The organism is Gluconacetobacter tumulisoli (genome assembly GCF_014174155.1).
Lineage (GTDB): Bacteria > Pseudomonadota > Alphaproteobacteria > Acetobacterales > Acetobacteraceae > Gluconacetobacter > Gluconacetobacter tumulisoli.
On sequence record NZ_JABEQM010000005.1, the window covers coordinates 57,672 to 115,342 of the forward strand.

At 67.7% G+C, this 57,671-nt stretch carries 41 protein-coding genes (2 of these 41 cut by a window edge); 12 read left to right on the top strand and 29 right to left on the bottom strand.

The window, feature by feature from the left end; all coding sequences use genetic code 11:
• The 6 genes from HLH28_RS07710 to tkt all read right to left on the bottom strand — a co-directional run.
• Window positions 1-433, bottom strand: the 5' portion of a protein-coding gene (locus tag HLH28_RS07710) for a Cof-type HAD-IIB family hydrolase (protein ID WP_182957073.1). The gene continues 392 nt to the left of window position 1, outside the view; the window shows 433 of its 825 coding nt (coding positions 1-433); it begins with the start codon at window positions 431-433; its stop codon lies off the left edge, out of view.
• Between the two features lie 36 nt (window positions 434-469).
• Entirely contained in the window at window positions 470-1,315 is an 846-nt protein-coding gene (locus HLH28_RS07715; protein WP_182957076.1) for a Cof-type HAD-IIB family hydrolase, read from the bottom strand.
• Complete coding sequence (gene zwf, locus HLH28_RS07720) at window positions 1,312-2,850, bottom strand: glucose-6-phosphate dehydrogenase (protein ID WP_182957079.1); 1,539 nt, start codon at window positions 2,848-2,850, stop codon at window positions 1,312-1,314. The genes HLH28_RS07715 and zwf overlap by 4 nt, the downstream gene beginning before the upstream one ends.
• A 52-nt stretch (window positions 2,851-2,902) precedes the next feature.
• Window positions 2,903-3,898 carry a phosphogluconate dehydrogenase (NAD(+)-dependent, decarboxylating) gene (gene gnd, locus HLH28_RS07725; protein WP_182957082.1) on the bottom strand — a complete coding sequence of 332 codons (996 nt, stop codon included), beginning with the start codon at window positions 3,896-3,898 and terminating at the stop codon, window positions 2,903-2,905.
• 113 nt (window positions 3,899-4,011) lie between these two features.
• Window positions 4,012-6,879, bottom strand: a complete 2,868-nt coding sequence (locus HLH28_RS07730; RefSeq protein ID WP_182957084.1) for a bifunctional transaldolase/phosoglucose isomerase — start codon at window positions 6,877-6,879, stop codon at window positions 4,012-4,014.
• A 126-nt stretch (window positions 6,880-7,005) separates the two neighbouring features.
• Window positions 7,006-9,120, bottom strand: coding sequence for a transketolase (gene tkt, locus HLH28_RS07735; RefSeq protein WP_182957087.1), 2,115 nt, complete (start codon window positions 9,118-9,120; stop codon window positions 7,006-7,008).
• A gap of 419 nt (window positions 9,121-9,539) precedes the next feature.
• On the opposite strand from tkt, the gene HLH28_RS07740 reads away from it, so the two are divergent.
• The 4 genes from HLH28_RS07740 to HLH28_RS07755 all read left to right on the top strand — a co-directional run bounded on the left by HLH28_RS07740 (window position 9,540) and on the right by HLH28_RS07755 (window position 12,919).
• Window positions 9,540-10,628 (top strand): MBL fold metallo-hydrolase, encoded by a 1,089-nt coding sequence (locus HLH28_RS07740; RefSeq protein WP_182957090.1) that lies wholly within the window; start codon window positions 9,540-9,542, stop codon window positions 10,626-10,628.
• Window positions 10,629-10,691: 63 nt separating this feature from the next.
• Window positions 10,692-11,300, top strand: a complete 609-nt coding sequence (locus tag HLH28_RS07745) for an ankyrin repeat domain-containing protein (RefSeq protein ID WP_182957093.1) — start codon at window positions 10,692-10,694, stop codon at window positions 11,298-11,300.
• A 124-nt stretch (window positions 11,301-11,424) separates the two neighbouring features.
• A complete protein-coding gene (hisC, locus tag HLH28_RS07750; protein ID WP_182957095.1) occupies window positions 11,425-12,495 on the top strand; it encodes a histidinol-phosphate transaminase in 1,071 nt (356 codons plus the stop codon).
• A gap of 142 nt (window positions 12,496-12,637) precedes the next feature.
• Window positions 12,638-12,919 carry a hypothetical protein gene (locus HLH28_RS07755; RefSeq protein ID WP_182957097.1) on the top strand — a complete coding sequence of 94 codons (282 nt, stop codon included), beginning with the start codon at window positions 12,638-12,640 and terminating at the stop codon, window positions 12,917-12,919.
• A gap of 64 nt (window positions 12,920-12,983) precedes the next feature.
• Here HLH28_RS07755 and HLH28_RS07760 read toward each other — a convergent pair whose 3' ends face one another.
• Window positions 12,984-14,666 (bottom strand): Na+/H+ antiporter, encoded by a 1,683-nt coding sequence (locus HLH28_RS07760; protein WP_182957099.1) that lies wholly within the window; start codon window positions 14,664-14,666, stop codon window positions 12,984-12,986.
• A 226-nt stretch (window positions 14,667-14,892) separates the two neighbouring features.
• Between HLH28_RS07760 and gabT the strand changes: the two genes are divergently transcribed.
• Together gabT and HLH28_RS07770 are read left to right on the top strand one after the other, a co-directional pair.
• On the top strand, window positions 14,893-16,170 hold the full coding sequence (gene gabT, locus HLH28_RS07765) for a 4-aminobutyrate--2-oxoglutarate transaminase (protein ID WP_182957101.1): 1,278 nt from the start codon (window positions 14,893-14,895) through the stop codon (window positions 16,168-16,170).
• A 109-nt stretch (window positions 16,171-16,279) separates the two neighbouring features.
• Window positions 16,280-17,629 carry an NtaA/DmoA family FMN-dependent monooxygenase gene (locus HLH28_RS07770; RefSeq protein WP_182957104.1) on the top strand — a complete coding sequence of 450 codons (1,350 nt, stop codon included), beginning with the start codon at window positions 16,280-16,282 and terminating at the stop codon, window positions 17,627-17,629.
• Between the two features lie 122 nt (window positions 17,630-17,751).
• Here the strand turns inward: HLH28_RS07770 and HLH28_RS07775 are convergent, their stop codons facing one another.
• The 7 genes from HLH28_RS07775 to HLH28_RS07805 form a co-directional block, all read right to left on the bottom strand.
• Window positions 17,752-18,363: a thioredoxin-like domain-containing protein gene (locus HLH28_RS07775; RefSeq protein WP_182957107.1), complete on the bottom strand. Its 612-nt coding sequence runs from the start codon at window positions 18,361-18,363 to the stop codon at window positions 17,752-17,754.
• Window positions 18,360-18,902, bottom strand: coding sequence for a MauE/DoxX family redox-associated membrane protein (locus HLH28_RS07780; protein ID WP_182957110.1), 543 nt, complete (start codon window positions 18,900-18,902; stop codon window positions 18,360-18,362). Before HLH28_RS07780 ends, HLH28_RS07775 begins: the two co-directional genes overlap by 4 nt.
• A 186-nt stretch (window positions 18,903-19,088) precedes the next feature.
• Complete coding sequence (locus tag HLH28_RS07785) at window positions 19,089-19,571, bottom strand: hypothetical protein (RefSeq protein ID WP_338029682.1); 483 nt, start codon at window positions 19,569-19,571, stop codon at window positions 19,089-19,091.
• An 86-nt stretch (window positions 19,572-19,657) separates the two neighbouring features.
• Window positions 19,658-20,206, bottom strand: coding sequence for a methylamine dehydrogenase light chain (locus HLH28_RS07790; protein WP_182957115.1), 549 nt, complete (start codon window positions 20,204-20,206; stop codon window positions 19,658-19,660).
• 35 nt (window positions 20,207-20,241) lie between these two features.
• Window positions 20,242-20,838: a thioredoxin domain-containing protein gene (locus HLH28_RS07795; protein WP_182957118.1), complete on the bottom strand. Its 597-nt coding sequence runs from the start codon at window positions 20,836-20,838 to the stop codon at window positions 20,242-20,244.
• A gap of 49 nt (window positions 20,839-20,887) precedes the next feature.
• A complete protein-coding gene (locus HLH28_RS07800) occupies window positions 20,888-22,033 on the bottom strand; it encodes an amine dehydrogenase large subunit (protein ID WP_246395797.1) in 1,146 nt (381 codons plus the stop codon).
• 146 nt (window positions 22,034-22,179) lie between these two features.
• Window positions 22,180-24,738 carry a TonB-dependent receptor gene (locus tag HLH28_RS07805; protein WP_246395799.1) on the bottom strand — a complete coding sequence of 853 codons (2,559 nt, stop codon included), beginning with the start codon at window positions 24,736-24,738 and terminating at the stop codon, window positions 22,180-22,182.
• 294 nt (window positions 24,739-25,032) lie between these two features.
• Between HLH28_RS07805 and HLH28_RS07810 the strand changes: the two genes are divergently transcribed.
• The 3 genes from HLH28_RS07810 to HLH28_RS07820 all read left to right on the top strand — a co-directional run bounded on the left by HLH28_RS07810 (window position 25,033) and on the right by HLH28_RS07820 (window position 29,892).
• Window positions 25,033-25,986 (top strand): LysR substrate-binding domain-containing protein, encoded by a 954-nt coding sequence (locus HLH28_RS07810; RefSeq protein WP_182957124.1) that lies wholly within the window; start codon window positions 25,033-25,035, stop codon window positions 25,984-25,986.
• 140 nt (window positions 25,987-26,126) lie between these two features.
• Window positions 26,127-28,418: a TonB-dependent receptor gene (locus tag HLH28_RS07815; RefSeq protein WP_246395801.1), complete on the top strand. Its 2,292-nt coding sequence runs from the start codon at window positions 26,127-26,129 to the stop codon at window positions 28,416-28,418.
• An 88-nt stretch (window positions 28,419-28,506) separates the two neighbouring features.
• Window positions 28,507-29,892 (top strand): amino acid permease, encoded by a 1,386-nt coding sequence (locus HLH28_RS07820; RefSeq protein WP_182957127.1) that lies wholly within the window; start codon window positions 28,507-28,509, stop codon window positions 29,890-29,892.
• Between the two features lie 40 nt (window positions 29,893-29,932).
• Here HLH28_RS07820 and hutH read toward each other — a convergent pair whose 3' ends face one another.
• The 7 genes from hutH to glgA all read right to left on the bottom strand — a co-directional run bounded on the left by hutH (window position 29,933) and on the right by glgA (window position 44,251).
• Entirely contained in the window at window positions 29,933-31,483 is a 1,551-nt protein-coding gene (hutH, locus tag HLH28_RS07825; protein ID WP_182957130.1) for a histidine ammonia-lyase, read from the bottom strand.
• A 107-nt stretch (window positions 31,484-31,590) separates the two neighbouring features.
• Window positions 31,591-34,353: a malto-oligosyltrehalose synthase gene (treY, locus tag HLH28_RS07830; protein ID WP_182957133.1), complete on the bottom strand. Its 2,763-nt coding sequence runs from the start codon at window positions 34,351-34,353 to the stop codon at window positions 31,591-31,593.
• Window positions 34,350-36,419 (bottom strand): 4-alpha-glucanotransferase, encoded by a 2,070-nt coding sequence (gene malQ, locus HLH28_RS07835; RefSeq protein WP_182957136.1) that lies wholly within the window; start codon window positions 36,417-36,419, stop codon window positions 34,350-34,352. The genes treY and malQ overlap by 4 nt, the downstream gene beginning before the upstream one ends.
• The gene (treZ, locus tag HLH28_RS07840; protein ID WP_182957140.1) at window positions 36,412-38,187 is read right to left on the bottom strand and encodes a malto-oligosyltrehalose trehalohydrolase; all 1,776 of its coding nucleotides are present in this window, start codon (window positions 38,185-38,187) and stop codon (window positions 36,412-36,414) included. The genes malQ and treZ overlap by 8 nt, the downstream gene beginning before the upstream one ends.
• Before the next feature lie 11 nt (window positions 38,188-38,198).
• Window positions 38,199-40,307, bottom strand: a complete 2,109-nt coding sequence (gene glgX / locus HLH28_RS07845; protein WP_182957143.1) for a glycogen debranching protein GlgX — start codon at window positions 40,305-40,307, stop codon at window positions 38,199-38,201.
• The gene (gene glgB / locus HLH28_RS07850) at window positions 40,304-42,523 is read right to left on the bottom strand and encodes a 1,4-alpha-glucan branching protein GlgB (RefSeq protein ID WP_182957148.1); all 2,220 of its coding nucleotides are present in this window, start codon (window positions 42,521-42,523) and stop codon (window positions 40,304-40,306) included. The genes glgX and glgB overlap by 4 nt, the downstream gene beginning before the upstream one ends.
• A 72-nt stretch (window positions 42,524-42,595) precedes the next feature.
• Window positions 42,596-44,251 carry a glycogen synthase GlgA gene (gene glgA / locus HLH28_RS07855; RefSeq protein ID WP_182957151.1) on the bottom strand — a complete coding sequence of 552 codons (1,656 nt, stop codon included), beginning with the start codon at window positions 44,249-44,251 and terminating at the stop codon, window positions 42,596-42,598.
• Between the two features lie 342 nt (window positions 44,252-44,593).
• Here glgA and HLH28_RS07860 point away from each other — a divergent pair, with 342 nt between their 5' ends.
• Window positions 44,594-45,865, top strand: coding sequence for an MFS transporter (locus HLH28_RS07860; RefSeq protein ID WP_182957154.1), 1,272 nt, complete (start codon window positions 44,594-44,596; stop codon window positions 45,863-45,865).
• 62 nt (window positions 45,866-45,927) lie between these two features.
• Here HLH28_RS07860 and HLH28_RS07865 read toward each other — a convergent pair whose 3' ends face one another.
• From HLH28_RS07865 to HLH28_RS07890, 6 genes are all read right to left on the bottom strand, one after another.
• Window positions 45,928-47,238, bottom strand: a complete 1,311-nt coding sequence (locus HLH28_RS07865; RefSeq protein ID WP_182957156.1) for an LLM class flavin-dependent oxidoreductase — start codon at window positions 47,236-47,238, stop codon at window positions 45,928-45,930.
• Window positions 47,235-48,638 (bottom strand): amino acid permease, encoded by a 1,404-nt coding sequence (locus HLH28_RS07870; protein ID WP_182957159.1) that lies wholly within the window; start codon window positions 48,636-48,638, stop codon window positions 47,235-47,237. Before HLH28_RS07870 ends, HLH28_RS07865 begins: the two co-directional genes overlap by 4 nt.
• Before the next feature lie 162 nt (window positions 48,639-48,800).
• On the bottom strand, window positions 48,801-49,301 hold the full coding sequence (locus HLH28_RS07875) for a MarR family winged helix-turn-helix transcriptional regulator (protein ID WP_182957162.1): 501 nt from the start codon (window positions 49,299-49,301) through the stop codon (window positions 48,801-48,803).
• On the bottom strand, window positions 49,291-50,448 hold the full coding sequence (locus HLH28_RS07880; RefSeq protein WP_182957165.1) for a 2Fe-2S iron-sulfur cluster-binding protein: 1,158 nt from the start codon (window positions 50,446-50,448) through the stop codon (window positions 49,291-49,293). Before HLH28_RS07880 ends, HLH28_RS07875 begins: the two co-directional genes overlap by 11 nt.
• A complete protein-coding gene (locus HLH28_RS07885; RefSeq protein ID WP_182957167.1) occupies window positions 50,445-51,248 on the bottom strand; it encodes an FAD binding domain-containing protein in 804 nt (267 codons plus the stop codon). Before HLH28_RS07885 ends, HLH28_RS07880 begins: the two co-directional genes overlap by 4 nt.
• Window positions 51,245-53,626 carry a xanthine dehydrogenase family protein molybdopterin-binding subunit gene (locus HLH28_RS07890; RefSeq protein ID WP_182957170.1) on the bottom strand — a complete coding sequence of 794 codons (2,382 nt, stop codon included), beginning with the start codon at window positions 53,624-53,626 and terminating at the stop codon, window positions 51,245-51,247. The genes HLH28_RS07885 and HLH28_RS07890 overlap by 4 nt, the downstream gene beginning before the upstream one ends.
• 137 nt (window positions 53,627-53,763) lie before the next feature.
• Here HLH28_RS07890 and HLH28_RS07895 point away from each other — a divergent pair, with 137 nt between their 5' ends.
• Both HLH28_RS07895 and HLH28_RS07900 read left to right on the top strand, forming a co-directional pair.
• The gene (locus tag HLH28_RS07895) at window positions 53,764-55,020 is read left to right on the top strand and encodes an amidohydrolase/deacetylase family metallohydrolase (protein WP_338029683.1); all 1,257 of its coding nucleotides are present in this window, start codon (window positions 53,764-53,766) and stop codon (window positions 55,018-55,020) included.
• Complete coding sequence (locus HLH28_RS07900) at window positions 55,017-55,850, top strand: alpha/beta hydrolase (RefSeq protein ID WP_338029684.1); 834 nt, start codon at window positions 55,017-55,019, stop codon at window positions 55,848-55,850. The genes HLH28_RS07895 and HLH28_RS07900 overlap by 4 nt, the downstream gene beginning before the upstream one ends.
• A 63-nt stretch (window positions 55,851-55,913) precedes the next feature.
• Here the strand turns inward: HLH28_RS07900 and HLH28_RS07905 are convergent, their stop codons facing one another.
• Together HLH28_RS07905 and HLH28_RS07910 are read right to left on the bottom strand one after the other, a co-directional pair.
• Window positions 55,914-57,053, bottom strand: a complete 1,140-nt coding sequence (locus HLH28_RS07905; RefSeq protein WP_182957173.1) for a glycerate kinase — start codon at window positions 57,051-57,053, stop codon at window positions 55,914-55,916.
• 34 nt (window positions 57,054-57,087) lie between these two features.
• On the bottom strand, window positions 57,088-57,671 hold the final stretch of the coding sequence (locus tag HLH28_RS07910) for an MFS transporter (protein ID WP_182957176.1). Its footprint extends 730 nt past the window's final position; 584 of the gene's 1,314 nt are visible here — the last part of the coding sequence; its start codon lies off the right edge, out of view; the stop codon is at window positions 57,088-57,090.

Here is a 57,671-nt window from a genome sequence, read left to right on the forward strand (position 1 = left end):
CGACGTCGGCGGCGACCTTGGGCGGGAATTTCACCGTCCATTGTTCGCGGGCGACGTGCGGGGCCTCGGGGTTGGATACGATCCAGTCGCTGCCGTTATAGACCCAGGGATCGACCTTGTGGTCGCGCAGGATGCCCAGCGTCCGGCGCGCGATCTCGGGCGTCAGGGTATGGGCCTCGATCACCGAAAAATCGGGGTGGACGATCATGCCGCCATTGAATCCGGCGATCGGCTGGTCGATCCGCAGCGGTTCGACCAGCATCTTCATGCCCAGCGGCGGACGGCCGCTGGTGATGGCGAACAGGATCCCGCGTTCGCGCAGGCGATCGACCGCGCGGATCGCACGCGGGGTCAGGATCTTGTCGCGCGTGACCAGCGTCCCGTCGACATCCGCCAGCACCAGGCGGATCGGTCCGGCAGTGCCCGCAATCATGCCGGATCCCTCCATTTTCCCGCCCGCACGGGCCGTTCAGGCCCGCGGCAGGATATACCGTTCCATTGCATGCGCCCAGCCATCCTGTCCATTGCTGTCGGTCACGAAATGGGCGTGCGCCTTGACCCCGTCGGGGGCATTTCCCATCGCGATCGCGACACCGGCTTCGTCCAGCATCGGCACGTCATTGTACATATCGCCGATACACGCAACTTCCCCGATATCAACTTTCATCAGGCGCGCCAGTTCTAATGCTGCATAGCCCTTGTTCGCCCGCGAATGGGTGATGTCGAGGTAATAATCCGACGAGCGATGCACGCTGGCGCGGCCCGCCAGCAGGGCGCCGATCTCCGTCTCCATCCGCGCCAGCAGCGCATGGTCGGGCGACGCCCCCATGATCTTGCCGACATTGTGGTAGTGCGCATCGAAATCGGGCACCACCACGGGATCGGTCTGCACCACCTGCCGTTCGCGCGCGACATACGGACCGGCGGCATCCGTCACCAGCCAGTCATGGCCGATGAACAGCCACGGATCGATATGGTGCGCCTGCAGGACCTCGACAGCCTGCCGCGCCGCCTCGGGATCCAGCGACAGGCGCGAGACGATGGCGCCGTCCGGCATGGCGATCAGCCCGCCATTCAACCCGGCGCGCGGCGTATCGATCCCCAGCGGGCCCAGGAACATCTCCATGCCCCGTGGCGCACGGCTGCTGACCAGGCACAGCCGCACCCCGGCCGCGCGCAGCGACCGCGCGGCCGCCAGCACGGCTGGGGTCAGGTGCTTGTCCGGCGTCACCAGCGTGCCGTCGATGTCCGACACCACCAGACGGATCCGCGACGACGGCGCGGCGCGGGTCACGGGCACGGTTTGCACGCTCATTCCGCCAGCCCCAGCCAGTGCCGCCCATCCCGCACCAGCAGTGCGTCCGCTTCCACCGGACCGGCCGAACCGGCGGCATAGGAACAGAGCGGCGCCTCCTCAGGCCGGTCGCACCAATCCAGCACGGGCTGCACGGCGCGCCACCCGGCCTCGATATTGTCGGCGCGCTGGAACAAGGTCGCATCCCCCGTCATGCAGTCATAGATCAGGGTTTCGTAGCCGGTGCTCGGCCCCTCGCTGAACCATTCCGAGTAATCGAACTTCATGCGCACGCCGCCCAGCCGGACCGTGGGGCCCGGGATCTTGGCGCCGAACTGCATGGTGACCCCTTCGGTCGGCTGGATATGGATGGTCATGATATTGGGCGTCAGCCGTTCGACCGGCGTATCGCGGAACAGCGCATACGGCGCGTGCCGGAAATGGATCGCGATCTCGGTCTTGCGGACCGCCAGTCGCTTGCCGGTGCGCAGATAGAACGGCACCCCGGCCCAGCGCCAATTGTCGATGTTCAGCTTCATCGCGACATAGGTCTCGGTTCGCGAATCCGACGCCACGTCGGGCTCGTCGCGATAGCCGCGCACGGGTACGCCAGCCAGCGTCCCGGCGGTATACTGCCCGCGCACCACATCCTCGGGCGTCAGGCTGTGGATCGCCTTCAGGACCTTCGATTTCTCGTCACGCACCGCATCGGCATCGAATGAAACCGGTGCCTCCATGGCCGTCATGGCCAGAAGCTGCATCAGATGGTTCGGCACCATGTCGCGCAGCGCGCCGGTGCCTTCGTAGAACCGGCCACGCTTTTCCACGCCCACGGTTTCGGCCGCCGTGATCTGGACATGGTCGATGTTCTGCCGGTTCCACAGCGGTTCGAAGAACCCGTTGGAAAACCGCAGGGCCATGATGTTCTGGACCGTTTCCTTGCCCAGGTAATGATCGATCCGATAGATCTGCCGTTCCCGCAGGGTCGCCAGCAGGCGCCCGTTGAGTTCGCGCGCCGAACGCAGGTCGTGCCCGAACGGCTTTTCGACGATCACCCGGCGATAGGCGCCCTCGGTCTCATCCGTCAGGCGTGAGGTGCCCAGGCGGTCCACGATGGGGCCGAAGAAGCGCGCGGCGACCGCGAGGTAGAAGACGGCGTTCCCGCCGCCGACGCGCTCCACCAGCCGGTCGTAGGTGGCCGCCTCCTCGAACGACCCGCGCAGGTAGGTGACGCGGGTGTCCAGCCACTGCCAGATATCGTCGCGCAGCACGGTCGCCGAAGTACCGCGCCGCGCCACGAATTCCTGCAGGGCGTCGTGGAACTGGTCGCGCAGGATCTCGCTCGACAATTCGGCCCAGTCGACAGCGACGATGGAAAACCCGTCATCCAGCAACCCGGCACAGGCCAGGTTGTAGATCGCGGGCACCAGCAGCCGCTTCGTCAGGTCCCCTCCGCCGCCAAAGACGACGAAGGTACAGGACGGGGCCGGGCGCGGCTGCGTTCCCGCGCCGGCCCCCTGTATCTCGGACGATGCAGACGCGACTATTCCATCCATGTCGGACGTTTCCCTGACCTGTTTCCACCCGTTCCCGTCGTTGAGATTTTTGTTATTTCTTCTCGACGTGGCCGCCAAAGCCGAAGCGCATGGCGGAAAGAACCTTCTCGGCATAATTGTTGCCGGTACGCGACCGGAAGCGCGTGAACAGCGACGCGGTGATGACCGGCGCCGGCACCGATTCCTCGATCGCCGCCTCCAGCGTCCAGCGTCCTTCGCCGGAATCCGCGACCTCGCCCGTGAATTCGGACAGCGACGCGTTCTTGGCCAGCGCTTCCGCCGTCAGGTCCAGCAGCCACGAGGACACGACGCTGCCGCGCCGCCAGACCTCGGCGATGTCGGCCATGTTCAGGTCGAAGCGCTGGTCCTCGGGCAGGATGGCCGAATTCTTGGTCTTCATGATGTCGAAGCCCTCGGCGAAGGCCTGCATCATGCCGTACTCGATGCCGTTATGGACCATCTTGACGAAATGGCCCGACCCGGCAGGACCGCAATGCAGGTAGCCCTGCTCCGCCCGCGGGTCCAGGCCCGGCTTGTCGCGGTCGGGGGTGACGGGCGCATCGCCCTTGCCCGGCGCCAGCGCGCTGAGGATCGGGTCGATATGGTCGGTCGAATCCTTCGTGCCGCCATACATCATGCAATAGCCGCGCTCCAGGCCCCACACGCCGCCGGACGTGCCGACGTCGATATAATGGATGCCCTTTTCCGACAGCTGGGCCGCGCGGCGGACGTCGTCCTTGTAATAGCTGTTGCCGCCGTCGATGACGATGTCGTCCTTGCCCAGCAGGCCGTTCAACTGCTGGACCGCGGCCTCGGTGATCTCGCCGGACGGCAGCATGACCCATACGATCTTGCGGTCGGCGGACAGCTTCGTGACCAGGTCCTCGACGCTGCTGGCGGCAATGCCGCGCCCGCCCTCGGTCCGCTCGGCGACCTTGGCGACGGTGGCGGGGTCGCGGTCGAACAGGACCACGTCATGTCCATGCCGCGTCAGGCGGACGGCGATGTTCCCGCCCATGCGGCCCAGGCCGATGATGCCGATTTGCATGTTCTTGTTTCTCCTTTGCGCGAAACGTTGCCGCGCATGAGTCGGCCGCCCGGATCACGGTCCGGCAGCCGGCAGGACGCCCCGCCCGCAAGACGCGGGCGGGGCAGGACTGGTCAGATGGAAGCGTCGATCGCCTTGCCCAGCGCGTCGAGGCCGGACTTGAGGTCGCCCTTGATATGCACCCGCAGGGCCCGACGTCCCCGTTCGGCCAGGACGTCGAAATCGCCACGCGCCTGCGCGGCCTTCACCACGCCGAACGTGTATTTCTCGCCCGGGACCGGCAGGTCCGCGACGTCGTCGGCGGTGATCTGCAGGAACACGCCGCTGTTGGGTCCGCCCTTGTAGGCCTGGCCGGTCGAATGCAGGAAGCGGGGTCCGAATTCCGCCGCCGTCGCGACCTTCAGCGCATCGCGGATCGCCAGGCGCGCCGCCTGGATCCAGGTCCGCGTCGCCTCGTCGCGTTCGACATAGGCCAGCAGGCCCACATAATCGCCTGCCTTCACCCGGCCGAAATGCGCCTTCAGGATCTCGGCCAGCGACCCGCCCTTCAGCGCCTCGGCATTCGCCGCGTCGGCGAAGAACGTGAACGCTCCGTCGGTGGCGAACGGCGTTTCGGACGGCAGCTTGCCCGTCTCGTTATAGGCGGTCGTCAGCTTCTTGGTCTCGATCTTCGAGGCCTCGACATCCGGCTGGTCGAACGGGTCGATCCCCAGGATCGATCCGGCCACGGCGGTCGCGAATTCCCAGTGGAAGAACTCCTGGGCGACCTGCAGCTTGTCGTGCAGGTCGATCGTCACCACCGGCGCACCGGCCGCGACCAGCGCGCGGATCGCCTTATCCTGCTCGGCCGACGGTTCGGACGCGAGGCGCAGATAGGCGAAGACGCGATCCGTGCCGTAGACGTCGGGCGCGCCCAGCGTCTCGTCATCGATGGGGATCAACCCCTTGCCAATCTTGCCGGTCGATTCCGCGATCAGCTGTTCCAGCCACGCACCCAGATCATAGATAGCGGGCGAGGCGACGATCGTGACCTTGTCGCGCCCGAACTTCGTCGCGGCAATCCCCAGCACGGTGCCGAGTTGCACGCCCGGGTTCAGCGCCGGCGGCACCGACGCGGCCGACGCCCGGACCCCATATAGCGCGGAGTCCAGGAACGGCTTCAGCGGCACGCCGGCGGCGGCGGCCGGGACGATGCCGAAATTCGACAGCACGGAGTAGCGGCCGCCGATCTGCTTCTCGCCGTAGAAGATCTTCCAGAACCCGTCCTGCTTCGCCACGTCTTCCATGTGCGATCCGGGGTCGGTCACCGCGACGAAATGCGATCCGACGGCGTCGCCCAGGACCTTCTTCGCGGCCGCGAAGAAATAGGCCTTGAGGATATTCGGCTCCAGCGTGCCACCGGATTTGGAAGACACGATGAACAGCGTCTTCGCCAGGTCGACTTTCTTCTCGAAGGCCGCGACCTGCTGCGGGTCGGTGCTGTCGAGGACATGAAGCGTCGGGAAGCCCGCGTGCTTGCCGAACGTCTCGGCCAGCACCTCGGGCCCAAGGCTCGACCCGCCCATGCCCAGCAGCAGGATGTCCGTGAAGCCCTTTTGCTTCACCTCGGCCTGGAAGGCCTCCAGCGCCGGCAGGTCTGCCAGGCGATCGTCAACGATATCCAGCCATTTCAGCCACTTGGCTTCATCCTTGCCGGTCCAGACGGTCGCATCCCGCGCCCACAGGCGACGGACGATCCCACCCTTGCGCCACGCGTCCAGGCTGGCCTTCACGGCGCTGTCCAGGTCGGCGGGCAGTTCGATCGTCGTCTTGGTCAGCGCATCGCCCAGCAGCGCATTTTCCTTGGTGGCCACCGTGCCCAGCAGATCATCGAACGCATCGGCGAACGAGGACACGCCTTCGTCCACCAGGGTCTTCGTCACCCCGTCGAGGTCGAGGCCCAGGCGTTCGGCCTCGGCCATGACATGGCGCGCACCCTCGACATCCTCGGTCAACGAGGGCCGGACCTTGCCGTGATCGCGGAAGGCGTCGAACGTTGCCGGCGGGATGGTGTTGACGGTCTCGGGACCGATCAGCTCCTCGACATACAGCACGTCGCTGTAGGCCTTGTCCTTGGTGCCGGTGCTGGCCCACAGCAGGCGCTGCGTCTGCGCGCCGGCGGCAGCGAGCTTCTGCCAGCGCGGGCTTGCCGTCACCTCCAGCCAATGCTGGTAGGCCATCTTGGCGTTCGCGATCGCGACCTTGCCGCGCAGCGCCTTCAGGGCCTCGGCGTCCTTGTCGCCGGCCGCCACGCGATCGTCGATCTTCTTGTCGATCTTGCCGTCGATGCGGCTGACGAAGAACGAGGCGACGCTGGCGATGCCGGAGACGGGCAGCCCCTTGGCGTGACGGTCCTCGAGGCCCGCGATATACGCCTCCAGCACCTTCCTGTAGGCTTCGAGCGAGAACAGCAGGGTGACGTTGATGCTCAGCCCTTCGGAGATCGCGGTGCGGACCGCCGGCGCGCCCTCGTCGGTACCGGGGATCTTGATCATCAGGTTCTTCGCGTCGACCGCCTTCCACAGGCGGAGGGCCTCTTCGACCGTACCGGCGGTATCGCGGGCGAGATACGGCGAGACCTCGAGGCTGACATAGCCGTCCAGGCCCTTGGTCTGCTCATAGACCGGGTAGAGGACAGCCGTCGCGGCCTTGATGTCGTCGATGGCCATCGTCTCGTACAGCGTGCCGGCGGCGACGATCTGATGGGCCAGGACGTCCTTGTACTGGGGATCGTAATCCGTCCCCTGCCCCATGGCCTTCTGGAAGATGGCCGGGTTGGACGTGACGCCCTTCAGCCCATCCTCGTCCACGAGTTTCTTCAGGCTGCCATTCTCGGTGTAGGATCGCTGGATGAAGTCCAGCCAGGGGGACTGGCCGAACGATTCAAGCGCCTTGAGCGGATTGGTGGCGCCCTGAACACCCGTCTTGTGCACGACGTTCATGGTGTTGCTCCTTAGATGTCATGGCGGATTGTCCCCGGCCGGTTGGCCGGACTCCGCCTCTCTGGACTCTGAAACGGGCCGGGGCGCACGCGGCCGGACCGGCCGCGCGGTACCCCGGCCAAAGGATCAGCCTGCCTTGCCGGCCTGCTTGCGGGCTTCCGCCAGGACCGCCTCGACCGTGAAGCCGAATTTCTTCATCAACTGGTCCGCCGGGGCCGAGGCGCCGAACGACTGCATCGCGATGACCGAACCGGCCAGCCCGACATAGCGGTCCCATCCGATCGGGGATGCCATTTCCACCGCCACGCGGCCGCTGACCTCGGGGGGCAGCACGCTGTCGCGATAGGATTTCGGCTGCGCCTCGAACAGGTCCCACGATGGCATGGACACCACGCGCGCCTTCACCCCTTCGGCCTTCAGCGTCTCGTAGGCCTTGACCACCAGGTCGACCTCGCTGCCCGTCGCCATCAGGATGACATCGGGGGTGCCGTCGCTATCCGCCAGCACATAGGCGCCCTTCGCCAGGCCCGAGGCCGGGGCGTAGACCGTGCGGTCCAGCGTGGGCAGGTTCTGGCGGCTGAGGATCAGGACCGACGGGCGGTCGGTCATCGGCAGGACGGTGCGCCAGGCCTCGGCGACCTCGTTCGCATCGCCCGGACGGATCATCGTGACGCCGGGGGTGGAGCGCAGCTGCACCAGCTGTTCGATCGGCTGATGGGTCGGTCCGTCCTCGCCCACGCCGATCGAATCGTGCGTGAAGATATACAGCACCGGCTGGTTCATCAGCGCGGACAGGCGGATCGGCGGCTTCATGTAGTCGGAGAAGATCAGGAAGCCCGAGCAATAGGCCCGGATACCCGAGAGCGAGATCCCGTTGCAGATCGACCCCATCGCATGCTCGCGCACGCCGAAATGCAGGTTGCGGCCGCCATAGGTGCCGTTCCATTCCGGCGGCTGGTACGCGCCCGCCCCCTGGAAGGTCAGGTTGGTCTTGGTGGACGGCGACAGGTCCGCCGATCCGCCGATCAGCCACGGGAAGTTCGGCGCGATGGCGTTCAGCACCTCGCCCGAGCTCTGGCGCGAGGCCACGCCCTTGGCGCTGGCTTCATAGACCGGGATGTCCTTGTCCCAGCCGGCGGGCAGCCGGTTGTGCAGGATCTCGTCCAGCTCGGTCGCCAGGTCGGGATATTCCGTCGCATAGGACGCATACAGCGCCTTCCACGCGGCGCTGGCCGCGGCGCCACGGGCGCCCAGGCCCTTCTGGAAATGTTCCAGGACGCCGTCGGGAACGTAGAAGGTCTGGTCCTCGGGCCAGCCATAGGCCCGCTTCGCGCCGCGGATTTCCTCGTCGCCCAGCGGCTCGCCATGCGCGGAGGCGGTGCCGGCCTTCTTCGGCGCGCCCCAGCCGATGACGGAATGGACGATGATCAGGGTCGGACGCCCGGTCTCGGCCTTCGCCACGGCCAGCTTCGTCTCGAAATCGGCCAGGTCGTTGGCGTCCTTGACCTCCAGCACGTGCCAGCCATAGCCCTCGAACCGCTTATGCACGCTCTCGGTGAAGGCGATGTCGGTCGATCCCTCGATCGAGATCCGGTTGCTGTCGTAGATCCAGGTCAGGTTGCCCAGACGCAGGTGCCCGGCGGTGGAGGCGGCCTCGCTGGCCACGCCCTCCATCATGTCGCCGTCGCCGCAGAACGTGTAGACGTGATAGTCGAACAGCGGGAAGCCCGGCTTGTTGAAGCGCGCGGCCAGCCATTTCTCGGCCATCGCCATGCCGACCGAATTGCCGCAGCCCTGCCCCAGCGGGCCGGTCGTCGTCTCGACGCCCGCCGTGTGGTGATATTCCGGATGGCCCGGCGTCTTGGAATCCAGCTGGCGGAACTGCTTCAGGTCCTCCAGCGTCAGCGACGGCGCATCGAGCACCGTGCCGTGCTTCACCTCGCGCACGCCCGCCAGGTAGATCAGCGAATAGATCAGCATCGACGCGTGGCCGATGGACAGGACGAAACGATCACGGTTGGGCCACAGCGGATCGGCCGGATCGTAGTTCAGGACATTCTGCCACAGCGCGTAGGCCGGGGGCGCCATCGCCATCGGCGTGCCCGGATGACCGGATTTCGCCTTCTGGACGCCATCCATCGACAGGGTGCGAATGGTGTTGATGCACAGCAGGTCCTGGTCGGAGGACCCGACCGTCGCGCCGTCCGGGGCCCGAACAAGCTGGGTGAGTATGGAACGCATTAAACCGCCTTCTCCATTATGGTTGCCCTGTCTCGCACATCCGACCCGGGCCACCGGCATCCGGGCAGGCCACATCCCGTACGACGTGTCCCCGCCTTCGCGGGGCCGGCTCGCCGACATGGGAAGAGGACTGCCCCGGTGCCGGGACCCTGATCGTCATTTTTTTGTCATCCGGTGGCGACCCTGGCCGCCCGGGCCGAATGAATTTTCGCCGTACACTCTCACGACCTCCCCGTCGGGGCAAGTCACTGGCGGATCCAAAACCACAGGCGCATTAGAGCGCCCCCCGAACGCAGGTTTCCAGTCCCAGATCATCACGAGTCCTCGACTGCGCGGGAACCACCCCCGACGGCGCCCGCGCTCTGGCCCCCGCCGACGGGTCGGGACATACTGCCCGTTCCACCGTGCGGAGCGACCGGATGACGACCACTTCCCTGCCCGTTTCGGACCATTGCGACGGGCGCCGCTTCTTCAATCCCGCCACGATCGCACCGCCGGCAACCGGGCCGCGCCGCCCGCGGGTCCTGTCGATCCTGCGCTGGCAATGGGAACGCCGCCGGATCCAGGCCTGGCCCGCGACGCTGGACAACCCGCCGCCCGCGGGCGATCCCCACGCCCTTCCCGCGCCCGGGCACAAGCGGATCACCTTCATCGGCCACAGCACCTTCCTGTTGCGCCTGCCCTGCGCCGACGGGTCGACCCTGACAGTCCTGACCGATCCGGTCTTCTCCGAGCGGTGCTCGCCCGTGCGGTGGGCGGGCCCGCGCCGGGTCCGGCCGCCGGGCCGCACGATCGCCGACCTGCCGCGAATCGACCTGGTCCTGGTGTCCCATTGCCATTACGACCACATGGACCTGCCGAGTCTGGCCCGCCTCGGCCACCGCGACGCACCGGTCGTGATCACGCCACCGGGCAATGCCCGCCACCTGCGCAAGGCCGGCCTCGGCCACGCCGGTCTGGGTAACATCATCGAGCTGGACTGGTGGGAGGAGGCCCAGGTGGGGCAGGCGCGCATCACCTGCACACCCGCACGGCACGGGTCGGCCCGCACGCCCTTCGACCGCAACCGGGCATTATGGGGCGGATTCGCCCTCCGGACCGACGCCAGTCCCGAATCGGCCGGGGAGGCGGACGGCCCGAACCTGTTCTTCGCGGGGGACAGTGGACACGGGCGGCACTGGCGCCAGATCCGCGACCGGCTGGGCGCGCCGGATATCGCCCTGCTGCCGGTGGGCGCCTACGATCCCCGGATCCTGATGGAGGCCGTCCACACGACGCCCGAGGAATCGGTCCAGGCGATGCTCGACCTCGGCGCCGCGCGGGCGGTGGGCATGCATTTCGGTACGTTCCGCCTGACCGACGAACCGATCGACGAGCCGCTGCGCCGCCTCGCCGCCGCCTGCGCCGCCGCGGGCCTGGAAGCTGACCGGTTCACCAGCCTGAACCATGGGGAATGCCGGGACTTCGCCCCCCTCCTCGCCCCCGTCCCCAGCCTTGCTCCACCTTGACGGTCGCGTCCCCGGCCCTGAGGGTCTAGACTGGATCGTCCGTCCCCTTTGCCGAGGCCCCCGATGAGCGAGATCAGCGTGACCGACACGACCGCCAACGACGCCCCCCTGCCCGGCGGACAGGACCGCAGCGGACAGGACAACGACCCGGCCGCCGCGTTCACGGAAACCGAGATCGCGTGCCTGTTCCTGGACGCCGCGCGCGACGGCCAGACCGACCTGGTCGAGGGCTTCCTTGCCGCCGGGATGGACCCCGACCTGCGCGACGGGCGGGGCTATTCCGCCCTGATCCTGGCCGCCTACAACAGCCATGACGAAACCGTGGCATGCCTGCTGGCCCATCATGCGGCCGTCGATCTGCAGGATGCCAAAGGCGCCACGGCGCTGGCCGGCGTGGCGTTCAAGGGCGACCTGGCCGTCGCGCGCCTGCTGGTCGCGGCCGGGGCCGGGATCGATGTCCCGAACCATGTCGGGCGGACGCCGCTGATCTTCGCCACGATGTTCAATCGCGCGCCGATGGTCGCGTTCCTGCTGGAGCACGGCGCCGATCCCGACCGCCGGGATGGCGAGGGCAACAGCGCGCGGCTGGTCGCCGACCGGCAGGGCCTGGCCGCGATCGCGGCGCTGATGCCGCCGCGCGGCCCGCTGGATGCTCCCCGCCACCCGCATTGATCTTCCGCCCGGTTTCCCGGCCGGGCGCGCTGGTCTAGAAGATCGTCGGAGCACGCGATCCGTCGGCGCATCCGCGCGGCGCGGCACCCGGCCCATATCATTCCATCCGCCAACGGAACCTGTCATGAGCCGTTTCTGGAGCCCGATCGTCCACAGCCTGACGCCCTATGTCCCGGGCGAACAGCCGCAGATGACGAAGCTGATCAAGCTCAACACCAACGAATCCCCCTATGGCCCGCCGCCCCGGGCGCTGGAGGCGATTCGCGCCGCCACCGGCGACATGCTGCGCCTGTATTCCGACCCGACCTCGGAACGGCTGCGCACCGCGATCTCCAATGCCCATGGCGTGTCGATGGACGAAATTTTCGTCGGCAACGGGTCGGACGAGGTGCTGGCCCATGCCTTCCAGGCGCTGCTGAAGCATGACGGGCCGCTGCTGACCCCCGATATCACCTACAGTTTCTATCCGGTCTATTGCAGCCTGTACGGAATCACGCACGAACCCGTGCCCCTGAACGCGGCGATGCAGATCGACGTCGAGGATTACCTGCGTCCCTGCGGCGGAATCGTGCTGCCGAATCCGAACGCGCCGACCGGCATCGCGCTGGGACTGGGCCGGATCGAGACGTTGCTGCGCGCCCATCCCGATCGTGTGGTGGTGATCGACGAGGCCTATGTCGATTTCGGGGCCGACACCGCAATCCCGCTGATCCGCCATTTCCCGAACCTGCTGATCGTCCGCACGCTGTCGAAAGCCCACGCGCTGGCGGGCCTGCGGGTGGGCTATGCCATCGGGCAGCCCGAACTGATCGAGGGGTTGAACCGGGTAAAGGACAGCTTCAACTCCTATCCGCTCGATCTTCTGGCCCAGGTCGGGGCGACCGCCGCGATCGAAGATCGGGAATGGCTTGCGCGGACCACGGGAAAGATCATAAAATCACGCATCGGGCTGACATCCAGCCTGAGGGGATTGGGGTTCGAGGTTCTGCCGTCACAGGCGAATTTCGTATTCGCCCGCCATCCTGATCGTGACGCCGCCCGACTGGCCGCCGCCCTGCGGGAGCGGGCCATCATTGTGCGCCATTTCAGGACTCCCCGGATCGCGGAATGGCTGCGCATCACGATCGGCACCGATGAGGAATGCCGAATCGTGACGGATGCGCTGGACGCCATCCTGAAACAGAACGCGGACTGACCCTCCGTTCGTCCGTCGCCGGGCCTGTCCGTCTCGGCGGGTTGCCGGATCACGAGAGGCATGTACCTTTTTTGATCCCGGTGCGTTCCCTTTATATTCTAGAAGCCCGATCTTTTTTCACTTCCTACCATGGACCACCATCATGCGCGCATTTCACGGCCAGATGTCCGACAACCAGCCCATCCGGCGGTCGCAGGCGGAAAAGCAGAAGCAATTGCGCGATCTGCGCGAAACCCTGGCGGCAATGAAGTCGCATACCGCCCCCACCCTGCGCGAGAGCGTCCAGAAGCGTATCCGGCAGCTTGAGGCCGAACTGGCGGCGGCACCGGCGCTGAAGAGCACGGACGCGCCGCGTGGACAGCGTACGAACGGACCGCGTCAGGGGACGGGTTCGGGCACGCCCCGGCGGCCCCGTTCGATCTGACCCGTTCCCGGGGACCCGGCACCGGTTCGGCGGACCGGTTCGGGCCTCGGGATTCCGCGACCCGTCAGGGCACGCGCGGCAGCATCCTGGCCCGGTTGCGGTAGACCTGTTCCTCGTAATCCATTTCCTGCAACAGCAGGGATTCGGTTTCGTCATTGACGTACTGGGCGGATCGCAGGTTCCGCAATTCGATCCGCGACGCACGCAGGTTGGTCAGGCGCAGCGCCAGTTCCAGCCGCATCCGGCGAATTGAACCGATCTGTGCCGCGGTTGCCGCACCATCGCCGTCCTTCTGCAACTGGGCCAGCCGGTTTTCATATTCCTGCATCAGGCGCGCAATGATCTCGACCCGCATTTCGCGCGCTTCGTCGCGTGTCCCGGCACGCGCGGTCAAGGTCGCCTGTTCGTCGCGCATCCCGCGGATCATCGTGCGCAGCAGAACCAGGCGTGCCCAGTCGGCCTCGCGCTCCCGCGGGTCGTCCTGCCCCCGTTCCAGCCCCGCGACCAGCCACGGCAGCAACAGGCTGGCCATGAGCAGCGAAACGAGGATGACTCCAGTGGCCAGGGTCACCAGCAGGTCGCGGTACGGAAACCCCACCTGGCCCAGGGCGGCCTGCGGCAGGGATAGTACCGCCGCAAGGGTCACCGCCCCTCGCACCCCGGCAACCGTTCCCACCAGGACGGCCCGCAATGCCGGCCAGCGCATCGTCCCGCGTTCGCGGCGCGCGTGCAGCGCGTCGAGCACCAGCACGATCCACAATCCGCCGAACCGCAGCACGCACATCGCCAGGTGAATGGCGACGATGACCGGCAGCAGCAGCCACGGCGACGTCCCCGCCCCCCGCGCCAGCGCGATTCCGCTTCCCGCCAATTCCGGCAATTGCAGGCCCAGCAGCAGGAAGATGATCGAATTGAAGATGAAATTCACCATGTCCCACACGGTCCGCGCCTGCAGCCGGGTGGTGATCTGGGTCTCCTGGAGCACGCCGGTCAGCTTGGCCGTCATCCCGCCGGCGACCGCGGCCAGAATGCCTGAACACCCCGCCGCTTCGGCCAGGAGATAGGCCGCGAACGGCAGCAGCAGCATGAAGGTGATCTGTGTCGGCGGATCGTCGTAGCCCCGCCGCAGCAGGAACCGGTCCAGCCGCGCCGCGACATAGCAGACCACCACCCCGATCGCGATTCCCCCCAGCGCCAGCAGCCCGAACGTCAGCAATGCCGCGCGCAGCGAGAAGGCCCCCGTCACCGCCGCCGCCGCCGCGAACCGGAAGCAGACCAGGCCCGAGGCATCGTTCAGCAGGGATTCGCCGTCCAGCACATGGACGATGCGGCGCGGCACCGTGGCGCCCAGCATGCCGTCGACGGCCACGGCGTCGGTCGGCGACAGTACGCCGGCCAGCGCGAAGCACAGGGGCAGGCCCAGCACCGGGACCACCCAGTGCAGGGCATACCCGCACAGGAGAGTCGTCGCCAGCACCAGCGGCACGGCCAGCGCGAAGATGATGCCGCGCAGCTGCCCGAACTCGCGGGTGGGCATCCGGAACGCATCGCCGAACAGCAGGGGTGGGATGAACAGCAGCATGAACATGTCGGGATCCAGCGCGACATGCAGGCCCGCGACCGACCCCGCCACCCCCAGCGCGATCTGGATCAGCGGCAACGGAATCGCAAGCGGCAGCAGGCGGGAGAACAGGCTGCTGGCCGCCGCGACGGACAGCAGGATCAGACCAACGATGACGTCATGCATGACCGGCCTTCGACACTCCCGGCAACGGACCAGGTTGATGCTCCAGCCGCCGATCCTGCCCCGGCCGACGGGATCTGACCAGCAGGCGCGGCGCGGATGGTGACTTTCGGTCACCAGGGATGACCGACAAGGCGTCTCCCGCGCCGGGCGTATCGACGATACACCTCCGCAATCCGGCCCTGCGCCCGTCAGGCCCGCATCCCAAGGCATCCCAAGGACAGATGACATGCCGCCACTCAGCAATTCCGACCTTCAGGCCCGGCGCATGAACGCGGTTCCGCGCGGCGTGGGCTCGGCCACCGCCATCCATGCGGCCCGCGCCGAGAATGCCGAACTGTGGGATGTCGAAGGCCGTCGCTATATCGATTTCGCTGGCGGCATCGCGGTGTTGAATGTCGGCCACCGCCATCCGAAGGTGATGGAGGCCGTCCGCCGGCAACTGGACCGGTTCACCCACACGGCGTTCCAGGTCGCGCCGTACGAATCCTACATCGCGCTGGCCGAGCGCCTGAACGCGCTGGCGCCCTTCCCCGGACCGGCCAAGACCATCCTGTTCTCGACCGGTGCCGAGGCGACCGAAAACGCGGTCAAGATCGCCCGGGCGGCGACCGGCCGCAACGGGGTCATCGCCTTCACCGGCGGGTTCCATGGCCGGACGCTGCTGGCATCGGCCATGACGGGAAAGGTCAATCCGTACAAGACGCCGTTCGGCAGCATGCCGCCAGACGTGTATCATGTGCCCTTCCCTGCCGGGGACGTGTCGGTGGATGACAGCCTGAAGGCCCTCGGCTTCCTGTTCGCGGCCGACCTCGACCCCAGCCGCGTCGCGGCCATCGTCATCGAGCCGGTCCAGGGCGAAGGCGGATTCCGCGTCGCCCCGGCCGGCCTGCTGCAGGCCCTGCGCGACATATGTGACAGGCACGGGATCGTCCTGATCGCCGACGAGGTGCAGACCGGCTTCGCCCGCACCGGCAGCCTGTTCGGGATCGCGCTGTCCGGCGTGGCGCCGGACCTGGTCTGCGTCGCCAAGTCGCTGGGCGGCGGCTTTCCCCTGTCGGGCGTGATCGGCCGGGCCGATCTGATGGACGCGGTCGGGCCGGGCGGCCTGGGCGGCACCTATGCCGGCGCGCCGATCGCCTGCGCGGCGGCGCTGGCGGTCCTGGACGTGATCGAGGAAGAAGGGCTGGTGGAACGCGCCAATGCGATCGGCACGCGCATCCGCACGCGGCTGGAGGCCCTGCGCGGCCGGACCGACCTGATGCCCTTCGGCGCGCCGCGCGGTCCGGGCGCCATGATCGGCTTCGACATCCTGGAACATCGCGACAGCTCGGCCGTCCGCCGCGGCGGGGCAGCCGCCGTCTGCGCCCGGGCGGCGGAACTGGGCCTGATCCTGCTGTCCTGCGGCGTCCATGGCGAGACGATCCGCATCCTCGTGCCGCTGACCGCGCCGGACAGCCAGATCGACGAGGGGCTGGCGATCATCGAACGGGCGCTGGCGGCCTGACCCGCGCGGAGACATCCGCCGCGCCTTCTTGACAAGGCCATGACCCTGCGAAAGGCTTCGATCCGTCCGGGCAACGACCCCCGTTCCCCGGCAGGATTACAGGATGTTCATGGCCCAGCGGATGAATCTCTGTTTCGATGTCTCCTATATTGCGCTGGACGGGCGATGGCGGACGCCGGGGTCGTGGGTCGGCCGCCGCTTCCCCGATGTCGGAATGTATGAAGACATCGCCCGTCTTGCCGAAAGGGGCTGCCTGGACCTCGTTTTTTCCGGGGACGGCACCGGCGTTCCCAGCACGTGGGAAGGTTCGACCGACGATGCCGTGCGCTGGGGTGTTTCCTGGCCGCGCCAGGACATGAATCCCCTGATGGTGGCCATGTCGCGCGTGACCCGGCATGTCGGGTTCGGGCTGACCTATTCCTCCACCTTCATGCATCCTTACTATCTGGCGCGCCTGATGAACGCGCTGGACCATGTCAGCGACGGCCGCATGGCGCTCAATCTCGTCACCACGACGCGGCGTGCGGATGCGGCGAATTTCGGGTTCGACGACCTGGCCGAACACAATACCCGCTACGAACGGATGGAGGAATTCGTCGAGGTCTGCCACGCCCTGTGGGACGGGGTGGAGCCGGACGCCATGATCTGGGATCGCGAGACCGGACAGGTCGGCGATCCCGCGAAAATCCACGCCATCAATCATCGCGGCCGGTTCTTCCAGGTCAAGGGGCCGCTCAACACGCCGCCCTCCCCGCAGGGACGACCGATACTGGTGCAGGCAGGGGGCTCGCCGCGGGGAATCCGCGCGGCCGCCAGTTTCGTCGACGTGGCGTTCGGCGAAGACAAGGCGCTGGCTCTCCAGGTCCAGCAGCGCAAGGATTTCGACGTCGCCCTGCGCGCGGCCGGGCGCGATCCCGCACGGGTCGGAATCATCTGGCAACAGCCGATGATCGTGGCGGAAACCGAACAGGAGGCAGTGCGCGAACGCGAAGGCCTTCTAAGCATGATCCCGAAAGAGGTCGCCGGCGTCTATCTGTCTCATAACTCCGGCTATGATTTCTCGAAGCTTCCCCAGCGGTTTCGCCTCGACGAACTGAATGCCGAGATCGCGGCGACCCAGGCGACGCCCGTGGGCTTCGTGCACGCGCTGTCCCACAGGCTGGGCGCCGAAACCGAGATCACGCGCGAGGAATTCTTCGAATACGGCGTCCGCCGCGCCACCAGCTACGACACTACATTCGCCGGAAGCGCCGCGCAGGCCGCGGATTATCTGGAAGAAACGTTCGAGGCCACCGGCAGCCGTGGCGGCTTCATGCTGGGACACCCGATGGTCATGCCCGGCGACCTCGCACGCATCGTGGATTTCCTGGTGCCGGAGCTTCAGCGACGCGGAAGGTTCCGCAAGGAGTATTCCGGCAAGACGCTGCGCGACACATTGATGGATATCTACGACGAGTAATTCAAAGTCGGGTGCACCTCGAACCCACCAACGCCCGATCAAGGATCAACGAATTGGTTTCCAAAGGCCGGTGGCCTTTGGCGGGTTTCAGGTCAGCGCCCTGAAGGGGCGTCATCAGAACGTCAGCCCGCAATCCCCGACACGGCGTACGGTACGGCGTCCGGCGTGTCCTTCACCGCCACCCGCCCGGCCGCGGCGGGGACCAGGGCCTCGATATGCCGCCGTGTGTTGACGACGCCCTTGGCCAGGATCGTGCCGTTGGCATCCAGAAGCACCATCGTCGGCAGGCGGCTGACCTGCAGCACCAGGCCCAGTTCGACCCCGGTGACGAACGCTACCCCTGCCAGGGCCATGCGATCGCGCATCAGGACCAATTCGGGCTGCGCACCGTCGCCGACCAGCACCGGCTCCAGCCCCCGGTCGCGGGCGACATCCAGGGCGATGGGCAGGACCCGCTTGCAGACGGGACAGTCCGGCGCGACGAACAGCAGCATGCGCACCGCGCCCGGCGCCAGCGGCTCGCCCATCGGAAACGGGTCGCCCGCCAGCGTCCGCATGGTGATGCGCGGAATCGCCTGCCCCGGTTCCAGCCCGGCCTGGGCCGTCTGCATGCCGATCGGGGCGATGCGCTCGTGCAGCACGCCGATCTGGCGGGCCAGCGCGAACACCACCATGACCAGCACCACCACCGCCACGAACAGCAGGATCTGCGACAGCAGGAGAAAACCCATCATGCGGAACGTTCCTCTCCGGCGCCGTCGGACGACAGCAGATTCGACAGGCTCAGGGCCAGGGCCAGCAGGCAGGCGCCGGCGACCAGCGACTGGCCGCGCAGAAGCCATGATCCCGGCAGCCTCACCATCACCGGCACCAGGGCCAGCGGCGCCAGCGCCAGGGTGCGCACCACCGACAGCCATGACAGCCGGGCGCCGGCCAGGCCCGGCAGGCAGCCGCATGACAGGTTCACCCGTCCGCGCAGCACGTTGATCGCCATGGCGGCGGCAAACACCCCGAACAGCAACGCCGCCGCGACCCCGGCCCAGCGGACGGCGACACCAGCCAGCATCATAACCCCCAGCATCGTTTCCAGGCCGGCCAGCATCCAGGCGGCCGGCGCCAGCAGCCCATCGGGCAGCAGGCGATAGGCCGCCATCGTCCCCAGGAAATGGTCCGGATCACGCAGTTTCGCGATGCCGGCGGCAAGGTACAGCCCCCCCACCGCCCCGCACGCCAGCGCGGCTACCATCGACGGCAGGATCCCCGCCGCGCTCATCTGACAGCCTGTTTGAAACTGCGCGCTGCCGGCGATCCGACGCGTGATTTCTGCGCTCCGCTTCGGCGTTCGAAAATATACGCCCGGCACGGTCCAGGGCCCACGTCCCGGATCGACCGCGCCGGCAGTCGACGATCCATCATGTCGGTCTCTCTTCCGTTCATTCCGCTTTCCGGCGCCGTCGTGTCAGGGCGCATCGCGGCCGGACTCGCGCCCGGCCTGCGCCGTATCATAATCATGCAGGGCCCGCGCCCGCGGGCAGGTTCGCACGACCCCCCGCACCACGTGATCGCGATAGAGATGCAGGTCGGCCATCCGCAGCGGATCGGCCCGCAAACGCGCGATTTCGGCCGCCGTATAGGGCTTGGTCCCTGCCGGCAGGCTGTCGTGCCCGAAGGTGAAGACCACGAAATTCACCATGTCGGCAAGATCCTGCGACGACAGGTTGGCGAAGGCCACGTTCGGCAGCCGGACCAGGTATTCCCGACCCTCGGGCGTGCACAGGAAATAGCCCACCTGCCCCGCCAGGTCCGGGACCACGCGCTGCCCGGACCGCCCCTGCACCCCATGGCACCCGCCGCATCCGATGAGGTACCGCCCCTGCACCACCGGGACCACCGGCACGGTCCCTGACCGCGCGCCGCTGGCCGGGGGCGGCAGGGACTGCACGGACAGTCCGAGTGCGCACAGCCCGCCAAGGACTGCTGGACGCGGGAAACGCACCATCATCGCCACGCGCGGGCCTTCCCCCGACGTCAGCTCGCCTGGCCGATGATCGCGGCGGTCGAGCAATGATAGGCCGTCGATGCCGTTCCGAAGCACCAGATGATGTCATTGCTGGCCTGGGGCCGGTAGATCGGCATTTCGCGATCGGCGGTGTTGCAGTCGCAATCCTTCGGCACCGCACAGATATTGCGGCCACAGCAGTCGCGATAGGCGATGACATAGGACCGGCCGTCGTCGGGATTGCGGCACGTCCCGATCCACGATACCGGCGAGGGCTCGGTCCCCGGCGGGCAGGTATGCACCCCGCCGCCGCAGCAGCCGCACAGCACGCCATCGATGGCGCAATGGCGCCAGTAATTGCATTTCGTCGGATCCTTGGACTGGGCCCGACGTTCGAAATCGCTCAATGTCGGAGAGGGGGCGGACGCCGCATCCGCCCGCGCCACCGGCAGCAGGGGAAATGCCGGCGCCACGGCAATCGCCGCACCGATGCGGCCCAGCACGCCCCGACGCGACGATCCCGCGGCCAGCTTGCGCGTGGCCTTTTCACCCAACCTGTCGAGGAAAGAAACCGACATCGTCTACACACTCCCGGTACGACGGCGTGGCATCGTCATGCCACGCGGGGACGTGCGTCCAGATAGGACTGCACGGAGACGTGGCCGGTTTCCCCCGCCACGACAAGGCTTTCAAGATGTTCGCGATTATTGACAAGGCCCTTGCCCACGATCGTGCCCGCCCCGTTCAGCAGCAGCGCGAAGGGCAGCTTGTCGACTTCCAGCCACTGGCCGATCTGCGCATCGTTGACGAAGCATGCGGGATCGAGGCCGAAACGCCGGATCAGGTCCCACTGCATCGCATCGGTATCGTCCCCCAGGCACAGCAGGTCGATGGATTCCCGCCGTGTGAAATCCTTTGCGATGGGCAGGATCTTGCGCGAAATCGGGCAACTCCCCGACACGAACAGCAGCAGGTGCAGGCGCCCGTCGGGCCGTTCGCCCCCCAGTCCGACCTCCTGCCCGTTCATCGCCCTGACGACCCGGCGTGGCAGGCGGACGCCGGGCTGTGGGCCGGCCGACGTCATCAGCGCACCGACAGGGGCCACGCGGGTGTACAGGCGTCGGACGCTGCGAAACAGCACCGCGACCACCAGCGCAACCGCCAGGACCAGCATCCAGCTGACAGACTGGGACAGCAGCAGGACGGTCATGCGACGCGGGCCTGCGGACAGGCTGGAAAAACCATCGTCATGTCCCGCGTCACATATCGGGAACCAGGGCCATGGGCCCGGCCTGGGCCTCGATGGTCCTGCGGACGGTACCGGTGCGCACGTCGATCGTCGCAACCTTGCCGTTCTCGGCGGTGGAATAGAGCAGCGGCGCCGCATCCGGGCTGACGGCGATCCCACGGGCAGGTTCCGGCAGGTCGATGCGCCGCACCAGCACATGGGCGGCGGGATCGATCTCCCACACCTCGGTACCGGCAGTCTTGTGCGTCCAGTAGGTGCCGACATGCATCAGGACGAACAGATGGCCGCTGGCCCGGTTCCAGGCGAACGGCTGCGCGCCGCCGGGCCGCCAGGCGATATCCTGCACCCCCGTCCCCGCGACCGGCTGCCCCGCCGCCTGCTGGATGGACCACGGCGTACCGACGACCGGGTCCTGCCCGAGGGTCGTCGCATAGACCTTGCCCGAATAGGATATGAACAGTGCGCGGCCGGTGGCGCGATCGACCATTCCCTGCTCGAAGATCGGATCGTTGTTCGCGTCGAAGAACGGCTTCGTATGCGTGACCTTCACCTCCGTGCCGCCGGCATAGCCGACATTGGTCAGCGATCCGTCCCCGCACAGGCTGGAGAACCCGCCGGCCTTCCACGGAAAGACCAGCGCGCAGCCGGGAATATCGACCGTACGCGCCACCGATCCATGGGCCAGGTCGATGACCGTCACCGATGTCGCCGGGCTCATGTCGAAGACGTAGCCCCAGCGCCCGTCGGGGCTGACGTCGAAATCCTGCTTCTTGTAGACCGCCAGCGCGCGCGGCGGCAGGTCGATCTCCCGCAGCAGCTTCAGCGTCCTGGCATCATATTCCTGCAGCAGGTCCTGCCGCGTGCCATGATCGACACGGGACCAGATCGTATCGGCGACATAAAAGATCCTGCGGTCGGGGGACAGGACGATGTTGCCCAGGATGCTGGCCGGGACGGTGCCGAGGATACGCCCGGCATCCCCGTCATAAATGGTATAGGCCGTGTCCGCCGTCGCCGGCAGGAACCAATGGGGGGCGACCGGCGGCAGGGTGGCCACGTCGCTCTGCTCCGCCTGCAGGACGGGGGTGTCCGCGTGGGCGGCACCCGCCGACAGCATCAGCATGGCGGAAAATGCCGCACGCCACGCGGTGTTCATGCTCCAACCCACCATCACGGTCCTCTTGCCCCTTTTCAAGGTGACATGCCCGATCGGGCACGCCCTGTCCCGTCCCGATATGTCCCGTGGAACCGGACGCGGCCGGACCCCGTATTCCCGGCCCTGCCGCGTTTCTCTCCGGCGTCTTAATATTCGGCGCTGATCGTGCCGAAATACTCGCGGACCGCTCCACGCTCCAGCGACTGGTAGTCGCCCCCGTCGCCCGACTGGCCGCCGATCGGGAAACCGTTCTCGCCCATCATCGCGATATATTTCTGGTTGAAGAGGTTATAGATCTCGAAGCTGGCGGTCACGTTCTTCAGCACGCTGAGATTGCCGAACCGATATTTGGCGCCGAGATTGGCCATCCAGTAAGAGCCGATGCTCGTATCGTTCATGTACGAGAAGTAACGCTTGCCGTAGTAATTCACATCGAAATGGGCGGACGCTCCCTTATATTCGTATGCGAGACTGGTCTTGTACATAACCTGCGGATAGGCAAGCATCTTCTTGCCCTTGATATCGCAATCCCCCGCAAGCGGGCAGATATTGACGTGATCCGCATAGGTGAAATGATTGTAGCTGATCGAGTTGGTCCAGGACAGGCCGTGCGCCAGCCCGTTGAACGGCGACAGCGTCAGGAACGCATCCGTCCCGTACATCGTCGCGTGTTTCGAGTTGACGACCGAGGTGATCGGATTGTTCAGGCTTCCCACCGAGGCGGAGATCAGACGGTTGTACGCATCCGAATGATATGCGTCGACAGAGGCCTGGATCTTGGGCGACGTGTACCTGTAGCCAACCACATAGGAAAAATCGCGCTCGTTCGGCAGGTTGTGCTGAAGCTGCTGGAACGCATCCTGCGACGACACCGCCCAGGGAGAGACCGAACCGCCCGAGGGCGCCACCATGAACGGCCGCATGTTCTCGGCGAAATCGAAATACAGCTCGTGCCCACGCAGGAAATGCCAGTCGAGATTGACCGCCGGCAGGAATGCCGCCGCCGAGGTCATCGATCCGTTCGGCAGGCCCGAGACCGAGCCATAACCCGTGTCGCTGCCGTAGCCGGCATCGACGTTGCCGTAATACGCGCCGCCGGACGTCGTCTGCAGCATGGACCGGAAGCCGTAGGTCACCGCCAGGCTGTCCACCGGACGCCAGGTGTCCATAAGGTGGAACTGGAATGCATTGGTATTCCAGGTAAAGCCGTAGCCTTGCTGGAAGGGAGGGCCATAGGTGGTGTAGGGCCCGACGGTCTTGAGCGGCGCGCCCTGGCCGTAGACCGGTTCGTTATACCAGAACAGGTCGGCCCGCTGGGAATTGTTCTCGTACCAGCCGCCGGCATTGATGTTGTGGCGCCCGATGCGCCAGTTGAAGGCGCTGGTGAAGCCGAAGCGCTGGTAGGACGACTGCCACACTTCCTCGGAATCCGGCGCGCCGGTCCCGAGCGACTGTGTCCAGGGATCGCCATACGTCGCGTGCGTATCATCCGCGGCGGCGTAGAATACCGTATTCCAGCGCAGGCGATCGGTGAGGGCCAGGTCGGCATTGATACCGCCCAGATAATCCTGTGTCGCTTGTCCGGCATCATAATAGGCGGTTCCGGCGCCTTCGTTCGTGTTCTGCCAGGAGGCCGGAATGGTCGGGCTGGTGCCCTTCGGGAAGACCAGCGGGGTTCCGCTGCCGACATCGTACGTGCCCGGACCGGTATAGGTCAGGCCGTTATCGTTCACCCACGCATATTCCGAGGCATTATAGGCCCCCAGATAGTTCGGCGCCCAGGATTCCGTCCGCCATCCGGCATTTTTCAGGATGCTGAGGGATTTGTCCGCGTAGCCCCAGACCTCGGCGTCGTTCCAGTTGAAGATCGACGTGATCCGGCTGTCATTCCCGATGGGCTGGACGAGCTTGCCATTCACCGACTGCATGAACCCGGGGGTCGGGGCGTCGTATTTCCGTTCGTCGGCGCGCGAATACGCGGCATAGAATTTCGTGCCGGTGCGGTTCAGCGCGCCGCTGTCGACGCGGGCGTAGGTGCGCAACGTGCCGTAGCTGGCGAAAACCTGCGAGACCTTGCCACCCACCTTGTCCTTCGGATCGGACGTGTGGAAACGCATCGTGCCGCCAAGGCTGGAATTGCTCGGCAGGTCGACGCCGCCGGCACCCTGCGATGTCTCGACGCTCTGGATATCATCGGAAATCCAGGCGTTGGCGACGTTCAGGCCGTTGACGCTGGAATAGCTCTGGTCGTTGAGCGGGATGCCATCGAGCGTCATCCCGATCGAATCCTGGAAGAAGCCGCGCACGTATACGCTGGTGCCCCAGGTGTCGAGGCCGAGCGGATCGCTTGAACTGAAGCTCACGCCCGGCAGCTGGCCGACCGATTTCAGGATGTTGGTTCCCGCCACCTGCGATTCCAGCATCGCGCGGGTCACGCTGACCTCGGCGCCGTGCGAGACATGGTGGCTGGCGACCACGTTGACCGCCTCGTCCGCCGCGGCGGCGACGCCGGCGCGACGCGCGGGCGCATGGGTCGGCCCTGCCGTCCTCGCAGCCCCCTGCCGGGCGATCGGGCCCCCGCGGTGCAGATGCGTCGCGGACGAATGCGACGACGTCGCAGCCGATTCCGGCGCCGTCTGTGCGAAAGCCGCCCCCCCGCCGATCACGCCGCCAAGAACGGCCGTGCCAAGGAGTTGCGCGCGCAAGAGACGCCTGTTTCGCGCGAAAATCCGTCCTGATCGCATGTAGTGCCTTTCCCCGGCGCCGCGCCCCGCGCGGACGCATCACATTCCGTTCATTGCATTTTAACTGTCGAAACAAGCAGGCTCGGTTGACAAGACGTTTTGTGTCCGGACCGTTCGGTTCGCCTCAGACAGATGCACCCGTGCCACACCCTGTTAAATCCGCGCAACAATATGCAAAAGTTGCCTTCGTTGCAGCACCGGTGACAAAAAGGCACCATCCGTCTAGCATGACCGTCCCCTCGCCCCCGGATTCCCATGCCAGACAAGCGCCTTTTCCCCCCTTTCGGGCCGTTGCGCGCCTTCGACGCATTCGGCCGCACCCGTGGCATCCGCCGGGCGGCGGAATGGCTGCGCATTGACCATGCCGTCGTCAGCCGGCACATGCGCGCCCTGGAACGATGGACGGGCGTTCCCCTTCTGGACCGGGCCGGCGGAGGGCTGACCGAGGCCGGCAAGATCTATCACGGCCGGATCACCGCCGCCCTGGACGAGATCGCCAACGCGACCGAGGCCCTGCGCACCGGCGACCCGCCGCAGCTGAGCGTCTGGTGTGTTCCCGGTTTCGCCTTTCACTGGCTGGTCCGCCGCCTGGGCGCCTTCCGCGAGGAACATCCCGAGATCGACCTGATCCTGCGACCCAGCGACGAGCGCGCGTCATTCTGGTCCGACGGGGTGGACGCCGATATCCGCTACCGGCTGGACAACGCGACGACGCTGTCCTCCCCCGGTATCCGCCAGGCGGAACTGGCCCGGCCGCTGGTCTTTCCGGTCGCCAGCCCCGATTTCGTCCGACAGGCCGCCGGCCGGATCCGGCGGATCGAGGATCTGGCATCGCTGCCCCTGCTGGCCGAGGAAAACAGCGACGAATGGCTGGCCTGGTTCGCAATGCAGGGGGTGCAGGTCCCCACGGTGACCCCGGCCGCCCGTCTGTGGCATGCCCATGTCATGCTGGCCGCCGCGCGTGAGGGACATGGCGTGGCGCTGGCCAACCAGTTCCTGCTGGAAGACGACCTGGCTTCGGGCAAGCTGGTTCGGCTGGGATCGGCCGATGGTCCGTTTCCCGGGGCCGCCATCGGGGCCTACACGCTGTTCATTCCGGAAAACCGCTGGGACCGGCCGGCGTTGGTCCGGTTCCGGACGTGGCTGTCGCACATAGCCGGATCGTTCCAGCCCTGCGCCGCCACGTCGCGGCCCGGGGCGGCACCATAAGGGGCTGTTGTCCGTACGCAACAAGCGACGAAAACCCGGCAGGAAAATGATCATCCTATATTGAAACGTTATATCATACGGTTTAGAGCGGCGAGAGAACCTGCCCCTTTCCTGTTCCTCCAGCCGGACAATCGCCCCGTATGCCCGCACCGTGCTCTCCCGCCCGTCTCACGTTGGTGACCCTGCTGCTGTCGGGCGTGGCGTCCCTGGCCATGACCCCGGCGCAGGCGGATACGACCGCATCCGCCACGCCCCAGGTGCAGCCGGCGAAGACCGGAACCGCAACACCGCCCACCGGGAAACAGACCGCGCCGTCCCCGGCGCCGGCTCCCGTTTCGGTTCCTTCATCCGCCCCCGAACGCATCACCGTGACGGCGCGCCTCGACCGGGCACGCTCGGCCCTGCAACCCTCGACGGGCGCCACGGTCTACAGTTTCAGCCGCACCGCGATCGAAACCGTACCCGGCGGGGACAACGCGCCGTTGAACGGCGTGCTGCTACAGGCCCCCGGTGTGGCGCAGGACAGCTACGGCCAGATCCATGTCCGCGGCGACCATAACGAGGTGCAGTTCCGCCTGGACGGCGTGCAGCTGCCCGAGGGCCTGACCGTGTTCGGCCAGGCTCTGATGACCCGTTTCGCCGATTCCCTCTCGATGACGACGGGCGCGCTACCCAGCGAATACGGCTTCCTGCAGGCGGCGGTGATCGACATCACCACCAAGAACGGCACCACGAATCCCGGGGGCGATGCCTCGATCTATGGTGGGGCGCGGGATTATTTCTTTCCGTCCCTGCAATATGGCGGACATCACGGAAAATGGGATTATTTCGCCACCGGCGATTTCCTGCACGACCGGATGGCGATCGAAAACACCACCCCCAGCTTCAACGCCGCGCATGATCTCAGCAACCAGTACCACGCCCTGGGCCACCTGCGGTACACGGCCGACGACGACACCCGCATCAGCCTGATCGGTGGCGTGTCCAACGCGGAATATCAGCTTCCGAACAATCCCGGACAGCAGACGCAATTCCAGCAGCCGGCCTATTCCGGCAGCGCGCTGGCCCAGCGCCTGGCCGGCAGCGTGGACAGCGCCAGCCTGGACGAACACCAGAAGGAAATCACCGATTTCGGCATCCTGTCCCTGCAGAAGGAAATCGGAAATTTCAGCCTCCAGACCTCGGCGTTCGTACGGTACAGCAGCCTGCGCTATTCCCCGGACATGCTGGGCGACCTCGTCTATAACGGCATCGCGCAGCAGGCCGCGCGCTCGGTCTTCTCGTCGGGCAGCCAGGGCGACGTGACATGGCGCATCAACCGCCAGCACACGATGCGCTTCGGCTACCAGGCGTTCGTCGAACGCAACGTGTCCAAGACGAACTCGCTCGTCTACCAGCAGACGGGCAGCGATGCGAACGGCGACCCCGTCTATGGCGACAGCCCGATCACGATCCATGATGGCAGCGGACGCACCGGCTGGATCTGGGGTCTGTACGCCCAGGACGAATGGCAGCCGCTGCGCAAGCTGACGGTCAATTACGGGCTGCGCCTGGACGGGGTAGATGAATATACCCACCAGAAGCAGCTCAGCCCCCGCCTGAACCTGGTCTGGACCCCGCTGCGCGGCACGACGCTGCATGCCGGCTATTCCCGTTATTTCACCCCGCCGCCGTTCGAGGTCGTCAGCGGCGCGTCGATCGGCAAGTTCGACGGCACCAGCGCCGCCGCCGCCAGCACCCGCAGCGATACGGTCAAGGCCGAAAGCGACCATTATTTCGACGCCGGCATCACCCAGCAGATCCTGCCGGGCTGGCGCGCCTCGTTCGACGCCTATTACAAGCTGGCCCACAACCTGATCGACGAAGGCCAGTTCGGCGCGCCGATCATCCTGTCGGGGTTCAATTACCGGCGCGGACAGGTGAACGGCTACGAGGTCAGCACGTCGTACGATCGCGGCCCGATATCGCTGTACGGCAACATGGCCTGGTCGCGCGCCATCGGCAAGGACATCACCAGCGCGCAATTCAATTTCTCGCCCGACGACCTGGCCTATATCCAGCAGCACTGGATCCACCTGGACCATGACCAGCGCTGGACGGCGTCGGCGGGCGGATCCTACACCTTCTTCCATCGCACCGGGCATCCGACGCGCCTGTCCGCCACGATGGTCTACGGCAACGGCCTGCGCGCGGACAGCGACATTCCCAACGGCGCCAAGCTGCCGCAATATGTCACCTTCAACCTGTCGCTGGTACAATCGTTCCGGGACCTGTTCCACGTACCGTTCCTGAAGCGGACCCAGGTGCGGCTTGACGTCACCAATTTGTTCGACCGGACATACGAACTGCGCGACGGTTCCGGCATCGGGGTCGGGGCGCCGCAGTACGGGCTGCGCCGGACGATCCTGACCGGAATTTCCCAGCAATTCTGACCATCCGCCCGTCGGGCCATGACATTCCGGTTCCGATATCTATAATCGGAACCGAAACGTCCTGGCACCAGGCGGGAGGCCCAAGCCCATGTCCATCTCCACCGCCGCGTCACCGGCATCGTCCGTGCCGGACGACGCCGCCCCCGCGCAGTTGCACAAGCGCCACGTCGCGATGATCTCGATCGGCGGCGTGATCGGGGCCAGCCTGTTCGTCGGATCGTCCACCGCCATCGCCACCGCCGGGCCGGGCGTGTTCCTGTCCTACCTGCTGGCCGGGCTGATCATCCTGTGCGTCACCCGCATGCTGGGCGAGATGACCGTCGCGGACCCCGACGCCGGATCGTTCGTCGCGCATATCCGGCGCGGCATCGGCCCGCGCACCGCCTTCGTGGGCGGATGGACCTATTGGGTGATGTGGGCGACGATCCTGGGGATCGAGGCGATCGCGGCGGCCAGCTTCCTGGCGCCGTTCCTGCCGCTGCCGTTCCTGGCAATCGAATGCGCCATCATCGCCGTGATGACCGGGATCAACCTGTTTTCGGTCCGGGGATACGGCGAATTCGAATATTGGTTCTCGATGACCAAGATCATGACGATCGTGATCTTCATCGCCACCGGCGGCTGCGCCCTGCTGGGCTTCACCGGATATCGGCCGGATATCCCGTCGAACCTGCTGGGCCACGGCGGCCTGTTCCCCCATGGCGGATTTGCCCTGATGGCCAGCATCCCCGCCATCATGCTGTCGATGGCCGGCGCCGAGATCACGACGATCGCCGCCATGGAATCCAGCCACCCGGCCGAGAGCGTCGGCCAGGCCACGCGCTCGGTCGTGCTGAAAATCTTGGTCTTCTACCTGGTGTCGATCGGGCTGATCCTGTGCCTGACGCCGTGGGCGGCGGTTAGCCCCGGGCGTTCGCCCTTCCTGACGACATTGCAGCGCATCGACATCCCCTTCGCATCACTGCTGATGACGGGGGTGATGCTGGTCGCCACCCTGTCCGCGCTGAATTCGGGCCTGTACGTGACGTCGCGGATCCTGTGCGAACTGGCCGACAGCGGGGATGCACCGCGCCTGTTCCTGTCGCGCAGCGCAAACGGCACGCCGCGCCGGGCGATCCTGGCCGGCAGCATCATCGCAATCCTGGTGGCCATCGCCGGCATGCTGTCGCCCGACCTGGTCTTCGCCTTCCTGGTCAGCGCGACCGGGACCTTCGTCCTGTTCGATTATGTCCTGATCGCGGTCGCCCAGATCCGCCTGCGCCGTCAGGCGATCGCCGACGGCACCCGGCCCGCCCTGCCGATGTGGGGCTTCCCATGGATTTCCTACGTCACGCTGGCCCTGCTGGTGGGCGCCCTGCTGACGATGCTGGTCGCGACGACGCACACGCGGCTGGAAATCATCCTGGGGTCCCTGACCGTGGGCTTCCTCATCCTGGTCGAAAAGGGCACGCTGGCCATGCGCGGCACCCGCTAGACCTGCGGCGCGGGCGACGCCCCGCGCCGTCCGGGTCCCCTCAGGCCGTGGCATCCAGCGCCGGCAGGCCTGTCTCCATGCCCAGCGCCGACGCCGGCACACCGGCGGCGATCAGGTCGCGGGCGGCCTCGATGTCCGGGGTGAAGACGCGGTCACGGTCGTAGAAGGCCACCTTCGCCCGCAGGGCGGCGACCGCGCGGGCCAGCGGGGCCGAGGTTTCAAGCGGGGACAGGAAGTCGATTCCCTGGGCCGCCGCCAGATATTCGATGGCGACGATGTCGCGCACGTTGACCACGATGTCACCCACCCGCCGCGCCGCGAACGTCGCCATGCTGACATGGTCCTCCTGGTTGGCTGAGGTCGGCAGGCTGTCCACGCTGGCGGGATGGGCCAGCGTCTTGTTTTCCGACGCCAGCGCCGCCGCCGTGACCTGCGCGATCATGAAGCCCGAATTCAGGCCGCTGTCGCGCACCAGGAAGGGGGGCAGGCCACTCATCTGCGCATCGACCAGCAGGGCCAGACGGCGTTCGGCGATCGCGCCGATTTCGGATACCGCAATGGCCATCAGGTCGGCGGCGATGGCCACCGGTTCGGCGTGGAAATTGCCGCCGGACAGCATCTCGTCGGTGTCGGCGAAATGGATCGGGTTATCCGACACCGCATTTGCCTCGATCAGCAGGACAGATGCCGCGTGACGCAGATTGTCCAGGCACGCCCCCATCACCTGCGGCTGGCAGCGCAGGCAGTAGGGATCCTGCACCCGTTCGTCGTCTTCGCGGTGGGAGGCCCGGATCGCCGAACCCGCCATCAGCGCACGATAGACGGCGGCGCATTCGATCTGCCCCTTCTGGCCGCGCAGGGCATGCAGGCGGGGATCGAACGGGGCGTCCGTGCCCCGCGCCGCATCCAGGGTCAGCGCCCCGGTGACCAGGGCCGCCTGGAACAGCCGTTCGGCGTCGAACAGCGCCACCAGGGCCAGCGCGGTCGAGGCCTGCGTGCCATTCAGCAGCGCCAGTCCCTCCTTGGGGCCCAGCACTACCGGCGTCAGGCCCGCCGCCCGCAGGGCCTCGCCGCCCGGCAGAGTGCGGCCTTCGAAAACCGCCTGCCCCTCGCCGATCATGACCGCCGTCATGTGGGCCAGCGGGGCCAGGTCACCGGACGCGCCGACCGATCCCTTCTGCGGGATGACTGGCAGAACGCCCCGATTGCACATATCCAGCAGCAGCTGGACGATGTCCGCCCGCACGCCCGAATAGCCGCGGCCCAGCCCGTTCGCCTTCAGCAGCATGATCAGCCGCACCGTGCGTTCGTCCATCGGCGCGCCGATCCCTGCCGCGTGGCTCAGGACCAGGTTCCGCTGCAGGTCGCGCAGGTTGGAATCCGCGATCCGGGTCTTGGCCAGCTTGCCGAAGCCGGTATTGACGCCATAGACCGGCCTGCCGTCGGCCACGATTCGCGCCACGGACCGCGCGGCATCATCCAGCTGCGCGCGTGCTTCCTCTGCCAGGGTCAGGCTGGGCGCCGAGAAGGCGAACCGCCGCAGATCCGTAAGACCGAGCGCGCCCGGCGTCAGGACGAAAGAATCGGTCATCGCCGGCCGGCCGGACGAGGGAGAGAGACGGTCATGGCAAAACCTTGAATGTACTTGTATATACCATTCGATAGCCACACCGTCCTGACCCTGTCAATCCGGCCCGCTCAGCCCTGCCGCACCCGCCCGACCAGGACGTCCAGCGGCAGGCTGCCCTCCAGCATCGCCAGGCGCCGCAGGGCGTCGGCGTCGCAGGTCCGCCCGGGACGGAGAACGGAGGTCCATGACCCCGGCAGGTCGTCCCGCCATTCCAGCACCGTGCCCGACGACGACAGGGCGGGGCAGGACAGGTCCGCCGGATCGGGCGCGAGACCGAACGGCAGGCGCGGCGCAACGACCAGCAGGCACAGATCGCCCAGCGTCCGGGTGAAGACGATGAGATGGCGCCGCCCGGGACCCAGCACGCGGACCGGGGCATAGGCTCCATCTGCGAACAGCCCGGGCTGTTCCCTGCGCAGATGCAGTACCGCCTGGATCAGCCGCTGCTTGACGCATCCGTCCCGCCAGTGCCGGGCAAGGGCGGCGACGTCGTCGTCGGTCGTCAGGCTGTCCGTCCGGGCCGCGAAATCGACCGGCCGGCGATTGTCCGGATCGACGAGGCTGAAATCCCAGTATTCGCATCCCTGATACAGATCGGGCACCCCGGGGCAGGTCAGGCGCAGCAGCGTCTGGGCCAGCCCGTTCAACGCCCCGGCGGGGGCGATGCGGCCGACAAGGGCGTCAAGGGACGCCAGGAAATCGTTCGATGGGTCCGGATGCAGCAGGGCGTCGACGAACTGGCGGCATCCCTCCTCATACGCCGGATCGGGGTCGGTCCAGCTGGTATGCCGCTTCGCCTCGCGCAGGGCCTTGGTCTGCCAGGCCTGTATGCGGTCGCGGAACATGTCGCAGGCCTTGGCGTGGGGGGCGGCATCTGTCATCGGCCATGTCGCGGCCAGCACCTGATAGAGGATCAGTTCGTCCGCCCGGTCCGGCGCGGAACCGGAACGGACGCGGCCGCGCAGCCCGGTATTCAGGTCGGTCCATTCCCCCACCTGGCGGCCCCAGTCCACGCCCGCTTCGGACAGAACGGCCAGCCGGGCGCGCGAATCCTCGCCCCGCTTGTGATCGTGCGTCGCGGTCGCCAGCATCGCCCGCGGAAAATCACGCAGCCGGGCGAGGTTCGCGGCATGGAACGCATCGATTGTTCCGGCGAACAGCGCGGGATGGGTGCCCACGTCGTTGCGCGACAGCAATCGGCCATAGCGATAGAAAGCCGTGTCCTCGACCGCCTTGGCGGCGAGCGGCGCGCTGAGATGCTCGAAGCAGGCGATGGCGGGACCGGCCCCCATCGCCACGCCGGAGGGACCGAACCTCTTTTCGATCCAATCCAGGATCGGCCCGTGCGAAGGCGGAAGGTCCGCCCGTGCGGCCCGGCAGGCCCGGCGCAGGATCCGGCGGTCGGCCGCCCCGGGCGCCAGCGACATATCGCCGGCATAGGTCCGGTAGACGGGAAAATGGACCAGGATCCGCCGCAGGACGCGCGCGATCGCGGCATCGGTGAAATCGCGCGTCCGCTCGTCCCGGCGCGCCAGTTCGGCCAGCAGGTGCACCAGCCGCCCGTATTCCGCACCCAGCACCCCGGACAGGACCATCTCGCGCGCGGCGCGCTCTTCGATCCCGAAGGACACGGCGCCCGCCGCCGCCCAGACCCAGAGGTCCGTCAGCGCCGCCTCGCCACGCGGATCGTGCAGGACGGCATCGACCTGTTCCAGGAAATCATATCCGGTCGACCCGTCGGTGTCCCAGGATCCGGGCAAGGCCTCGTCCGGCCCCAGAATCTTCTCGACATGGATCGAGGCGCCGGGCGGCGCGTCGGACGGCCGCAGGGGGGCCAGCTCCGACAGGCGGCGGCGCAGGCGCAGGCAGTAATCGGCCGGGCGGGTCAGCCCGTCGACATGATCGACCCGGACGCCGTCGATCAGCCCGCGCGCATACAGCGAGAAGACCGTATCGTGGACGGCGTCGAACACATCGGGATGCTCGACGCACAGGCCCGCCAATCCGGTGATGTCGAAGAACCGCCGCCAGTTGATGATATCGCCGGCGGTGCGCCACCAGGCCAGCCGGTAATGCTGCCGTTCCAGCAGGCGATGCAGCCGTTCCCCCCCGCCTGGCGTGGCGGGATCGTGCCGGGCAATCGCCTGGCCGATGATCCGCGCCCCCTCCGGCGTCCCGCCCCACTGCCCGAAATCGCACAACAGGCCATCCGCCGACGCGGGCGGGGCGGCGCACAGATGCGCAAGGATGTCGGCCACGGGCGCCGGAAGATCGATCCCGTCGAACAGATCGCGATAATCCCGGGGACAGATCGGAAAACGATGTTCGTAATGCTGGCAGAAGAAGACCCCGTCCTGCCCGTCATGGCGCAGCACGATGTCGCCGTTGCGCAGGGCCTCGCCATACGGGCTGCCCAGGAACGGCAGCAGCACCCGCCCGTGCAGCCATGTATCCGGCGGCGTCCAGTCGATGTCGAAGAAATGCGCGTACCGGCTGGACCGTCCCCAGGACAATACGTGATCCCACCAGCGATTTCCACTGCCCCCGACCGCCATGTGGTTCGGCACGATATCCAGGATCAGGCCCATGTCCCGGCCGCGCAGCCGCGCGACCAGCCGCGCCAGCGCGGCCTCGCCGCCTAGTTCGGGATTGACCCGGCCATAATCGATCGTGTCGTAGCCATGCGTCGATCCCGGCCGGGCTGCCAGCAGCGGCGAGGCATAGATATGGCTGATGCCGAGATCGGCGAAATAATCCACCCGCGCCGCGGCATCATCCAGCGTGAAGCCGCCGTGAAATTGCAGGCGGACGGTCGCGCGCAGGCCGGTCATGCGATGACCCGGCCGTCACGCAGCAGGCGCAGCCTGCGGGTGGCTTCCGGGCGCGACAGCAGCGCGAGGTCCTGCCCGCCGGGATAGCGCCGCTGCCAGTTCGGATGGCCCGTGACGGTGCCGGGCAGATTGGGCTGTTCGATCAGGCCCAGTACGTCTTCCAGCGGCAGGATTGCCAGCGGCGACGGCGTCGTCCCGATGAAACGCGCGGCGGCATCAGCCACGATGCGGGCGCCCTCCTCGGTGATCGGGGGCATGGGGCCCGGTTCCGTCCCGGTATGGAGCACGCCCCACAGGGCCGCGCGGTCGCGATCACGCGCCGCCAGCAGGTCCTCGACCCGCGTGCTGCGGGGAAGCTGGCGCAACGTCCTGCGCCAGCCGATATCCGTGCCCAGCCACCAGCCCGAAACCGTCGGCAGGTCGTGGGTGCTGGTCATGGCCGCCGCATTCCGGTCCCACCCCGCCGCCGGCAGGAAGCCGCCCGCCGGGTCGCGCTGGAACCACAGCACGTTCATGCCCATGATCGCACGCCGTTCGGCATGGCGGCGATAATCGGGCGACACGGTGCCCAGATCCTCGCCGATCACGATCGCGTCGTGCCGGCAGGATTCCAGGGCCACCAGGCGCATCAGGTCCTGGCGCGGGAAGGACAGGTAGGCACCGTCGGTGGGCGCGCCGCCTTCGGGAATGATCCATAGCCGTTCCAGGCCCATCACATGGTCGATGCGCACGCCGCCCTGGCGGGCAAGCGTGGCCCGCAGCGTCTCGATGAAGGCGCGATAGCCATGCGCGCACATGCCGCCGGGCGAAAACGTCGTCAGGCCCCAGTTCTGCCCGATGGGGCCCAGAGGGTCTGGCGGCGCGCCCACCGACGCGCCGATCAGGAATTCGTCCTGCCGCATCCAGCACTGGCTGCCGGCAGGATCGGTGCCTACCGCCAGGTCGGCGATCAGGCCGATCTTCATCCCGGCCTCCTGCGCGGTGCGGCCCGCCTGCCCCAGGCTGCGCGCCGCCAGCCATTGCAGGAACAGGTGAAACCCGACCTCGTGCCGGCGTTCCCCGGCAAAGCGCGCCACCTCGGGATTATCGGGACTGCGCAGGGCCGTCGGCCAGATGCGCCAGTTCCCGCCCCGGGGACCGCGGCGCAACTGTTGGGCATGCAGGGCCTCGAACACCGCATGCTGGTACAGCGGCTGGCCCTGCGCCTGGATGAACGCCGTCATCTCGGCGGGCGGCAGGGCGCGGACATGATCGTCATACAGTCCGCGCAGGATCTGCAGGCGCAGGGACGCCGCGCGCGGCCAGTCGATCAGCGCCGCATCTTCCAGCTGCTTCAGCGCGGCCTCGGGAATGCCGTGCCGGCGCATCGACTGCGCGATGTCGTGGGGCTGGAACCAGCAGCCCGCATCCGCCAGCAGGCTGTTGAGGAACAGGCGGCTGGACGGCGAATAGGGGCTGTACTGGTCGGGACGGGCGGCGAACATGGCATGGACCGGGCTGATCGCCAGCGCATCGGCCCCGGCATCCGCCGCCTGCCGCGCCAGGTCGGCCAGCGCGCCGAAATGGCCGATGCCGCCATCGCCCGGTGCGCGCAGGCCATAGATCTGCGCCGCGATCCCCCATGTCCGCCCCTTGCCGTTGCCGGCGCGCTCGCGCACCGTCCGGCAGGACGGGGGCGCCACCGCCAGGGTCGTCTGCCCGTTCCCGATTTCCAGCGTGTAATAGCCGATCCGCCCGATGGCGGGCACCACGACCCGGCCGTCATCGGACAGCGCGGCACGGCCGGACAGGATTTCGCCTTCCTCGGACACCAGCCGGAACGGCACCATGCCATCCGCCGTCACGGCGATTGGACATGCGGGCAGCCGCGTCGGGACGCCCGCCTGCCCGACCATAAGCGTCGGCAGGATGGCACCGGCCGGGGGGACCTCACGCCCGCCCTCCAGCACGCGCAGGAGGCTGCGGAGGCTGTCCGCGCCGACCCGATGCATTTTTCCGTCCGTGCCACGCCAGGACGTCGCCAGGCCGGCCTGCCGCGCCCGCGCGTGCAGCGATTGGTCAGTCATGGTCGGCCTCGGTCAGGCGTACGGCGATGCTGCGCGGCGGCAGGGCCGACCCCAGGGGATACGGATGCGGGGACCCGAACAGGAGCGGACCGTCGAACCCGGGCGGCACATCGACCGTCGCGCCGCCAAGATTGAGCGTGATTGCCAGGACCGCCCCATCCCCCATCGTCCATCGCGCCGCCACGGCGGCGGCCCCGATCGGCACGGAGTCCAGGCTACGCGTCCCCCGCAGGCGCGGCACGATATGGCGGAACCGCAACGCCAGCAGCGTTTCGGTCAGCGCCCGCCAGTTCTGGCCCTTCGCGGTCCCGGCTTCGGCTGCATCCAGGACCGAGGCCGCGAAGGTCGCGGGATCATTCGGATCGGGGATCGTCTCGCGGCGCGCAGGGTCGCTGAAATGGGCGAAGGCCGCGAATTCGCGGCGCCGGCCGTCGCGGACGATCCGGCCCAGTTCGGGCACATGGCTGGTGAAGAACAGGAACGGGCGGTGCGATCCCCATTCCTCGCCCATGAACATCAGCGGGATCTGCGGCGACAGCAGCAGCAGCGCATAGGCCGCTGCCAGCGCCTGCGGATCGGCCAGGGCGGTCAGCCGTTCGCCCATGGCGCGGTTGCCGATCTGGTCGTGATTCTGCAGGAACAGGATGAACGCGCTGGGCGGCAGGCCGGCCGAGGGCGTGCCGCGCGGCCGGCCGAGTGTCGGGAACACCTGCCCCTGGAACGCGAACCCCTGTCCCAGCACGCGGGCCAGGTCCGCCGCCGGGTCCCTGGAAAAATTCCTGTAGTACCCTTCATCCTCCCCGGTCAGAAGGACATGCAGGGCGTTGTGTCCATCATCGTTCCACTGCGCCGCGAATCCCATGCCCAGCAGGGCGGCGTCGTTGTTCTCGTTTTCCAGGATCAGATGCACATGACGGCCGGGCTCGGTCTCTGCCCGGACGCGGGTGGCCAGATCCACCAGCCAGTCCTGTTCGACGATCGCGTGCACGGCGTCCAGGCGCAATCCGTCGAACCGGTATTCCATCAGCCAGTACAAGGCGTTTTCGGTGAAATAGGTCCGCACCTGCGGCAGCCGGAAATCAATGGCCGCCCCCCACGGGGTCGACCGGTCGTCGCGAAAGAACGGCGCCGCGTAGGCGGCCAGGAAATTTCCGTCCGGCCCGAAATGATTGTAGACGACATCGAGAAAGACCATCATCCCCAGCCCGTGGGCGTGGTCGATCAGCGCCTTCAGTTCGTCCGGCGTGCCATAGGCGGACTCCGGCGCATAAGGCAGGACGCCGTCATAGCCCCAGTTGCGCCCTCCGGGAAATTCCGACAGCGGCATCAGTTCGATTGCCGTGATCCCCAGTGCCGCCAGGTCGGCGAGTCGATCCTGTACCCCGCGAAACCCGCCGGCCGCGCCGACATGGATTTCATAGATGACCGTATCTTCCCACGCCCGGCCGCGCCAGTCGCCGTTCGACCAGGCATAGGACCTGGGATCGACGACCATGCTGGGGCCGAAGACGTCGTCGGGTTGCGCGCGCGACGCCGGATCGGGAACCGTCAGGTCGGGCCGCACGCGATAGCGATAGCGCGCGCCGGCACCGCAGGACGCCACCACGCCGAACCAGCCATCATCATGCCGGTCCATCGCGATGGGCGGCAGGCCCTCGATTTCCAGTCCCACCGTATCGCAGGACGGCGCCCACAGGCGGAACCGCGTGCGCGAAGGGCCGATCAGGGTGGCGCCCGACATGCAGGTAAAGGCGTGGGTCGTACGCATGCCCGGTCCCTTCATGTCTGCCGCCGCGCCTCGAAGCCCAGCAGCACGACGCCGCGTGCGGGGACGCGCCAATGCGTCACCGCGCCCAGTGATTCCTCGCCCCGCACCGGGTCGGCACTATCCAGCAGCATCGTCCATGTCCCCGGCACCGGCGGCAGGCTGCACTGCGCATCCTCCGCCCCCGCATTCAGGATCAGATAGGTGGTGTCCGTCCCGTTCCAAGCATCCGGACAGGACCGCAGCAGGCCCAGCACGCGTCCCCCTGCGTCGTTCCAATCCTCGGGCATCATCAGATTGCCGTTGGCACCGTACCAGGCGATGTCGGTCAGGCCAGGCACGGTCTCGCGATGTCCATACAGATAGCCGCGCCAGCGGACCGACGGGTGTGCGGCGCGCACCGCGATCAGCCGCGCCACGAAGGCGGACATCGCCCGGCCGGCCGGACTCTCCGCCAGCGACCAGTCGAGCCATGTCGTAGCATTATCCTGACAATAGGCGTTGTTGTTCCCATGCTGGGTCTGGCCGAATTCGTCGCCCGCCAGGATCATCGGCGTGCCCTGCGACAGGAACAGGGTCGCCGTCATGGCGCGCCTCAGCCGGTCGCGTGTGGCGATGATCGCCGGATCGTCGGTCGGGCCCTCGACACCCCAGTTGGCGCTGTAATTCTCGGAATGGCCGTCCTGTCCGTTCTCGCCATTCGCGTCATTGTGACGGTTGTCGTAGCTGACGATGTCCATCAGCGTGAAACCGTCGTGGGACGTCACGAAATTCAGCGAACTCCATGGCCGCCGCCCGCGCCGGTCGAAGATGTCGCCCGACCCGCTGAGCCGCGCCGCCAGGTCCCCGCGCTGCAGCGGATCGCCGCGCCAGAATCGCCGCACCGTGTCGCGGAACCGGTCGTTCCATTCGGCGAATCCGGGTGGATGGTTCCCCAGCTGATAGCCACCCGGCCCCGGATCCCACGGTTCGGCAATCAGCTTGAGCATCGAAAGAACCGGATCCTGCCGCAGGACGTCGAAGAATCCGCAGAGCTGATCGAAACCGTAGCTCTCCCGCCCGAGCGTGGAGCACAGGTCGAAGCGGAACCCGTCGACATGGAAATCGTCCGCCCAGTGCCGCAGCGAATCCATCACCATCTGCAGGACACGCGGATGGGACAGGTTCAACGTGTTGCCGCAGCCGGTATCGTTGATCAGATGCCGCTCGGCCTCCGGGACCAGCCGGTAGTAGCTGGCATTATCCAGGCCGCGATAGCACAGGGTCGGCCCCAGTTCGCTTCCTTCGCAGGTATGGTTGTAGACGACGTCCAAGATTACCTCGATCCCGGCCGCGTGCAGGCGACGGATCGCGGTCCGGACCTCGTGGGGCGAGCCCTCGGCCAGATAGCCGGCATGGGGAGCGAAGAAAGCCAGCGTGTTGTAGCCCCAATAATTCGTCAGCCCCCGTTCCAGCAGGAACCGGTCCTTGACATAGGAATGGATGGGCATCAGTTCCAATGTCGTGATACCCAGCCGCAGCAAATGGTCGATCAGCTGCGGATCAGCCAGGGCGCGGAAGGTGCCGCGTTCCACCGGCATCAGGTCGCCGCGCCGCATCGTCAGGCCGCGCAGATGCGCCTCCATGATTACCGTCCGGTCCCACGGCACGCGCGGCAGCCGGTCGTCGCCCCAGTTGAAGGCGTCGTTGGTGACCACGCATTTCGGCATCGCCGGCGCGCTGTCTCGCCGGTCGATCGACAGATCGACGCGCGGCGAGTTGATCCGGTAGCCGAACAGCGAATCCGACCAGCTGAGCTGCCCGTGCAGGGCGCGGGCATAGGGATCGATCAGCAGCTTGTGCGGATTGAACCGATGGCCGCGCAGCGGCTCATACGGGCCATAGGCGCGAAATCCGTACAGCAGCCCGGGCCGCGCATCGGGCAGGTAGCCGTGCCAGACCTCGTCGGTGCGTTCCGGCAGTTCGAAACGCGCGATTTCGCGCCGGCCGGAAGGATCGAAGATGCACAGGTCGATCCGCAGCGCATTGGCCGAAAATACCGCGAAATTGACGCCCAGACCATCCCATGTCGCGCCCAGGGGCATGTTGGACCCCGCCCCCAGGCGCGCGGGAAAGCGCATCATGCGTGGCCTCCAGCGGGCGAGAGATACAGCACGCCCAGTGGCGGAAGCGTCAGGACGCAGGACTGGGCATAGCCATGGGCGCCCTCGAACGTCGTATGTACGCCGCCTTCGTTGCCGACACCCGACCCCTGGTAGTCCTGCGCGTCGGTATTGAGCATTTCCCGCCAGTATCCCGCCACCGGAACGCCGATACGATAATCGGAACGCGGCACCGGGGTCATGTTGCACACCACCAGCACGGGCGCCGCGCCATGCGCCAGACGCAGCCAGGCAAAGACGGAATTGTCGTCGTCGTCGCCGATGACCCAGGCGAAGCCCTGCGGCAGGCAGTCCTCGCGATGCAGGGCGGGAAGATCGCGATAGAGACGATTGACGTCGCGGACCAGCGCCTGCACCCCGCGCGCCATCGGATTGCCAAGTCCGGCCCAGTCGATTTCGCCGTCGGCATGCCATTCATGGACCTGCGCCACCTCGCCGCCCATGAACAGCAGTTTCTTGCCCGGATGCGCCCACATGAAGGCGAAATAGGCCCGCATCCCCGCATGCCTTCGCCATTCGTCGCCGGGCATGCGCGATATCAGCGACCCCTTGCCGTGCACGACCTCGTCATGGGACAACGGCAGGATGAAACGTTCGGAAAAAGCGTAGTAGAGACCAAACATGATTTCGGAATGATGGTACCGCCGCCAGACCGGATCGCGCGAGATATATTGCAAGGTATCGTGCATCCACCCCATGTTCCATTTATAGGCGAAGCCCAGGCCGCCATCCGCGACCGGCTGGCTGACCCCCGGCCAGGCGGTGGATTCCTCGGCGATCACCATGGCGGACGGGCAATAATGGGCGACCGTCATGTTCAGGTCGCGCAGGAACTGGATGGCCTCCAGGTTCTCTCGTCCGCCATGGATGTTCGAGATCCACTCCCCTTCCGCGCGGCTGTAGTCGCGGTAGAGCATCGACGCCACCGCATCGACCCGCAGGCCGTCGACATGATAGCGCTGCAGCCACATCAGGGCGCTGCCGATCAGGAAGCCCCGGACTTCGTGTCGGCCGAAATTGTAGATCAGCGTGTGCCAGTCGGGATGGAACCCTTCTCGGCGGTCTTCATGTTCATACAGGCATGACCCGTCGAACCGGGCCAGGCCGTGCGTATCGGCGGGGAAATGCGCCGGCACCCAATCGAGAATGACACCCAGCCCCGCCCGATGGCAGGCATTCACGAAGGATGCGAACTGCTCGGGCGTTCCATAGCGGGCGGAGGGCGCGTACAGCCCCAGCGTCTGGTACCCCCACGACCCGCCGAACGGATGCTCCATGATCGGCATCAGTTCGATATGGCTGAAGCCCATGTCCACGACATAAGGGATCAGCGTCCGTTCCAGTTCGTCCCAGCGCATGATGCCGGCCGGGTCGCCGGCCGGCCGCCGCCACGAGGCCGCGTGCACTTCATAGATCGACAGGGGGGCCGAGTCCGCCTGCCTGGCGGCTCGCCCGTTCATCCAGTCTTCGTCTTCCCAGGGGAAAGGCCGCGGATCGACAACGATGGAGGCGGTCGCCGGTGGCCGTTCCGTCGCCAGCGCCATGGGGTCGGCCTTGGGCGGCAGCAGGCGGCGGTCCTGGTCCAGGATCTCGTACTTGTAGCGCTCGCCCGGGCCTATCCGGGGGATGAACAATTCCCAGATCCCGGCCGCATGCCGCAGGCGCATCGGATGGCGGCGCCCGTCCCATACGTTGAAATCGCCGATGACGGACACGCGGAAGGCGTTCGGCGCCCACAGGGCGAAGCGCACGCCCGTCACGCCCCCGATTTCCATCACCTGGGCGCCCATGACGCGATCGAGGTCGCGATGCCGTCCCTCGGTGAACAGATGCAGGTCCAGCTCACCCAGCAGCAGGCCGAAGGAATAGGAATCCTCGGTTTCCTCCCATCCGTCGGCCCAGCCGATCTTCAGGCGGTAGGACGCCCCCGCCGGAACGGTGCCGACATACAGGCCCCGGTCGTCGACACGGCGCATCGCGCGTTCGATCGGGGCGGAACGCGGCCGCAGCACCACCAGCTTGACGGCACGGGCGTCGGGGCAGAAGGCGCGCACGATGTCGTTCCGCCCGTTCGCATGGCGTCCCAGCACCGAAAACGGATCGGCGCAGACGCCTCGAAGCAGGTCTTCGGTCCCAGGGGGCAGGATGGAGGCACTGTCATTCCGGGCAGCATTCATGAGGCGGGATTCCGGCTGGCGGGCGGCGGGGCGGCGTCGGTCGGCAGGGATGGTCGTGGGGCGGCGGCGGGGTCAATGCGGCCGGGCATGCGGATCGTGTCCCCGCACGCGCGACCGCCGCGCGGCGTGCCGGACCAGGCGTCCGGTCCGTGGCGAAGGCAGGTCGACGCCGGGGCCCGGCAGCCATGGGCGCCGCCCGTGCCCCCCGCGCCGCGAGAGGAGAACGTCCTTCTCGACACCCGGGGAAACGGCATCGTTGCGTCCCAGCACCCGGCGGAACAATTGCGCGTACTCCCGCGCCTTGTGGCCCCAGGACACGTCGTAGCGTGCCCCATTGCGTTGCAGGTGGGACCAGCGGTCCGGGTCGCGGAACATCGCGCCGCCGCGCTGGATCGCGGCGACCAGCGTGTCGGGATCGGTGGGGAAGAACAGGAACCCCGTCGCCGCGTCGCATGCCATCGCCGCCGCGTTGGCGTCGATGATCGTGTCGGCCAGGCCGCCCACGCGCGACGCGATGGGCACGCACCCGTACCGGCTGGCGCACAGCTGCGTCAGGCCGCACGGTTCGAACCGCGACGGGATCAGCAGGCTGTCGGCCGCCGCCTGCAGGCGGTGGCCCAGCTGTTCGCTGTACCCGATATGGCAGGCCAGGCGATCGGAAAACCGGCGCGACAGGCGGACGAACGCCTGCTCCATCGCCGCCTCCCCGCTGCCGACGACGACCAGTTGCGTCCGGTCGTCCAGGATGCGCGGCACGACGTCGGCCAGGATGTCGACCCCCTTCTGCCCGGTCAGGCGGCTGACCAGGCCCAGCAGGAAGACGTCCGGATCCTGGCGCAGGCCGAATTCGGCCTGGAAGGCGCGCTTGTTGGGCCGGCGAGCCCGGAAGTCGCCCACATGATAGGGGAACAGGACGGCCGGATCGGTCGCCGGGTTCCAATCGTCCGTGTCGATTCCGTTGAGGATGCCGACCAGACGGTCGGACCGGCTGCGCAGCAGGCCATCCAGCCCCATCCCCCATTCCGGCTTCTGGATTTCCCGGGCATAGGTCGGCGACACCGTCGTGATCCAGGTGGCGAAATGCAGCCCCGCCTTCAGAAACCCGATATCGCCGTGATATTCCACGCCGTCCATGGCGAAGGCGTGGGGCGGCAGGCCGAACCGTTCCAGATCCTGCGCGGGGAAACGTCCCTGGAACGCGATATTGTGGATGGTATGGACGACCGGCGCCGCCGGATGGCCGTCATAATGCAGGTAGGCGGCGGCCAGGCCGGCCTGCCAGTCATGGGCCAGCACCAGGTCGGGCCGGTAGGCGGGAACCCCGCCCTGCGCGATCGTCGCCGCCACGCGCGACAAGGTTGCGAAGCGGACGCCGTTATCCGGCCAGTCCGCGCCATCGGGGCCGAGATAGGGATTGCCCTTGCGCCGGAACAAGGCCGGACTGTCCACCACCAGAAGGTGATGGCCCGCGGCGGTGCCTTCCAGCAGGGCGATTTCGACCCCCGGCAACGGCGTCATCTCCGCCACCCGGACCGGTCCTTCCAGCGCATCGAGCACGGCGGGATATCCCGGCAGAAGGGTCGTGACCGCCACGCCCTCGGCCCGCAAGGCCACGGGCAACGAACCGACGACGTCGCCGAGCCCCCCGGTCTTGACGAAGGGAAACATCTCGGACGCGACGGACAGCACCTGGACCGAACTGGACGGAACCTGGTGGTGTCGATCCATCTTTCTCGCCTTCCTGGTGTGGGGGAGGACGACGGCGCGAAGCCGCCATCAATCTATCGCCCTAACGAGCCGGAATGGCCGACGGCACATCGATCACAGGAAAGTGATATTCCGTAAAAACCAACGGCAGTTCCATCAACAATTCGAAATCACGACCGGATGACGGAGCCCACGTCCTGGGAGCGGGATTCCGTGAACATTCCGATTTCGACATAACATCGCCGGGTTCACCCGATTGTCAGCCATCTGCCCATGTCGTGATCCGCCACCCGGCTATCCGGCCAGCGGGTTCCGGCTAGAAACGAAGGGAAAATCGAGGAAACCGAGGAAGCCCATCAGCCGATGAATGTCCTGTCCCTGGCCCCGGAGGCCCCCACGCGCACCGCCGCCGACGCGCGTCACGTCATCGCGGCCTGTTTCCTCGGCTGGATGCTCGATGCCTGCGATTTCTTCATCGTCCTGTTCACGCTGGACAATGTCGCGCGCAGCTTCGCCACGACGCTGGAGACGATCCTGCTGGCCCCCACCCTGACCCTGGTCAGCCGTCCGCTGGGCGCGTACCTGTTCGGGCGGGCGGCGGATCGGTACGGACGCCGGCCCGTGCTGATGGCGACGATCTTGACCTACTCGTCCATCGAACTGCTGTCCGCCGCTGCGCCGACGCTGGGCCTGTTCCTGGCCCTGCGGCTACTGTTCGGGGTGGCGCTGGGCGGTGAATGGGGGGTCGGGACATCCCTGACCATGGAAACCGTTCCGGCCCACTGGCGGGGCATGGCCTCAGGACTGCTGCAGGCCGGCTATCCGGCCGGATACCTGCTGGCGTCGCTGCTGTTCCTGCTGCTGCCCGCGCTGGGCTGGCGCGGCCTGTTCGTGCTGGGCGCGACATCGGTGGTTTCGGTCGCCTATATCGCCTTCTTCGTGAAGGAAAGCCCGGTCTGGCTGGCGCGACGGCATGCGACGCACGTCGTCGGCGGCCCGGGCGGGGGCATGGTCCTGTCGCTGCTGCGGCGTCATGGGCCGCTGGTCCTCTATGCCGTGTGCCTGATGACGGCGTTCAATTTCCTCAGCCACGGGTCGCAGGATCTGTACCCCAAGATCTTCCTGGCCCTGCAGAAGAACATCGCGCATCCGACGATCACGCTCATCGTGGTGCTGTACAACCTGGCGGCCATCGCGGGGGGCCTGTGCTTCGGCATGCTGTCCGAACGGACCGGTCGGCCGCGCGCCATGGCGCTGGCGGCCGTCCTGGCGCTGCCGCTGCTGCCGCTTTGGGCGCTGTCCGGGTCGGTGCTGTGGATCGGCGTCGGCGCGGTGCTGATCCAGTTCTGCATCCAGGGCGCATGGGGCGTGGTCCCGGCCTATCTGAACGAACTGTCCCCGCCAGACGTCCGCGCGACCTTTCCCGGTGTCGCATACCAGCTTGGCAACCTGCTGGCCGCCAGCACCGGCCTGATCGAAAACGGGATCGCGTCGCACATGGGCGGCAACCTCGCGCCAGCTCTGATGCTGGTGGTCGGGGCCGCGGCGTGCGGCATCATCATGCTGACCCTGCTGAACGCGCAAGCACATCCCACGACGCTGCCGGCCTCCGTTCCATCCGGCGATCCCGCCTGACCCGTCGGGTTCTTTTGTGTATTCTTCTTGTGTTTTCCTGCCTTCACGTGCCGCCGGAGTGATCAGCCGCGCAGGTTTTCCCGCAGGGTCCGCCCGGTATAATTGCGGCGGAAGATCCCGCGTTTCTGCAGGATCGGCACCACGCTGCGCGCGAAGGTCTCGAACGTGCCGGGGAAGGCGGTCGGCGTCACGATGAACCCGTCGCAGCCATGGTTTTCAAAATAGAACTGCAACTGGTCGGCGACGCTTTCGGGCGTCCCCACGATCTGGGGACAGAGTTCGCTGGTGGCGAAGCGCCGCGCGACCTCGCCCAGCGTCAACCCTTCCGAGCGGGTGACCCGGACGATGATGTCGAACGAGCCACGCGATCCTTCCTCGAGCGCGATATCCTCGATCGGACGGTCGGCGGGATAGCGCGACAGGTCGATTCCCGTCTGTGACGAGACCAGGGCCAGGGCGAGGTCAGTATCGATCAGGCTGTTCACATACTCCTGCTTTTCCCGGGCGATCGATTCCGTCTCGCCGATGATCGGATCGACCGAGGTCAGGATGGCGCATTCCCCGGGCGCGCGACCCAGGGCCGCCATACGGGTCTTGATGTCGGTATAGAAGGCCTGCATGTCCTCCAGCGCGTGCTGGAGGGTGAAGATCATTTCCGACCAGCGGGCGGCAAAGGCCCGCCCGCGATCCGACGACCCGGCCTGCATGATGACCGGATGGCCCTGCGGCCCGCGCGGGGCCGTCAGCGGCCCGGCGGTGCGGACCCATTTTCCCTGGTAATCGGTGCGATGCAGGCGGGACGGGTCGGCGAACACGCCCTGTTCCTTGTCCAGGACGATGGCGTCGTCATCCCACGACCGCCACAGCGCCATGCAGGCCTCCAGCACCTCGTCCGCGCGGTCGTAGCGCGCATTGCGCGCCGGCAGGGCGTCGGCACCGAAATTGCGGGCCTCGAGCGTCGAGGCCGACGTGACCACGTTCCACGCCGCCCGCCCCTGGCTGATGATGTCCATGGTCGCCAGCGTCCGGGCAATCTGGTACGGGTTGTGGAACGTCGTCGAAATCGTCGCCCCCAGCCCGATATGGCGGGTCGCCCGCGCCATGATCGCCAACAGCGGAATCGGGTCAAGCAGTGTCAATTGCCCGCCCCGCCGCACCATCGTGTCGTAGCCGCCCTGGAAATTGTCCGGAATCCCCAGCACGTCGGCAAAGAACAGGCCGTCGAAACATCCGCGTTCCAGCACCCGGGCGACATGTTCGTAGGCTGCGGGGTCGAGGAACGCATTCTCGGATTCCGGATGACGCCACATGCCGTGATGATGCGACGTGGGACCGGCCATCAGGAAAGCGACGAGGTGCATCTGTCGGGTCATGAACGATCGCCCTGCGCGGTTGGAAATGGGGAGGGAGGATGCCCCGGACGGCGGGCCTGCCGGTACCGGCGGATGCCGTAGCATCCCAGGCAGGCGGCCAGCGTACCGAGGCTGGCGAACAGGGTGGGGCGCTGCAGATCGTCCCCCAGCATGGCGGCCAGCGCGCCCAGCAATGCCACGATCACGACCGCATGACTGAAAGGCGCGCAACGGACCCCCATCCCCCCGGCCGCGGCCAGGACGCGATTCCCCGTCTTCCACATCGTCCAGTGCGCCATCACGACCATGACATAGACAAACAGGATGACGGATCCGCTGGCACTGAGCAGGAAGGCGAAGACCCGGTCCGGCGAGATCAGCGACAGGGCGGCCACAGCGCACCCCGCGGCGGCGCAGGCCGCGATCGCCCGGACCGGAATGGTGCGGCGGACGCGACGCGACAGGATCGCCGGCGCATCGCCATGATCGGCCAGTTCGGCCAGCAGCCGGGACGTGACGTACAGGGCCGAATTCAGGCAGGACAGGATCGCCACGAACACGATCGCGGTCATGATCGTGGTGGCGCCCGGCACGCCGATCACCACCATCGCCTGCAGGAACGGGGACCGGCCGGCGGCCATCTCCCGCCAGGGCAGGATGGCCAGGATCGGCACGGCGGACAGCAGGTAGAATCCCCCCATGCGCAATCCGACGCTGCGGGTCAGGCGACGGGCGAAAAACTTGCCGTCGCCGGATTCCGCCGCCGCGACCAGCACCATTTCGGCCCCCATCATGGTGAACATCACCGTCGGCAGCGCGCCCGCCACGACGCCGTAGCCATGCGGCGCGAAGCGCGCCCACGACCCGAAATTGGCCGCGATGCCCGGGGGCGACGGGTGGGCCCTCAAGCAGTACAGCACCGCCAGGATCACGAAGAGGACGATGCTGGCGATCTTCACCGCGCACAGGACGAATTCCAGTTCGGCGAAGATCCGCACCGACATGCCGTTCAGCATCGCCAGGGCCAGCACCAGCAGGGGCGCCAGCAGCCCGACCGGCAGCGGCAGGACGTCATGCAGCATGATCGCGCCTGCGATCGCCTCGCTGCCGATGACCACGACCCAGAAGAAGAGGTACAGCCAGCCTGCGACGAATCCCCCCCAGGCCCCCAGCCCATGACGGACATGCGCGACGAAGGAGCCGTCGCACGGATCCGCGATGACCATGTCACCCAGCATGTCCATGACCGCCATCAGCAGCAGCGCCGTCGCCAGGACGCTCAGCAGCGACGCCGGCCCCGCCGCGGCGACGACCGACCCGCTGCCGACGAAGAAGCCGGCCCCCAGCATGCCGCCCAGGGCGATCATCGCCACATGCCGCCGCCGGATGGGCGCCGCCGCTGCCATCGGAGTTCCCGTCATGCGATGCGTTCCCCGCCGCTGTCCGCCCACTGCCCGTTGTGGTCGTCGGTCGTCACGCCTGTTCCGGGACGATGACCTGGCCGGACGCCGAATTACGCTTCGGATCCGCAACAATGTCAGCAGACTGACGGTGGCCGCGCAAGCCCAAACGGGCCGTGCGCGTCAACTCATGCGCAGGGGGGCGCGGCCATAGGCATTGCCCGCAACGACCAGGCGTGTCAGCGACCGCAGGAACGCCGTGCGTTCGCGCCCCGCCAGGGCCTCGACGGTGCGCAGATGGGCCCGTCGGGCGGGTTCGGCCATCTGGTCGAGCAGCGCCGCGCCCGCCTCCGTCAGATAGACCCGCTTCAGACGGCGGTCGCTCGGCGTCCGTTCGCGCCGGATCAGGGCCCGCTTCTCCAGCCGCGCCACGACGTTCGCCAGGGTCGCGCGGTCTACCCCGACCTCCTGCGTCAGTTCGTTCTGGTCCCGACCGGGCTGGGCCAGCACGACGCTCATGATGCTGTACTGGACCGGCGTCACGTTGAACGCCGCGCATTCCTCGGCGAACAGGGCGACATGGATCTGGTGCAGGCGGCGGATCAGGAATCCCGGCCGTTCGGCCAGGTTGCCGGCCATGATGCCGTCGAAGGGGGCGCAGGCGCAGGTGGGTTCATCCGTCATGCCGGAACGATACCAAGCGTTTCAGGGCACGCCAAACGATCCGCACCATCAGCCGCCCTGCGCCCAGCCGCGCGGGGGGCGCCGGCGCGGCCTCGCCCCGCAGGCGGGCCTGCAGGCTGGCGCCGACCGTTCGTGCGATTTCCGTGGCGAAGACCTGCACGACCGGCCCGCGTCCGAACTGCGCCAGAGGTCCGCGCAGGGCATAGCGCATGTCCATCTCCAGCCGGCAACGCTCCGCGCCGTCGGGAATCACGTGGAATTCCGCCTCCCCCGACAGGCGCGTGCCGCTGGCCTGGTCCTGCCCCCGGCAGACCAGGCGCCCCGACATCGCATCGGTGCGATATTCCACCGTCGCCTCGCCGCCGAAAGCGGCCTGGATCGGCCCCAGGCTGACCCGCATTTCACCCACCAGCCGGTCGTCCTGCCGTGACAGCAGGCGGGCGCCCGGCACGCATTCCACGACCAGGACCGGATCGCGGACCGCCGCCCACACCTGGTCGGCGGGCACGTCCAGCATCAGGACCTGCCGCATCCGGTCCGGCGCGCCGTCCGGCCCGGCATCCGGGGCCGCGACTGGGGCTCCGGTTGCCGGGTCCATCACCCCTGTACCGGCACCCGTGTCGCGCAGGCGCGGCGCGAAGCGGGCGGCCGGCAGGGGGGCTGGACGGACGGGGGCCGCCTCGCCCCGCCGGGCGTCCAGCACCCGCAGGATCGCGCGCACGATGCCGCCATAGCCCGTGCACCGGCATAAATTCCCCGCCAGTTCCAGCCGGACCCGCGCCTCGTCCGCGCCGGGCAGGCGCAGGACGATGTCGCGGGCGGTGACCAGCATCCCCGGCGTGCAATAGCCGCATTGCAGCGCATGCTCCGCGGTGAAGGCGGCGCGCAGTTCGGCGACGACCGCATCCTCGGCCAGTCCCTCGATGGTGCGGACCGACCGCCCGGCGCAGGCCACGGCGCCGGTGATGCAGGACCGCACCGGCGCGCCGTCCAGCAGAATGGTGCACGCGCCGCACACGCCATGCTCGCACCCCAGATGGGTCCCGGTCAGCAGGTGGGTGTCGCGCAGCAGGTCGGCCAGGCTGGTGCGGGGCGCGATGTCGGCCCCGCGCGTCCGTTCGTTGATGGTCAGCGTGACGCGCGTCATGCTGGCATTACCCTTCCGTTCGTGGCCTGCGCCAGGGCCCGGGCGGCGACAACCGCCTGCATGCGCCGTTCGACCCGCCCCAGGCCCGATCCCGCCAGCGCATCCCCGACACAGGCGGGATCGGCGCGCACGCCCTGCAGCAGGACGGGCGCGCCGCCGGTCGCCCCGATCACCAGCCGCCGCACGCCCCGCGCCGGATCGACCAGCAGGGCGGCCATCGCATGGGCGAATTCCCCCGGCTTGCGGCAGGCCTTCACATACCCCCAGCCGAAGCCCGGCCCGGGACGCGGAATATGCACCGCCTGGACGATCTCGCCCGCCGCCAGCACCGTGCGGAACGCCCCGGTGACGAAACCCGCCAGTGGGATCATCCGGCCGCCGGACGGGGTCCAGGTCAGGACCGACGCGTCCAGCGCCGTCAGGGTAATGAGCCAGTCCGCCCCCGGATCGGCGTGGCACAGGCTGCCGCCGATCGTGCCGCGATTGCGCACGGCGCGATAGGCGATGCCGCCTGCAATGCGCGACAGCACGCCCCCCGGCAGGTCGGGCACGCGTCCATCCTCGATCGCGGCATGGCAGGTCGCGGCGCCCAGCGTGATGACCTGGGCGGTATCCTCCACCCCGGTCAGGCCCGCCAGCGCCGCCAGCGCGACCAGGTGATCGGGGCGCGCCACGCGGAAATTCAGCATCGGGCCCAGCGACTGCCCCCCCGCGATCGGCCGTGCGCCGGGACGGGCGATCAGGCGGGCGGCCTCTTCCAGCGTGACGGGGCAGTCATGGTCGAAGGCGACGGGCTTCATGACACCCCCCTGTCGCAACGATCCATCAGCGCCTGCACGATGCGGTGCGGCGTGATCGGCAGTCGGTCGACCGACACGCCCAGCGGGCGCAGCGCGTCGTTGACGGCGTTGGCGATGGCCGCCGGGGGCCCGATGGCCCCGCCCTCGCCGATGCCCTTCTGTCCGAATGCGCTGTATGGCGACGGGGTCACCATGTGGTCGACCCGCAGCGCCGGAACCTCGGTCGCGCCAGGCAGCATGTAGTCGGCCAGCGTCGTCGCCAGCGGCTGCCCCGCGGAATCGAAGGGCATTTCCTCGTACAACGCGGTACCGATGCCCTGGGCGACGCCGCCATGCACCTGCCCGTCGACGATCATCGGATTGACCAGCACGCCGCCATCCTCGCAGATCGCGTAATCAAGAATGGCAACATCCCCCAGTTCGGTATCCACCGACACCACGACCGCGTGCGCGGCATAGCTGAACGTGCCCGTATCGCGCAGCGTCTTGTACCCGCCGGTGATTTCCAGGCCGCCGGAACAGACATCCGCCGGCAGTTCCTGCGGCCGCAGGTACCAGGTGCGCGCGACCTCGCTGATCGAAACGGTGCGGGCGCCGCACACCACCTGCCCGCGTTCGATCCGCGCCGCGTCGGGCGCGACCTGCAGCAGATGCGCGCCGATCGCCAGGATGCGTTCGCCCAGTTCGCGGCAGGCGGTCGCCACCGCTCCACCCGCCATCACCATGCAGCGCGACCCCCATGTCCCCGTCGAGTACGGGGTCAGGGCGGTGTCGCCATGCACCACGCGGATCCGTTCTATGGAAATGCCCAGGATTTCATGCCCGACCTGCGCCAGGGTGGTTTCCAGCCCCTGCCCGTGCGACTGGATGCCCACGCGCAATTCCAGGCCGCCATCGGGCGTCAGCCGGGCGACCGCCTGTTCGAATCCCGGCACCATCGGGATGCCCCAGCCATGATAGACCGACGTGCCATGGGCCCCCTGTTCGCAGAAGATCGCGAATCCGATCCCCAGCCGCACCGGTCCGTCCTGCACCGCCTGCCGGCGCCGGACACCCTCGACATCGATCGCCGCGACCACCCGCCGCAGGGCCTCGGGATAATCGCCGCTGTCGAAATGCTTGTTGGTGATGTTGTCGAACGGCATCGCGTCCGCCGGTACCAGGTTGCGCAGCCGCACCAGATGCGGCGCGAGGCCGGTTTCGGCCGCGATGGCGTCCATCATGGTTTCCATCGCATAGCAGACGCCGGCGCGCGCCACGCCGCGATAGGGCACGATCCCCGCCTTGTTCGTCGCGACCGACCGCGTGACGCAGCGATAGGCGTCCATCCGGTAGGGGCCGGGCAGGATGCTGGCGACCTGGGCGGCCTCCAGACAGGCCGAGAACGGATAGATCGAATAGGCGCCCGCATCGACCGACGCATCGGCGTCCAGCGCGATCAGCCGTCCGTCGGCGTCGGCATAGGCGGTCAGGTCGTAATGATGCTCGCGGCAATTGGCGTTTCCGGCCAGCTGTTCGCGCCGGTCCTCGATCCAGCGCACCGGATGGCCCAGATGCCGCGCCAGGAAACCCGCGCAGACCTCCTCGGGCAACAGGATGCCCTTGTAGCCGAATCCGCCACCGACATCGGGGGCAATGATGCGCACCTGTTCCTCGGGCAGGCCAAGGCAGCCGGCCAGGCCGGTACGCACGATATGCGGCATCTGCGTCGAGGTCGTCAGCACCAGCTGTTCCAGCCGCGCTTCCCACCGGGCGATGACGCCGCGCCCTTCCATCGGCGACATGCATTGCCGCGCGGTACGCAGCGTGCGGCGCACCACCACCGGCGCGGTCCGCGCGATCTCCGCCAGGTCGGCCTCGACCCGCGTCTGCAGGAACAGGTTGTCGCCCCAATGGTCGTGCACCAGGGGCGCGTCCGGCCGCGCGGCGTCCAGCATGTCAGACAGCGCCGGCAGTTCGTCATATTCGACGATGACGGCGGCGGCCAGGTCCTCGGCCTCGGCGCGCGTGTCGGCGACGCAGACGGCCACGGCCTCGCCGACATGGCGGACCTTCCCGCTCGCCAGCGCCGGCTGGGCCGAGCTTTTGAAACCCGGCAGGCCTGAATTGGCGATAATGGGCAGCACGTCGCACAGGTCGTCCGCGGTGAAGACCAGATGCGCGGCGTCGGCGGGCTTGCGGATCGAGACCAGGCGAGCATGGGCATAGGGGCTGCGCACGAACGCCAGTTCGCGCATGCCGGCCAGCCGGATATCGCCGACATATTCCCCCGTTCCCCGCAAGTAACGATCGTCTTCCTTGCGCGGCACCGAATGGCCGACCCCCTGCCCCGTGTTCCCCGGTGCCGTATCCCCCGCCCGGATGCCGTCGCCCGCCATCGCCCTCCGTCCCTTTTCCCGAGGCGGGACCGTCCCTTTCCCCGGATGGGATCGGAAATCGTAACACCCGCGTCACGACAGGCTTGCATGCCCGCATATCGTCAGTATGCTGACTGTTAACGGCGGTGGAGGCAACAGTGAATCCCACATTCGATCTGATTTTGCGGGGCGGCACGCTGGTGGATCCGATGACCCAGCGGCATGGCGTCGCCGATATCGGCATTGCCGGCGGCCGGATCGCGGCCATCGAACCCGCCATCGGCGGCGACGCCTCGGCACGCGAGATCATCGACGTATCGGGCCGGATCGTGACCGCCGGACTGATCGACACCCATGCCCATGTCTACCAGCACGTCACCGGGCGCTTCGGGCTGGATCCCGACATGGTCGGCGTGGAATCGGGCGTCACCACCCTGGTCGACCAGGGCGGACCCAGCTGCATGACCATCGGCGGTTTCCGCCATTTCATCGCCGAACGCGCGCAAAGCCGGGTCCTGTGCTTCCTGTCGGCCTACCTGGTCGGCGGGCTGGAAGGGCATCTCTATCCCGAACTGTACGGGCCGGGTCAGACGAATATCGAACATACCGTCCGCGCAGCGCGCGAAAACGCGGACATCGTGCGCGGCATCAAGGCCCATGCCGAAATCGGCGGCGTGTCCCGCTGGGGGCTGGAGGTCATCAGGATCGGCAAGCGCATCGCGCGCGAGGCCGGGATTCCCCTTTATATCCATCTGGGCCAGCTCTGGCCGACCAAGGACGACACGCCCGACATCGACGCGGACGAGATCGTGCGCGAGCTGGTGCCGCTGATGGAGGCCGGCGACGTGCTGGCCCATCCTTTCACGCGCCATCCGGGCGGATTCATTTCCACCGAGACCAACGCGGTCCATCCCGTCGTATGGGCGGCGCTGGAACGTGGCGTCACGGTCGATGTCGGGCATGGATCGCATTTCTCGTTCGACATGGCCCGGACGGTCATGGCGGCGGGCATCCGCCCCTATACGCTGGGCGCGGACATGCACGGCTACAACGTCCGCGTGCCTTCGGCCACCGACCTGGCCGACCGGGGCCGCAACCCCTTCGCCGGCGTGGCCCCGTTCAACCTGACCAACGCCATGTCCAAGCTGCTGTACCTGGGCATGGGGCTGGACGAGGTCGTGGCGACGGTGACCAGCCATCCGGCCCTGATGCTGGGCATGGCCGACCGGATCGGATCGCTTCAGGTGGGGCGCGAGGCCGATATCTCGGTCCTGGAGCTGCATCGCGGCAGGTTCGAGATGACGGACAACAGCGGCGTCACGGTGCAGGCCGGCGAAATGCTCGCCCCCGTCTTCGCACTGCGCGCCGGACGCCGGCACGACGCGACCAGCCCGCTGATCCCGGCCGTCGCGTGACGCACCCGGCCACCCGGTGGGGCGGCCTGAGCCGCGCGGAACGCGACGCCGCCTATGACAATGTCGCCGCGGTGCCGGGCGCCCGGTCCTACATGGCCGGGCTGCGCGCCGCGTCGGCCGCGTTCCGGACCGCGCCCCGCGACGCGACGCTGGACGTCGCCTACGGTCCCGCGCCACGGCAGCGCTGGAATCTGTATCCTGCTGAGTCGGCCGGCGCCCCCTGCCTGGTTTTCCTGCATGGCGGCTACTGGCAATGGAACGACCCCGAACATTTCGCGTGCCTGGCGGCGGGCCTGCGGGCACGGGGCTGGTCGGTCGCAATGGCGGGCTACACGCTGGCGCCGGAAGCATCGCTAACCCGGATCGTCGGGGAAATCGACGCCGCGCTGACCTGGCTGGCGGCCCACGGCCGACCCCATGGAATCGCGGGGCCGATCCTGGTATCCGGCTGGTCGGCGGGGGGAACGCTGGCCGCCCTGGCGCTGGGCCACCCCGCCGTCGCGGCTGGCCTGGCGGTGTCGGGCATCTTCGAACTGGGTCCGCTGCGCGATACCGGGCTGAACGCCGCGCTGAACCTGGCGGATGCGGAAATCAAACGATTTTCGCCCCTCCGCCTGCCCCCGGTCGGCAAGCCGCTGGCCATCGCCTACGGATCGCGCGAGTTGCCGGCCCTCTGCCATGACAGCCGCGCCCTGCACGGCCTCCGGGCGGCCGCCCATCAGCCCGGCCTGCTGCTTCCGGTGGCCGGCGCCGATCATTTCAGCATCCTGGAGACGCTGCGCGACCCCGACGGCGAGTTGACCCGGATCGCGTGCCTGCTGCTGCCCTGACCGCCGGTCCGGATCAACCGGTCCAACGGCGGGCCCAGCGACGGATCATGTCAGCGGGCCCTGTCAGCGCGGACGCAACAGGGCGGTGGCCGCCGCGACGTTCCGCGCCGTGTTGCGGACGTTCACGGCGGCTTCGGCCAGGGCCTCGTCCAGGGTGCAGGGGCGGTTCACCACGCTGAAGACCGCGTCGATGCCATGGGCATGCACCGCCTGCGCGTCGGCGCCCAGCGACCCGGCGATGCCGATGACGGGGCGGCCATGGCGGCGGGCGACGCGGCCGACACCGACGGGGGCCTTGCCATGCACCGTCTGGCCGTCGATGCGTCCTTCGCCGGTGATGACCAGGTCGGCGTCCGCGACGATCGCATCCAGCCCCAGCGCATCCGTGACGATGTCCACGCCGGGGCGCAGCGTGGCGCCCAGGAAGGCGATCGCCCCCGCCCCCATGCCGCCGGCGGCGCCGGCGCCGGGGACGTCCGCCACCGGCCGGCCCAGCGCGCTTTCCAGCACGCGCCCGTACACCGCCAGATTCTCGTCCAGCCGCCGCACCGTCTCCGGCGTCGCGCCCTTCTGCGGCCCGAAGATTTCCGATGCCCCATGCGGCCCGGTCAGCGGGTTGTCGACGTCGCATGCGACCTCGACCCGGCAGTCGGCCAGCCGGCGGTCCAGCCCCGCCATATCGATCGTCGCCAGGCGGCCGAGGGCACCGCCCCCGAACGGCAGTTCGGCCCCCGACCGGTCGCGCAGCGACGCGCCCAGGGCCTGCGCCATGCCAGCGCCCCCGTCATTCGTGGCGCTGCCGCCCAGGGCCAGGATGATATGGCGGCAACCATGGTCCAGGGCCGCCAGGATCAGTTCCCCGACACCGTATGTCGTGGCCGCCAGCGGGTCGCGCAATCCGCGCGGCACCAGCATCAGGCCGGCAGCGGCGGCCATTTCCACGACCGCGGTCCGCCCGTCGCCCAGGATGCCGAAATGGGCGTCGACCGGTTCGCCCAGCGGCCCCGTCACCCCCCGGCGCAGCATCCGGCCACCGGTCGCCACGACCAGGGATTCAGCCGTCCCCTCGCCGCCGTCGGCGGCCGGAAGCTTCACATAGGCCGCTTCCGGATAGATCTCGCGGAAACCGGCCTCGATCGCGTCGGCCACTTCCAGCGCCGACAGGCTTTCCTTGAAGGAATCACAGACGATCACGATCTTCATTGCTGCCTCCTTGGACGATTGCCCCTTCGGGGTCTTATCGGTTCACGCGTGTCGCCGGCATCCGTAGGACCAGCGCCACGCCCAGCAGCGCGACGGCGGCCAGGACATACAGCGCGTCGTCGGTGCTGTGCGTCGCATCCTTGATCCAGCCGACCAGATAGGGGCTGACGAAGCCCGCCATCTGACCCGTCGAATTGATCAGGGCCAGCCCGCCCGCCGCCGCGGCCGGGCCGAGATATCCGCCGCAGAGCGGCCAGAACAGCGGCAGGCCGGCCAGCGCCCCGGCCGTCGCGACCGTCAGCCCCGCGAGGGCCACCGGCGCGTTGGCGGGAAACCGGGCGGCGACCGCCAGCCCCGCCGCCGCCATCAGCAGCGGCACCGCCATGTGCCAGCGCCGTTCGCGGCGCCGGTCGGCCGAACGGCCCATCAGGATCATGAAGATCGCCGCCGTCAGGTAGGGAATGGCGCTGAGCCATCCGATGGTGCCGGGATCGCGATAGCCGCTGGCCTTGATGATGGTCGGCAGCCAGAAATTGATCGCATACACGCTGGCCTGCGTGCAGAAATACAGCAGGCCGAGCAGCCAGATCGCCGGATTGCGCAGCACCCCGCCGAACG

Excerpts from the sequence above, each read along its gene's own strand:
- HLH28_RS07715 (WP_182957076.1), bottom strand. The coding sequence starts at position 1,315 with ATGAGCGTGCAAACCGTGCCCGTGACCCGCGCCGCGCCGTCGTCGCGG.
- zwf (WP_182957079.1), bottom strand. The coding sequence starts at position 2,850 with ATGGATGGAATAGTCGCGTCTGCATCGTCCGAGATACAGGGGGCCGGC.
- gnd (WP_182957082.1), bottom strand. The coding sequence starts at position 3,898 with ATGCAAATCGGCATCATCGGCCTGGGCCGCATGGGCGGGAACATCGCC.
- HLH28_RS07730 (WP_182957084.1), bottom strand. The coding sequence starts at position 6,879 with ATGAACGTCGTGCACAAGACGGGTGTTCAGGGCGCCACCAATCCGCTC.
- tkt (WP_182957087.1), bottom strand. The coding sequence starts at position 9,120 with ATGCGTTCCATACTCACCCAGCTTGTTCGGGCCCCGGACGGCGCGACG.
- HLH28_RS07740 (WP_182957090.1), top strand. The coding sequence starts at position 9,540 with ATGACGACCACTTCCCTGCCCGTTTCGGACCATTGCGACGGGCGCCGC.
- HLH28_RS07745 (WP_182957093.1), top strand. The coding sequence starts at position 10,692 with ATGAGCGAGATCAGCGTGACCGACACGACCGCCAACGACGCCCCCCTG.
- hisC (WP_182957095.1), top strand. The coding sequence starts at position 11,425 with ATGAGCCGTTTCTGGAGCCCGATCGTCCACAGCCTGACGCCCTATGTC.
- HLH28_RS07755 (WP_182957097.1), top strand. The coding sequence starts at position 12,638 with ATGCGCGCATTTCACGGCCAGATGTCCGACAACCAGCCCATCCGGCGG.
- HLH28_RS07760 (WP_182957099.1), bottom strand. The coding sequence starts at position 14,666 with ATGCATGACGTCATCGTTGGTCTGATCCTGCTGTCCGTCGCGGCGGCC.
- gabT (WP_182957101.1), top strand. The coding sequence starts at position 14,893 with ATGCCGCCACTCAGCAATTCCGACCTTCAGGCCCGGCGCATGAACGCG.
- HLH28_RS07770 (WP_182957104.1), top strand. The coding sequence starts at position 16,280 with ATGGCCCAGCGGATGAATCTCTGTTTCGATGTCTCCTATATTGCGCTG.
- HLH28_RS07775 (WP_182957107.1), bottom strand. The coding sequence starts at position 18,363 with ATGATGGGTTTTCTCCTGCTGTCGCAGATCCTGCTGTTCGTGGCGGTG.
- HLH28_RS07780 (WP_182957110.1), bottom strand. The coding sequence starts at position 18,902 with ATGAGCGCGGCGGGGATCCTGCCGTCGATGGTAGCCGCGCTGGCGTGC.
- HLH28_RS07790 (WP_182957115.1), bottom strand. The coding sequence starts at position 20,206 with ATGTCGGTTTCTTTCCTCGACAGGTTGGGTGAAAAGGCCACGCGCAAG.
- HLH28_RS07795 (WP_182957118.1), bottom strand. The coding sequence starts at position 20,838 with ATGACCGTCCTGCTGCTGTCCCAGTCTGTCAGCTGGATGCTGGTCCTG.
- HLH28_RS07800 (WP_246395797.1), bottom strand. The coding sequence starts at position 22,033 with ATGAACACCGCGTGGCGTGCGGCATTTTCCGCCATGCTGATGCTGTCG.
- HLH28_RS07810 (WP_182957124.1), top strand. The coding sequence starts at position 25,033 with ATGCCAGACAAGCGCCTTTTCCCCCCTTTCGGGCCGTTGCGCGCCTTC.
- HLH28_RS07815 (WP_246395801.1), top strand. The coding sequence starts at position 26,127 with ATGCCCGCACCGTGCTCTCCCGCCCGTCTCACGTTGGTGACCCTGCTG.
- HLH28_RS07820 (WP_182957127.1), top strand. The coding sequence starts at position 28,507 with ATGTCCATCTCCACCGCCGCGTCACCGGCATCGTCCGTGCCGGACGAC.
- hutH (WP_182957130.1), bottom strand. The coding sequence starts at position 31,483 with ATGACCGATTCTTTCGTCCTGACGCCGGGCGCGCTCGGTCTTACGGAT.
- treY (WP_182957133.1), bottom strand. The coding sequence starts at position 34,353 with ATGACCGGCCTGCGCGCGACCGTCCGCCTGCAATTTCACGGCGGCTTC.
- malQ (WP_182957136.1), bottom strand. The coding sequence starts at position 36,419 with ATGACTGACCAATCGCTGCACGCGCGGGCGCGGCAGGCCGGCCTGGCG.
- treZ (WP_182957140.1), bottom strand. The coding sequence starts at position 38,187 with ATGCGTACGACCCACGCCTTTACCTGCATGTCGGGCGCCACCCTGATC.
- glgX (WP_182957143.1), bottom strand. The coding sequence starts at position 40,307 with ATGATGCGCTTTCCCGCGCGCCTGGGGGCGGGGTCCAACATGCCCCTG.
- glgB (WP_182957148.1), bottom strand. The coding sequence starts at position 42,523 with ATGAATGCTGCCCGGAATGACAGTGCCTCCATCCTGCCCCCTGGGACC.
- glgA (WP_182957151.1), bottom strand. The coding sequence starts at position 44,251 with ATGGATCGACACCACCAGGTTCCGTCCAGTTCGGTCCAGGTGCTGTCC.
- HLH28_RS07860 (WP_182957154.1), top strand. The coding sequence starts at position 44,594 with ATGAATGTCCTGTCCCTGGCCCCGGAGGCCCCCACGCGCACCGCCGCC.
- HLH28_RS07865 (WP_182957156.1), bottom strand. The coding sequence starts at position 47,238 with ATGACCCGACAGATGCACCTCGTCGCTTTCCTGATGGCCGGTCCCACG.
- HLH28_RS07870 (WP_182957159.1), bottom strand. The coding sequence starts at position 48,638 with ATGACGGGAACTCCGATGGCAGCGGCGGCGCCCATCCGGCGGCGGCAT.
- HLH28_RS07875 (WP_182957162.1), bottom strand. The coding sequence starts at position 49,301 with ATGACGGATGAACCCACCTGCGCCTGCGCCCCCTTCGACGGCATCATG.
- HLH28_RS07880 (WP_182957165.1), bottom strand. The coding sequence starts at position 50,448 with ATGACGCGCGTCACGCTGACCATCAACGAACGGACGCGCGGGGCCGAC.
- HLH28_RS07885 (WP_182957167.1), bottom strand. The coding sequence starts at position 51,248 with ATGAAGCCCGTCGCCTTCGACCATGACTGCCCCGTCACGCTGGAAGAG.
- HLH28_RS07890 (WP_182957170.1), bottom strand. The coding sequence starts at position 53,626 with ATGGCGGGCGACGGCATCCGGGCGGGGGATACGGCACCGGGGAACACG.
- HLH28_RS07905 (WP_182957173.1), bottom strand. The coding sequence starts at position 57,053 with ATGAAGATCGTGATCGTCTGTGATTCCTTCAAGGAAAGCCTGTCGGCG.